General features: G+C 58.5%; 44 protein-coding genes (1 of these 44 running past the window's edge). 23 read left to right on the top strand and 21 right to left on the bottom strand.

Translation table 11 applies throughout. The features are described from left to right. Positions 1-86, bottom strand: the 5' end (the start) of a protein-coding gene (nudE, locus tag C1Y43_RS21030; RefSeq protein WP_058774993.1) for an ADP compounds hydrolase NudE. It extends 481 nt beyond the left edge of the window; the window shows 86 of its 567 coding nt (coding positions 1-86); it begins with the start codon at positions 84-86; its stop codon lies off the left edge, out of view. A 398-nt stretch (positions 87-484) separates the two neighbouring features. Between nudE and C1Y43_RS21025 the strand changes: the two genes are divergently transcribed. From C1Y43_RS21025 to pckA, 4 genes are all read left to right on the top strand, one after another. Next, positions 485-2,626 carry an intracellular growth attenuator family protein gene (locus tag C1Y43_RS21025; RefSeq protein ID WP_058770964.1) on the top strand — a complete coding sequence of 714 codons (2,142 nt, stop codon included), beginning with the start codon at positions 485-487 and terminating at the stop codon, positions 2,624-2,626. Positions 2,627-2,865: 239 nt separating this feature from the next. Next, positions 2,866-3,267 carry a ribosome-associated heat shock protein Hsp15 gene (gene hslR / locus C1Y43_RS21020; protein WP_021507413.1) on the top strand — a complete coding sequence of 134 codons (402 nt, stop codon included), beginning with the start codon at positions 2,866-2,868 and terminating at the stop codon, positions 3,265-3,267. A 25-nt stretch (positions 3,268-3,292) separates the two neighbouring features. After that, entirely contained in the window at positions 3,293-4,165 is an 873-nt protein-coding gene (gene hslO / locus C1Y43_RS21015; protein ID WP_058774992.1) for an Hsp33 family molecular chaperone HslO, read from the top strand. Positions 4,166-4,435: 270 nt separating this feature from the next. After that, the gene (gene pckA / locus C1Y43_RS21010) at positions 4,436-6,055 is read left to right on the top strand and encodes a phosphoenolpyruvate carboxykinase (ATP) (protein WP_021507411.1); all 1,620 of its coding nucleotides are present in this window, start codon (positions 4,436-4,438) and stop codon (positions 6,053-6,055) included. A gap of 133 nt (positions 6,056-6,188) precedes the next feature. Here pckA and envZ read toward each other — a convergent pair whose 3' ends face one another. Together envZ and ompR are read right to left on the bottom strand one after the other, a co-directional pair. Further along, positions 6,189-7,547 (bottom strand): two-component system sensor histidine kinase EnvZ, encoded by a 1,359-nt coding sequence (envZ, locus tag C1Y43_RS21005; RefSeq protein ID WP_058774990.1) that lies wholly within the window; start codon positions 7,545-7,547, stop codon positions 6,189-6,191. Next, positions 7,544-8,263, bottom strand: a complete 720-nt coding sequence (gene ompR, locus C1Y43_RS21000; RefSeq protein WP_001157751.1) for a two-component system response regulator OmpR — start codon at positions 8,261-8,263, stop codon at positions 7,544-7,546. Before ompR ends, envZ begins: the two co-directional genes overlap by 4 nt. Positions 8,264-8,773: 510 nt before the next feature. On the opposite strand from ompR, the gene yjbE reads away from it, so the two are divergent. Continuing rightward, a complete protein-coding gene (gene yjbE, locus C1Y43_RS20990) occupies positions 8,774-9,016 on the top strand; it encodes an exopolysaccharide production protein YjbE (RefSeq protein WP_021507409.1) in 243 nt (80 codons plus the stop codon). Positions 9,017-9,118: 102 nt separating this feature from the next. Here the strand turns inward: yjbE and greB are convergent, their stop codons facing one another. Beyond that, positions 9,119-9,625 carry a transcription elongation factor GreB gene (gene greB, locus C1Y43_RS20985; RefSeq protein WP_021507408.1) on the bottom strand — a complete coding sequence of 169 codons (507 nt, stop codon included), beginning with the start codon at positions 9,623-9,625 and terminating at the stop codon, positions 9,119-9,121. 51 nt (positions 9,626-9,676) lie between these two features. Further along, the gene (locus C1Y43_RS20980; protein WP_104189593.1) at positions 9,677-10,939 is read right to left on the bottom strand and encodes a hypothetical protein; all 1,263 of its coding nucleotides are present in this window, start codon (positions 10,937-10,939) and stop codon (positions 9,677-9,679) included. Positions 10,940-11,175: 236 nt separating this feature from the next. Between C1Y43_RS20980 and C1Y43_RS20975 the strand changes: the two genes are divergently transcribed. Both C1Y43_RS20975 and C1Y43_RS20970 read left to right on the top strand, forming a co-directional pair. Beyond that, positions 11,176-13,506: a Tex family protein gene (locus C1Y43_RS20975; RefSeq protein ID WP_104189635.1), complete on the top strand. Its 2,331-nt coding sequence runs from the start codon at positions 11,176-11,178 to the stop codon at positions 13,504-13,506. 96 nt (positions 13,507-13,602) lie between these two features. Continuing rightward, positions 13,603-15,291, top strand: coding sequence for an alpha-amylase family glycosyl hydrolase (locus C1Y43_RS20970; RefSeq protein WP_104189591.1), 1,689 nt, complete (start codon positions 13,603-13,605; stop codon positions 15,289-15,291). Here C1Y43_RS20970 and bioH read toward each other — a convergent pair. Then, on the bottom strand, positions 15,272-16,045 hold the full coding sequence (gene bioH, locus C1Y43_RS20965; protein WP_021507404.1) for a pimeloyl-ACP methyl ester esterase BioH: 774 nt from the start codon (positions 16,043-16,045) through the stop codon (positions 15,272-15,274). The genes C1Y43_RS20970 and bioH overlap by 20 nt on opposite strands. 35 nt (positions 16,046-16,080) lie before the next feature. On the opposite strand from bioH, the gene gntX reads away from it, so the two are divergent. Together gntX and nfuA are read left to right on the top strand one after the other, a co-directional pair. Further along, positions 16,081-16,758, top strand: a complete 678-nt coding sequence (gntX, locus tag C1Y43_RS20960; protein ID WP_058759316.1) for a DNA utilization protein GntX — start codon at positions 16,081-16,083, stop codon at positions 16,756-16,758. Between the two features lie 58 nt (positions 16,759-16,816). Next, complete coding sequence (gene nfuA / locus C1Y43_RS20955; protein WP_021507402.1) at positions 16,817-17,392, top strand: Fe-S biogenesis protein NfuA; 576 nt, start codon at positions 16,817-16,819, stop codon at positions 17,390-17,392. Between the two features lie 36 nt (positions 17,393-17,428). Here nfuA and malQ read toward each other — a convergent pair whose 3' ends face one another. From malQ to glpE, 5 genes are all read right to left on the bottom strand, one after another. Next, entirely contained in the window at positions 17,429-19,486 is a 2,058-nt protein-coding gene (malQ, locus tag C1Y43_RS20950; RefSeq protein ID WP_104189589.1) for a 4-alpha-glucanotransferase, read from the bottom strand. Between the two features lie 56 nt (positions 19,487-19,542). Then, positions 19,543-21,948 (bottom strand): maltodextrin phosphorylase, encoded by a 2,406-nt coding sequence (malP, locus tag C1Y43_RS20945; protein ID WP_104189587.1) that lies wholly within the window; start codon positions 21,946-21,948, stop codon positions 19,543-19,545. Between the two features lie 240 nt (positions 21,949-22,188). After that, complete coding sequence (locus tag C1Y43_RS20940; protein ID WP_058759319.1) at positions 22,189-22,947, bottom strand: DeoR/GlpR family transcriptional regulator; 759 nt, start codon at positions 22,945-22,947, stop codon at positions 22,189-22,191. A 43-nt stretch (positions 22,948-22,990) separates the two neighbouring features. Then, entirely contained in the window at positions 22,991-23,815 is an 825-nt protein-coding gene (glpG, locus tag C1Y43_RS20935; protein WP_104189633.1) for a rhomboid family intramembrane serine protease GlpG, read from the bottom strand. 32 nt (positions 23,816-23,847) lie between these two features. Beyond that, complete coding sequence (gene glpE / locus C1Y43_RS20930; RefSeq protein WP_104189585.1) at positions 23,848-24,174, bottom strand: thiosulfate sulfurtransferase GlpE; 327 nt, start codon at positions 24,172-24,174, stop codon at positions 23,848-23,850. Between the two features lie 227 nt (positions 24,175-24,401). Between glpE and glpD the strand changes: the two genes are divergently transcribed. The 3 genes from glpD to C1Y43_RS20910 all read left to right on the top strand — a co-directional run bounded on the left by glpD (position 24,402) and on the right by C1Y43_RS20910 (position 27,388). Beyond that, positions 24,402-25,910 (top strand): glycerol-3-phosphate dehydrogenase, encoded by a 1,509-nt coding sequence (gene glpD, locus C1Y43_RS20920; protein WP_058759321.1) that lies wholly within the window; start codon positions 24,402-24,404, stop codon positions 25,908-25,910. Positions 25,911-26,090: 180 nt separating this feature from the next. Continuing rightward, positions 26,091-26,930, top strand: coding sequence for a DUF3289 family protein (locus C1Y43_RS20915; protein WP_104189581.1), 840 nt, complete (start codon positions 26,091-26,093; stop codon positions 26,928-26,930). Then, on the top strand, positions 26,930-27,388 hold the full coding sequence (locus tag C1Y43_RS20910; RefSeq protein ID WP_104189579.1) for a DUF943 family protein: 459 nt from the start codon (positions 26,930-26,932) through the stop codon (positions 27,386-27,388). The genes C1Y43_RS20915 and C1Y43_RS20910 overlap by 1 nt, the downstream gene beginning before the upstream one ends. Positions 27,389-27,498: 110 nt before the next feature. Here the strand turns inward: C1Y43_RS20910 and iolE are convergent, their stop codons facing one another. The 3 genes from iolE to iolD form a co-directional block, all read right to left on the bottom strand. Further along, on the bottom strand, positions 27,499-28,395 hold the full coding sequence (iolE, locus tag C1Y43_RS20905; RefSeq protein WP_104189577.1) for a myo-inosose-2 dehydratase: 897 nt from the start codon (positions 28,393-28,395) through the stop codon (positions 27,499-27,501). Between the two features lie 69 nt (positions 28,396-28,464). After that, on the bottom strand, positions 28,465-29,478 hold the full coding sequence (locus C1Y43_RS20900) for a Gfo/Idh/MocA family protein (protein WP_021507394.1): 1,014 nt from the start codon (positions 29,476-29,478) through the stop codon (positions 28,465-28,467). A gap of 64 nt (positions 29,479-29,542) precedes the next feature. Then, entirely contained in the window at positions 29,543-31,477 is a 1,935-nt protein-coding gene (gene iolD, locus C1Y43_RS20895; RefSeq protein WP_104189576.1) for a 3D-(3,5/4)-trihydroxycyclohexane-1,2-dione acylhydrolase (decyclizing), read from the bottom strand. A 545-nt stretch (positions 31,478-32,022) separates the two neighbouring features. On the opposite strand from iolD, the gene iolC reads away from it, so the two are divergent. Both iolC and C1Y43_RS20885 read left to right on the top strand, forming a co-directional pair. Continuing rightward, positions 32,023-33,936, top strand: a complete 1,914-nt coding sequence (gene iolC, locus C1Y43_RS20890) for a 5-dehydro-2-deoxygluconokinase (protein WP_021507392.1) — start codon at positions 32,023-32,025, stop codon at positions 33,934-33,936. Between the two features lie 457 nt (positions 33,937-34,393). Then, positions 34,394-35,236, top strand: coding sequence for a MurR/RpiR family transcriptional regulator (locus tag C1Y43_RS20885; RefSeq protein ID WP_031279682.1), 843 nt, complete (start codon positions 34,394-34,396; stop codon positions 35,234-35,236). 185 nt (positions 35,237-35,421) lie between these two features. Here the strand turns inward: C1Y43_RS20885 and iolB are convergent, their stop codons facing one another. The 3 genes from iolB to C1Y43_RS20865 form a co-directional block, all read right to left on the bottom strand. After that, entirely contained in the window at positions 35,422-36,237 is an 816-nt protein-coding gene (gene iolB, locus C1Y43_RS20880) for a 5-deoxy-glucuronate isomerase (RefSeq protein ID WP_104189574.1), read from the bottom strand. 23 nt (positions 36,238-36,260) lie between these two features. Beyond that, positions 36,261-37,766, bottom strand: a complete 1,506-nt coding sequence (locus tag C1Y43_RS20875) for a CoA-acylating methylmalonate-semialdehyde dehydrogenase (RefSeq protein WP_021507389.1) — start codon at positions 37,764-37,766, stop codon at positions 36,261-36,263. A 614-nt stretch (positions 37,767-38,380) separates the two neighbouring features. Next, positions 38,381-39,604, bottom strand: coding sequence for an MFS transporter (locus C1Y43_RS20865; protein ID WP_058774977.1), 1,224 nt, complete (start codon positions 39,602-39,604; stop codon positions 38,381-38,383). Between the two features lie 208 nt (positions 39,605-39,812). Between C1Y43_RS20865 and C1Y43_RS20860 the strand changes: the two genes are divergently transcribed. From C1Y43_RS20860 to C1Y43_RS20850, 3 genes are all read left to right on the top strand, one after another. After that, positions 39,813-40,889 (top strand): AI-2E family transporter, encoded by a 1,077-nt coding sequence (locus tag C1Y43_RS20860; RefSeq protein ID WP_088516889.1) that lies wholly within the window; start codon positions 39,813-39,815, stop codon positions 40,887-40,889. 339 nt (positions 40,890-41,228) lie between these two features. Further along, a complete protein-coding gene (locus tag C1Y43_RS20855; protein WP_104189631.1) occupies positions 41,229-42,833 on the top strand; it encodes an EAL domain-containing protein in 1,605 nt (534 codons plus the stop codon). Then, positions 42,808-43,767: a D-2-hydroxyacid dehydrogenase family protein gene (locus C1Y43_RS20850; protein WP_104189573.1), complete on the top strand. Its 960-nt coding sequence runs from the start codon at positions 42,808-42,810 to the stop codon at positions 43,765-43,767. Before C1Y43_RS20855 ends, C1Y43_RS20850 begins: the two co-directional genes overlap by 26 nt. Before the next feature lie 27 nt (positions 43,768-43,794). On the opposite strand, the gene C1Y43_RS20845 is transcribed toward C1Y43_RS20850, so the two are convergent. Both C1Y43_RS20845 and C1Y43_RS20840 read right to left on the bottom strand, forming a co-directional pair. Continuing rightward, a complete protein-coding gene (locus C1Y43_RS20845; RefSeq protein ID WP_021508122.1) occupies positions 43,795-44,265 on the bottom strand; it encodes a hypothetical protein in 471 nt (156 codons plus the stop codon). After that, complete coding sequence (locus tag C1Y43_RS20840; protein WP_058774975.1) at positions 44,258-45,049, bottom strand: hypothetical protein; 792 nt, start codon at positions 45,047-45,049, stop codon at positions 44,258-44,260. The genes C1Y43_RS20845 and C1Y43_RS20840 overlap by 8 nt, the downstream gene beginning before the upstream one ends. A 358-nt stretch (positions 45,050-45,407) precedes the next feature. On the opposite strand from C1Y43_RS20840, the gene proP reads away from it, so the two are divergent. The 3 genes from proP to C1Y43_RS20825 all read left to right on the top strand — a co-directional run bounded on the left by proP (position 45,408) and on the right by C1Y43_RS20825 (position 49,433). Further along, positions 45,408-46,913, top strand: a complete 1,506-nt coding sequence (gene proP / locus C1Y43_RS20835) for a glycine betaine/L-proline transporter ProP (RefSeq protein WP_021508120.1) — start codon at positions 45,408-45,410, stop codon at positions 46,911-46,913. 452 nt (positions 46,914-47,365) lie between these two features. Continuing rightward, the gene (hemB, locus tag C1Y43_RS20830; protein WP_031279816.1) at positions 47,366-48,343 is read left to right on the top strand and encodes a porphobilinogen synthase; all 978 of its coding nucleotides are present in this window, start codon (positions 47,366-47,368) and stop codon (positions 48,341-48,343) included. A gap of 115 nt (positions 48,344-48,458) precedes the next feature. Next, entirely contained in the window at positions 48,459-49,433 is a 975-nt protein-coding gene (locus C1Y43_RS20825; protein WP_088516893.1) for a diguanylate cyclase, read from the top strand. Positions 49,434-49,440: 7 nt separating this feature from the next. Here the strand turns inward: C1Y43_RS20825 and C1Y43_RS20820 are convergent, their stop codons facing one another. After that, positions 49,441-50,463, bottom strand: a complete 1,023-nt coding sequence (locus tag C1Y43_RS20820) for an alpha/beta fold hydrolase (protein ID WP_104189571.1) — start codon at positions 50,461-50,463, stop codon at positions 49,441-49,443. Between the two features lie 319 nt (positions 50,464-50,782). On the opposite strand from C1Y43_RS20820, the gene C1Y43_RS20815 reads away from it, so the two are divergent. After that, positions 50,783-51,277 (top strand): helix-turn-helix domain-containing protein, encoded by a 495-nt coding sequence (locus C1Y43_RS20815; protein ID WP_104189569.1) that lies wholly within the window; start codon positions 50,783-50,785, stop codon positions 51,275-51,277. Between the two features lie 457 nt (positions 51,278-51,734). On the opposite strand, the gene C1Y43_RS20810 is transcribed toward C1Y43_RS20815, so the two are convergent. Continuing rightward, positions 51,735-52,082, bottom strand: coding sequence for a hypothetical protein (locus C1Y43_RS20810; RefSeq protein WP_104189629.1), 348 nt, complete (start codon positions 52,080-52,082; stop codon positions 51,735-51,737). A gap of 178 nt (positions 52,083-52,260) precedes the next feature. On the opposite strand from C1Y43_RS20810, the gene C1Y43_RS20805 reads away from it, so the two are divergent. Next, positions 52,261-55,935, top strand: a complete 3,675-nt coding sequence (locus C1Y43_RS20805) for a S6 family peptidase (protein ID WP_158252677.1) — start codon at positions 52,261-52,263, stop codon at positions 55,933-55,935. A gap of 148 nt (positions 55,936-56,083) precedes the next feature. Then, positions 56,084-57,487 carry an autotransporter outer membrane beta-barrel domain-containing protein gene (locus C1Y43_RS20800; protein ID WP_104189565.1) on the top strand — a complete coding sequence of 468 codons (1,404 nt, stop codon included), beginning with the start codon at positions 56,084-56,086 and terminating at the stop codon, positions 57,485-57,487. Positions 57,488-57,671: the final 184 nt, after the last annotated feature.

Raw genomic sequence — 57,671 nt, 5'->3', positions numbered from 1 at the left:
AGATCAACCGCTTCGATGGTAAACAGGCGGGAGCGGGCCACCGCTTCCACGTTGAGGATGTCAGGTTTTTTCAGGGGAGTGGTCATATCAGCCTCAAACTTAGCACAGCCTTGTGAAACGCGATGACGTCAGCATACCGAAGCCCGCAGCATTGTGCGACACGCAGCGCGGTTCAATCATGGTGACATACATTTGTCCGCTGCCGCTAACAACTTCTTGTTATCTGCACAGTAAGATTTTCACAATAAGTCAACGGGGTGGCAGCAAATTCGGATAATACCGATGTTTAATTGAGGGGCTTGTGAGTACCATCCCGTTAAGGAATAATCTAACAAATTTATAATACAATGATTTTGCGCGGTATTTTGTTTCATTTGCCTCTTGTCAGAATGACTTCTGCTCGCCAAAATTGACTCGTATTGCAGGTTTTACCGGGAGCACATCGTAAACGTGACGGCAGTTTTTTGGCTGGATTGAGCAAAGCATGAGCACTCTTATCGTCATTCTGGCTGTCATGCTGGCCTGTTCGTTAGTGGCCGGAATCGGCTACTGGTACGCTATGCGGCATCGTCCGCCGTTGGCGAAACCACTGCCGTTTATCAGTCCGCCCTGCCGTAAACTCACCGATGAAGAACGCGCTGCCGTTGAGAAGTATATTGCGTCGCTGGGTAAAGCGCGTCAGCACAGCGGCGGGCGATCGACCCGATCGTCACGGGAACCCGAAGCGCTGGCGCTGACCGCACAGAGCAATAATGTTTATCCCGTTACCCGCTCCATCACCCGTTACGGCCTCTCCACTGACGATCCCCACAAATGGCGCTACTACCTGGATGAAGTCGAGGTGCATCTGCCGCCGCTGTGGGAGCAGTACATCGCTGAAGAAAACTACGTCGAGCTGATCCGTACCCAGACCCTGCCGCTGGTGATCTCGCTCAACGGCCACTCGCTGGTGAACTATGCGGTGGAACAACCGGCGCTGCCACCGCTGGTGCGGCCGATGTCGACCAACGCTTCGATTCGTAAAGAGGAGAGCGAAAACGTCGAGCTGCTACAGGTGCGCAAAGAGTCGCCGGAAGAGTATCAGCTGTCTCGCGCCGACGGCACGCGTGAAGCGAGCGCCATTTGCTGCGCCTTCCTGCTGTTTTTCCTCAGTCTGGTGCTGCCCGGCAGCCTGATGCTGTGGATTGCGCTGCCCGCCGGCGCGATCGTTGCTGTCAGCCTGTGGTTTATGTATCGATTCCCCGGTGAAAAAGGGCTGCGCGATGTGCACTGTCTGCGCGGCGCACCGAAGCGCTGGGGCCTGTTTGGCGAATCCAATCAGGAGCAGAGCAACATCTCGCTCGGCATCATCGACTTAATCTATCCGGCACACTGGCAGCCTTATGTGGCGCATGACCTGGGCCAGGTAACGGATGTGGATATCTACCTGAATCGTCAGGTGGTACGCCAGGGGCGCTTCCTGTCGCTGCAGGATGAAGTCCGCAACTTCCCGGTACAGCGCTGGCGTAAAAACCTGGTGCTGGCGTGCGGTTCGCTGCTGGTGCTGGTGATGCTGGTGAGCTGGATTCCGCTCAGCATGCCGATCAAACTTAGCCTCGCCTGGCTGAAAGGCACCGAAAGTGTGGAAGTGAACAGCGTCGATAAACTCACTGCCCTGCCGCTGCACATTGGCGATAGCCTGAAAGTGAGCGGCACCGGCATGTGCTCGGTTCCGGGCAATTACCAGAGCAACCGCAGCTACGGCTACATGCCGTTCGACTGCTCGGCGATTTACTGGAACAACGCTGCGCCGCTGCCGCTGCCGCAGTCGGACATCATCGATAAAGCCGCCGCGCTGCTGGAGACCACCACGCAGCAGCTGCATCCGGAAACCAACACCGACCCGAAACTTAACCCGCAGCTGGCGTCGGCGATTCAGAAATCAGGCATGATCCTGCTGGATGATTTCTCCGACCTGGTGCTGAAAACCCAGCAGCTGTGCAGCCAGCAGCAGGACTGCGTGCGCCTGAAAAATGCGCTGGTCAACCTCGGTAACGCGAAAGACTGGGATACGCTGATTCACCGTGCGGATTCCGGCAAGCTCAACGGCATGAACGTGCTGCTGCGTCCGGTTAGCGCCGAAGCGCTGGAGAATCTGGTGAACACCGCCACCTCGACCTTCTTCTCGCGGGAGACGCGTCGCGCAGCGGAAACCCTTAACAGCCCGCCGCCGGGCGGATTCCTGATCATTAGCGATGAAGGCCGGCAGATGGTGAACCAGCCGCAGCCGTCGGTGGCGCTGTTCGATCTCGACGCCCCTTCACAATGGCACGAACTGCAGCGCCTGTCCGGCATGCTGCTGCACACGCCGTTTGCCGCCAGCGGTATCATTACCAGCATTACCACCGATGCCAACGGCACGCGCCACATCGCCCTGCACAACGAGCCCGATGCCATGGCGCAGTGGCGCTATCTGGGCACCGCGCTGCTGATGCTGGTGCTGATTGTCAGCGCCGTCAGCAACGGCCTGCTGGCGCTGCGCCGCATCCACCGCAACCGCCTGCGTATGGCGCAGATTCAGCAGTATTACGACAAGTGCTTTAACCACAACCTCAGCACTATGCAGAGCGTGCGCTCGCTGTTCTGACCCTCCGCCTTCTGTGCTACCCTGTCGCCCTGTTTTTCAGGGCGGAAAACAAAATGCCGATTACGCTTAAGGGATTGGCGATGGATCGGCAGCCCGCAACGGCACCTCGCCCTTGATTTATCACGTTGTACCCATACCTTTGGGTATCCGGCACCGGCCCGGTCCATCTTTCCGGCGTCATGCGACCGTGTGCGACCGATCGCCACACGGCGCGACGCAGCGTAACAGCAGGAGCCGCAATGAAAGAGAAAACCAGTGAAGGCGTTCGCCTTGATAAATGGCTGTGGGCCGCGCGCTTCTATAAAACCCGCGCGCTGGCTCGCGACATGATTGAAGGCGGCAAAGTGCATTACAACGGCCAGCGCAGCAAACCGGGCAAAGTGGTCGAACTGCAGGCCGAGCTGACGCTGCGTCAGGGCAACGATGAGCGCACGGTGATCATCACCGCCATCGGCGACCAGCGGCGTCCGGCCAGCGAAGCGCAGCAGATGTACGCGGAGACGGCCGCCAGCATCGAAAAGCGCGAAAAGAACGCGCTGGCGCGCAAAATGAATGCCCTGACCATGCCGCATCCCGATCGCCGCCCGGATAAAAAAGAGCGCCGCGATCTGCTGAAATTTAAATTGTCGGGCGATGAATAACTCGCGCCCCCACGAGAGAAACCTTATGTCTGTTCAAGATCAACTGCATCGCTACCTGTTTGAAAACGTCGCCGTGCGCGGCGAGCTGGTCAACGCATCTCAAACCTGGCGCGACATCGTGCAGAACCACGACTACGCCGAGCCGGTCAAAACGCTGCTGGGCGAACTGCTGGTCGCCACCAGCCTGCTCACCGCTACGCTGAAATTTGACGGCGATATCACCGTGCAGCTGCAGGGCGATGGCCCGCTGAGCATGGCGGTGATCAACGGGAATAATCGCCAGGAGCTGCGCGGCGTGGCGCGGCTGAAAGAGGATGCGGAGATCGCCGTAGGCAGCAGCCTGAAGCAGATGGTGGGTAACGGCTATCTGGTGATCACCATTTCACCTGAGAAAGGCGAGCGCTATCAGGGCGTGGTCGGCCTGGAAGCCGATACGCTGGCGGGCTGTCTGGAAGATTACTTCATGCGTTCCGAGCAGCTGCCAACCCGCCTGTTCATTCGCACCAGCGAGAAAGGCGCAGCCGGTATTCTGCTGCAGGTGCTGCCCGCGCAGGAGCCCAACCTGGATGACTTCAACCATCTGGCCACGTTAACCGAAACCGTGAAGAGCGAAGAGCTGATTGAGCTGCCCGCTACTGACGTACTGTGGCGTCTCTATCATCAGGAAGAAGCCACGGTTTACGATCCGGCGCCGGTCAGCTTCAAATGCACCTGCTCGCGCGAACGCTGCGGTGAAGTGCTGAAAACGCTGCCGCCAGAGGAAGTGGATGAGATTCTGGCCGAAGACGGCAAAATCGATATGCACTGCGACTACTGCGGCACACACTACGTGTACGACGCCGTGGATATTGCTGCTATCCGTAACGCTCCCTCCGGCAATAGCGATCAACTGCATTAATCAGCAAACGGGCGGTGACGCCGCCCGTATTTTCCGCCGGCGTAGCGCTATGATTTTTCACGGAAATTAACTAATTTACGCTAACTTTAGTTTCATAAGTGGCAGATTTCTCTACTTGTCACGTTCCAGCTCGCATTTTTAACTCTCTTCACTTTTCCACCTCGCTCAGACGTGTACACTGCGCGCGATCTGCCCTGTGCGGCTATGCGCAGCAGGACGCAGAAACCCTCATAAAAAATGCCATGAAGTACCGATTTAAGGAGCAGTCACATGCGCGTTAACGGCCTGACATCGCAAGACCTCGAAACGCTCGGAATTAGCGGCACCACCGAGGTGGTGTACAACCCTGATTACGCCACGTTATTTCAGGAAGAAACCCGCCCGGAGCTGGAAGGTTACGCGCGCGGCACCCTGACGCAGAGCGGTGCCATTGCCGTGGATACCGGCATCTTCACCGGACGTTCGCCGAAAGATAAATACATCGTGCGGGATGACACCACGCGTGACACGCTGTGGTGGAACGACGTTGGCAACGGCAAGAACGACAACCAGCCGCTGTCACAGGAAACCTGGCAGGCGCTCAAAGATCGCTGCACGCAACAGCTTTCCGGCAAGCGTCTGTTTGTGATTGACGCCTTCTGCGGCGCCAACCCGGACACCCGCCTCAGCGTGCGTTTCGTGATGGAAGTGGCGTGGCAGGCGCATTTCGTCAAAAACATGTTTATCCGTCCGACTGAAGCCGAACTGGCTGAGTTTACGCCGGATTTCGTGGTGATGAACGCAGCGCAGTGCACCAATCCGGACTGGCAGGCGCAGGGGCTGCATTCAGAGAATTTTGTCGCCTTTAACCTGACCGAACGCATGCAGCTGATCGGCGGCACCTGGTACGGCGGCGAGATGAAAAAAGGCCTGTTCGCCATCATGAACTATCTGCTGCCGCTGAAGGGTATCGCCTCGATGCACTGCTCGGCCAACGTCGGCAAAGCGGGCGACGTGGCGGTGTTCTTTGGTCTGTCCGGTACAGGTAAAACCACGCTCTCTACCGATCCGGATCGTCAGCTGATCGGCGACGATGAGCACGGCTGGGACGACGACGGCGTCTTTAACTTCGAAGGCGGCTGCTACGCCAAAACCATCAATCTGTCAGAACAGGCTGAGCCGGAGATTTACCGCGCGATTCGCCGCGATGCGCTGCTGGAGAATGTGGTGGTGCGCGCCGACGGCACGGTCGATTACGCCGACGCCAGCAAGACGGAAAACACCCGCGTGTCTTACCCGATCGAGCACATCGAAAACATCGTGCAGCCGGTGTCGAAAGCGGGCCACGCGAAAAAGGTCATCTTCCTGACCGCCGATGCGTTTGGCGTACTGCCACCGGTTTCGCGTCTGACGCCGGAGCAAACCCAGTACCACTTCCTGTCCGGCTTTACCGCCAAACTGGCCGGCACCGAGCGCGGTGTGACGCAGCCCACCCCGACCTTCTCCGCCTGTTTTGGCGCGGCGTTCCTGACGCTGCATCCAACGCAGTACTCGGATGTGCTGGTGAAACGTATGCAGGCGTCCGGCGCGCAGGCCTATCTGGTGAATACCGGCTGGAACGGCAGCGGCAAGCGCATTTCGCTGAAAGACACGCGCGCTATCATCAACGCAATTCTGGCCGGTGAGCTGGATGAAGCGGAGACCGTGACGCTGCCGGTGTTTAATCTGCAGGTGCCCACCACGCTGGCACAGGTGGACGATGCTATTCTCGATCCGCGCCGCAGCTGGCCTGACGCCGCCGCCTGGCAGCAGGCTGCCGAAGCGCTGGCGCAGCGCTTTATCACCAATTTCGAGAAGTACACCGATAACGATGCCGGTAAGGCGCTGGTGCAGGCCGGCCCGCAGCTGTGAAGTAGCCCAGCCGCCACAACGGCGGCTTAGCGATGGCACATTTCGTCGCGGCGCGATTTATCGCGCATGCCTGCAGCGGCAATATCGCTGATGGATGCGCAATAGATAGCGCCGTGACGGTTGGTGCGGAAATTTAACTAACAGTACTGCTTACTGCCGTCGTGGCGCTGTTTTCCGGAATCGGTAACCACGCACGGATACGTAATCCGCCGCGTTCACTGTCGCCAATCTCCAGCGATCCGTCATGCGCATCGATAATACGCTGCACAATCGCCAGGCCCAGACCGGTGCCGCTGGTGCTGCGCGCGCTGTCGCCGCGTACAAACGGCTGGAACAGATGCTGTAACTGATCCGGCTTAATGCCCGGACCATCATCCTCCACCTGAAACCACGCGCGATTCAATTCCTGACCGCTGCTGACCTTGATCCAGCCGTTACCGTAGCGCGCCGCGTTAACCACCAGATTCGCCACCGCGCGTTTAATCGACAGCGGGTTAATATCCAGCATCAGCTCCGCGTCCATCACCGCATTCTCAATCTCGCGCTCGTAGCCGCTCTCCGCCGCCACCACTTCGCCCAGCACGCTATTCAGATCGGCGCGCTCGGTTTGCATCTCCTGCCCGGTGCGCAGGTAATCGATGAACTGCTCAATGATGGCGTTACACTCTTCGATGTCTTTGTTGATCGACTCGGCCAGGTAGCCATCTTCCTCGCCCATCATCTCGGTGGCGAGACGGATGCGCGTCAGCGGCGTGCGTAAATCATGGCTGACGCCGGCCATCAGCAGCGTACGGTCATCGGCCAGCTGCTTCACGCCCGCCGCCATCTGGTTGAAGGCGCGCGTCACCGAACGCACTTCCGAAGCACCGTATTCGCGCAGCGGTGGCGGAATAATGCCTTTCCCCACCTGCAACGCAGCGTGTTCGAGATCGACCAGGGGTCGGTTTTGTATACGGATAAACAGCCAGGCGCCGCCAATCGCCAGCAGCATAATCGCCAGGGTATAGCGGAACAGCGGTGAGAAGTCGCCCTGATGGATCTCGGTCAGCGGTACGCGCACCCAGATATCCGGCGACAGCCAGGTTTTCAGCCAGACCACCGGCGAGTTTTTGTTAACCTCAACCCGCACGTCGGTCGGCCCGCCCAGCTGCTGCGCCATCTGTTCACTGAGGAATTCATAATGCTGCGCCCAGCGCAGCCCGCTCTCTTCCGCCGCCGCGTTGGTGTACAACGAGATGCCCAGCTCACGATAAATTTCGCGCCGGAAGGCCGGCGGCACTTCCAGCTGCGTACCATCCTCCAGCTGCAGCCGATCGGTCATCAGCATACGCACTTCGTAGGCGAGGACTTTGTTGAACTGCTGCAGACTGGGAAGAATGGCGAAATTGAGCACCACCAGGTAGGTCGTTACCAGGCTGACGAACAGCAAGGTAACGATCAACAACAGGGTGCGGGCAAACGAACTGCGGGGTGAGAAGCGCAATCGCCTCATGCTTTACTGCCGTCCGGAACGAACACGTAGCCAAGGCCCCAGACGGTCTGGATGTAGCGCGGATGCGCCGGATCTTCTTCGACCATGCGGCGCAGACGAGAGATCTGCACGTCGATAGAACGCTCCATCGCACTGTACTCACGCCCGCGCGCCAGGTTCATCAGCTTATCGCGCGACAGCGGCTCACGCGGATGGCTCACCAGCGCTTTCAGCACGGCAAACTCTCCGCTGGTCAGCGGCATCGGCTCATCTTCACGGAACATTTCACGCGTGCCGAGGTTCAGTTTGAACTTACCGAAGGCGATGACGGCTTCTTCCTGCGACGGCGCGCCCGGCAGCTCATTGGCCTGACGACGCAGCACAGCACGAATTCGCGCCAGCAGCTCACGCGGGTTGAACGGTTTTGGAATGTAGTCATCGGCGCCGATTTCCAGCCCCACGATACGATCGACCTCTTCACCTTTCGCGGTGACCATAATGATCGGCATCGGGTTACTCTGGCTACGCAGACGACGGCAAATTGACAGGCCATCTTCGCCCGGCAGCATTAAATCGAGCACCATTAAATGGAATGATTCGCGGGTCAGCAGACGATCCATCTGCTCGGCGTTGGCGACGCTGCGCACCTGAAAGCCCTGTTCGGTGAGATAGCGTTCGAGCAGTGCGCGCAGACGCATATCATCATCGACGACCAGAATTTTGTAGTTCTCTTGCATGTTCAACTCCCAAAGGCGCCATTGCCTGAGCCGATATTGTGTAAAAAAGATGCCTGTCTGTGACAGTCATTAATGGTTTATATTCTAGCCGAAATTGTTACAAAGCATATTAAACAGCAGCTTATCTTTAATTTTAACCGCGAACTGCGGCTCCGCTCGCGCTTTTCTGACTGATTTTGACGCCGTTTAGCGCTTGTCTGAAAATCAGCGGCGTTTTCTGCCGGCGAGTGGTCCAGCCGGGCCGTCCCGCTTCCGCCGTCAGGCGGGGCGCGCCATTTGGCTTAAGTTTCGCCTGCAGGATAAGCCAGCGGCCGCGCTCAGCAGCATAAAATATCGCGTCTCTGCCGCTGACTGCGTATTCGCGCTCGGAACAGTGCCAGTGCGCGCGCAAAATAAGGCCAGTGTTAAATAAAGTGATTTAAATCAGTCAGTAAACTCCCCTTTCCTCTGCGCAAATGATCTCCGACACTGCATCGGTACCTGCTTACTGAGTTCATGTGGAGAAGAAAGATGAAAAAAACCGTTGTTCTGCTGAGCGCTCTGGTACTCACCAGCCTCACACAGGTTCAGGCCGCTACGCCAGCGGGCGAAGCCGCCGGCGCGCAGGCGTCGACCACGGCCAAAGGTAATTCCGATGCTATCGGCATCGGTGCGGTGGGTGCCCTGCTCGGCGTCGCGCTGGCCACCATGGGCGGCGGCGATCACGGCGGCAGCAGCACCTCAACGACCACGGCGACTACGCCGGGCAAATAACGCTTATCTGGCGCGGCAAGGCTGCGGCGCTTCCCCCTCTTATACTGCCAGCCCTTTCGCCAGCGGAGAATAAGTTGCGCCCCGGCTTGTTTCACCAGGCCATTACTCTCCGCCTCTTTTTTCCTCACTTTCCGTGACGTACTCAATGCGGTTCACAAACCACACCTTCTGTCCTTCCGGCGTGTTCACCGTCACCTCGTCATCCACCTCTTTTTTGATCAGCGCGCGCGCCATCGGCGAGTCGATGGAGATGTACTCTTTCACCGTATCGCCATAGATCTCGTCCGGTCCGACGATGCGAAAACGCTTCACGTCGCCCTGCTCATTCTCTACTTCCACCCAGGCACCGAAGAACACTTTGCCCTCCTGCTGCGGCGCATAATCAACAATTTTCAGCTCGGCGAGGCATTTACGCAGATAGCGCACGCGCCGATCGATCTGGCGCAGCAGGCGCTTGTTATAGGTGTAATCGGCGTTTTCAGAACGATCGCCCAGGCTGGCGGCCCAGGAGACAATGCGGGTGATTTCCGGCCGCTTCTCATTCCACAGATGGTCGTGCTCAGCACGCAGCTTGTTATAGCCTTCGCGGGTAATCAGTTGGGTTTTCATCGCTTCACTCGTGGTTAGCCCTGTTCACTGCACAGAGGCTATCACAAAGCCTTACCTGCCCGGACAGGCACCCAGCGTCTTTTTCATCAGGCGCACATAATCGGCGACCAGGCCGGGCGTCCAGGTCATGATTTCTGCCCGTTCGCGCAGCACGCAGGCGCCCCAGAATGCCGGCAGCAGCAGCAGCGCAAACACCTGCTGCAGCCGCTGGCCGTAATAGCCTTCAAACGCCACGTCCAGCGCATCCACCACGGTGGTCGAACAGTTTTTTGCCGTCAGATTATACAGGCTGTCACCACGGTTGGCCTGCCAGTAGCTGGCGAGCGCCTGCCCGTTGTAGTGCTGAAAACTGTAGGTTAAATCCGGGCTGCGCCAGTCGGCAATCTCTGCCGCCAGCGAGGGGAGAAAACGGCCGGGGCGATCGTTAATCTGTCCGGCCAGCAGCAGACGCGGCAGCTCGTGCGGTTGCGGATCGATCTCCTGCTGCGGATAAAGGCTGATGTAGCCGCGCTCGCCAAAGCTCAGTGCCGCGTGGCCGGTACAAAAGTGCCCTTCACCGTTAATCACGCCGATGTAACGGTCAATCACATAGCGCTTCGGCTGTTGACTGGCTTCAGACTGCGCCTGCCAGACGTGGACGCAGAGAGGAAATGCCGCAGCGTCCGGCGGAAAGCGGGCCTGCTGCCACGGCCGGAGCCGCGCGATGTGACGATGGCCGCGACAAAACCACGGCAGCAGCGTAACGGACTGACCCGCCGGCAGGCGCTGCCACTGGCGCCAGACGCGCCACACCGTCAGGCTGAACGACAGCAGCAACAGCACCAGCCAGCTGCCCAGCAACAGGCAGGTATGCAGGTTGTCATTGAAAAACAGCACCACGCTGAGCACCATCTCGCCGCAGCCCAGCATAAAATGTCGCACCCAGCGCTGGCGCTGAATCAGCGCCGCGCTCAGGCAGCGAAACAGGCCGTTAAACAACAGGCAGATTTCCATCACCGTCAGCAGCAGTTTCTTCAGTTGCCTTTCATCACCGTGCCACAGCGCGCCGGCCAGCAGCGTGCCGACAAAAATCAGGGAAAACAGCAGATTAAGCCAGCGCTGCAGCGACACCTCGCCGCTCAGCAGGTTAAACAGCAGCGACAGCGACAGTAAGAGCGCCAGCACCTGTAGCGACAGATTGATATGCCCATCGACCAGCACGTCCGCCACGATCATGCCGGCCAGCAGCACGCCGCACAGCGCCAGGCCATAAATCAGCAGACGATAACGCACCAGCAGCTCGCGTCCGGCCAGCAGCAGCAGTAATTTGATCATTGCTTCACCCTCTTTCCGTGGTTTGCCACGGATTATAGGGCAGAGGCGGGGCGAGCCTGGCAGCAACCGGCACGCCATTGCGCTGGGGTTTAACACATAGGTGGCTAAGTTTCTCTGAGTTGCGCGCTGCATTCAGAAAAAGACGGATTCACCGGTCAGCGGCTGGCAATTTGCGGCCTCAGTCCGTATAACTGTCCCCTATTTCTAACCCTGTGTAAGCAAGACCGTTACTGATGATGAAAGATTCGCTGAGCCAGATTATCGCAGGTGAGCTGAAGGCACGCGCCGACCAGGTTGACGCCGCCATTCGCTTGCTGGACGAAGGGAACACCGTGCCGTTTATCGCACGTTACCGTAAGGAAGTGACCGGCGGGCTGGATGATACCCAGCTGCGTACGCTGGAGAGCCGTCTCGGCTATCTGCGTGAGCTGGAGGAACGCCGCCAGTCGATTCTGAAATCCATTGATGACCAGGGCAAACTGACGCCGGAATTAGCCACTGCTATCAACGGCACGCTGAACAAAACCGAGCTGGAAGATCTCTATCTGCCTTATAAGCAGAAGCGCCGCACGCGCGGGCAGATCGCTATCGAAGCCGGGCTGGAACCGCTGGCAGAGACGCTGTGGAACGATGCGTCTCAGGATCCCGAGCAGCTGGCAGCGCGTTATGTCGACGCGGACAAAGGCGTCGCCGATGTGCGTGCCGCGCTGGATGGCGCACGCTATATCCTGATGGAGCGCTTCGCCGAAGACGCCACGCTGCTGGCGAAAGTACGTGAATACCTGTGGAAGAACGCCCATCTGGTTGCGCGCGTGGTGGAAGGCAAAGAGGAAGAAGGCGCTAAATTCCGCGACTACTTCGATCACCACGAAGCGCTGAGCAGCGTGCCGTCGCACCGCGCGCTGGCCATGTTCCGTGGCCGTAACGAAGGCATTTTACAGCTGTCGCTCAACGCTGATCCGCAGTTTGATGAAGCACCGCGCGAAAGCTACGGTGAAACGCTGATCGCCGACCACCTTGGCCTGCGCCTGAACAACGCACCGGCCGACAGCTGGCGCAGAGCCGTGGTCAGCTGGACCTGGCGCATCAAGGTCCTGCTGCACCTCGAAACCGAATTGATGGGCACCATCCGCGAACGGGCGGAAGACGAAGCGATCAACGTGTTTGCCCGTAATCTGCACGATCTGCTGATGGCGGCTCCCGCCGGCATGCGCGCCACTATGGGTCTCGATCCTGGCCTGCGCACCGGGGTCAAAGTGGCGGTGGTCGATGCCACCGGCAAGCTGGTCGCGACCGATACCATCTATCCGCATACCGGCCAGGCGGCCAAAGCCGCGACCTCGGTGGCGGCACTGTGCGCGAAACATCAGGTTGAACTGGTGGCGATCGGCAACGGCACCGCTTCACGTGAAACCGAGCGTTTCTTCCTCGACGTACAGAAGCAGTTCCCGCAAATCAAAGCGCAAAAAGTGATTGTCAGTGAGGCCGGAGCATCGGTCTATTCCGCTTCCGAACTGGCGGCGCAGGAGTTCCCCGATCTCGACGTTTCGCTGCGCGGTGCGGTGTCTATCGCCCGTCGTCTGCAGGATCCGCTGGCAGAGCTGGTCAAAATTGACCCGAAATCTATTGGCGTTGGCCAGTATCAGCACGATGTCAGCCAGAGCCAGCTGGCGAAAAAACTCGATGCGGTGGTGGAAGATTGTGTGAACGCCGTGGGCGTCGATCTGAATACCGCTTCGGTGGCGCTGCTGACGCGCGTCGCTGGTCTGACGCGCATGATGGCGCAGAACATTGTCAGCTGGCGTGACGAAAACGGCCGTTTCCAGAACCGCCAGCAGCTGCTGAAGGTGAGCCGCCTTGGGCCGAAAGCCTTTGAACAGTGCGCTGGCTTCCTGCGCATTAACCACGGCGATAATCCGCTGGATGCCTCAACGGTACATCCGGAAGCCTATCCGCTGGTGGAGCGCATTCTCGCCGCTACGGAACAGGCGCTGAATGAACTGATGGGCAATCCGGGTAGCCTGCGCGACCTGAATGCGCGCGACTTCACCGATGAGCGTTTCGGGCTGCCGACCGTCACCGATATCATCAAAGAGCTGGAGAAACCGGGCCGCGATCCGCGTCCGGAGTTCAAAACCGCGCAGTTTGCCGAAGGCGTGGAAACGCTCAACGACCTGCTGCCGGGCATGGTGCTGGAAGGTGCGGTGACCAACGTGACCAACTTCGGTGCGTTCGTCGATATCGGCGTGCATCAGGACGGCCTGGTGCACATCTCTTCGCTGTCGGACAAATTCGTAGACGATCCGCATCAGGTGGTGAAAGCCGGCGATATCGTCAAAGTGAAGGTGATGGAAGTCGATCTGCAGCGTAAGCGTATCGCGCTGACCATGCGTCTGGATGAGCAGCCGGGTGAAAGCAACGCGCGCAGCGGCGGCAACCGCGGCGCAGGCAAAGAGGCCGCGCGGCCAGCCGCCGGTGCCAAAGGCCGCGGCAAACCTGCCAGCGCCAGCGTCGGTAACAGTGCGATGGGCGATGCGCTGGCGGCCGCGTTTGGGAAGAAACGCTAAGCGGCGCGCGAGTACAGGAGGTTGATAAATTGTCCTGGCGGACTACGCTGAAAAAACCGTGTGAAAAAATGACCTTCCGCGTAACCCGGCGATCCGATGGACATTATCAACTTCCTGCTCGATGAGATTTATGAAGGTAGCTTCCCCGTCGCGGCGCGCGAGCGCCTGCTTTCGCACATCCGCGCGGCACGCGACACGGTAAAACTGCCGCGTAAAGCGCACTGGGATGAAAAAGACGTGGTGCTGATCAGTTACGCCGACCAGTTCCGCGAACCCGAGCAGCCCACGCTCGCCAGCTTTACGCGCTTTTATCAGCAGCATCTGCAGTCCACCTTCAGCCTGGTGCATCTGCTGCCATTTTTCCCCTATTCATCCGACGATGGCTTCTCGGTTATCGATTATCACCAGGTAAATCCTATCTGCGGTGACTGGCGGCACATCACGGCGCTGCACAGCGAAACCCGGCTGATGTTCGATTTCGTCTGTAACCACATGTCGGCGCACAGCGCGTGGTTTCGCCACTTTCTGGCGCAGGATGCCGGCTGGGACGACTTCTTTATCAGCATGCCGCCCGCCACCGATCTCAGTGCCGTGACGCGCCCGCGCACCTCACCGCTGCTGACGCCGTTTACCCTCGCTAACGGCGACACGCGCTTTATCTGGACCACCTTCAGCGCCGACCAAATCGATCTCAACTTCGCCAATCCGCAGGTGCTGATCCGCATGGTGGGCGTGCTGCTGGATTATCTCAACAAAGGCGCGGATTACGTGCGGCTGGACGCGGTGGGCTACATGTGGAAAACGCCGGGCACACGCTGTATCCATCTGACCAAAACCCATCAGCTGGTGAAGCTGTTTCGCGCCATCGCCAACGAAGTCGCGCCAGGTACGGTGATCGTGACGGAAACCAACGTGCCGCATCAGGATAACATCAGCTATTTCGGCAACGGCCACGACGAAGCGCAGATGGTTTACCAGTTTTCGCTGCCACCGCTGGTGCTGCACGCCATTCACTCCGGCTCGGCGCGCGCGCTGCGCCAGTGGGCCAGCACGCTTGAGCCCGGTGATGGCGGCACCACCTTCTTCAATTTTCTCGCCTCGCACGACGGCATTGGCCTCAATCCGGCACGCGGAATTTTGTCAGAAGTCGAGATTGTGGCGCTGGTGCGTGAACTGGCGCTGGAGGGCGCGCTGGTCTCCTATAAAAACAACCCGGACGGCAGCACCAGCCCGTATGAAATCAACGTAACGTATCTGGATGCGCTCAATCACCAGACCGACGATGACGAGACGCGCCTGCGTCGCTTCCTGCTGGCGCACGCGATTCTGCTGGCCTTTCCCGGCGTGCCCGCCATCTATATTCAAAGTATTCTCGGCTCGCGCAATGACAACGAGGGCGTGCGCGCTGCCGGGCACAACCGCGCCATCAACCGTGAGAAGTACAGCCTGCGCGATATCGAACAGCAAATCAGCGGCGGCAACCCGCTGCGTCAGCAGGTGTTTGAGCGGCTTAGCGCGCTGATTCAGCTGCGCACCCGGCAGCCGGCGTTCCATCCGGACAATCCGATGACGCTGCTGGAGAGCGACAACGCGGTGCTGCTGCTGCGCCGTCACGCCGCGGACAGCGACGAAGGGTTACTGTGCGTGTTCAATCTCAGCAGCCGCGAGATCAGCACTACGCTGCCGCAGGCGCGCCCTTTTCAGGATGTGATCAGCGGGCAGCGCGTGGATGGCAGCCAGCCGCTGGTGCTGGCCGCCTGGCAGTTTATGTGGCTGCGTGGATGAACTGCTGCACCTGCTGGCAGAACGCCTCCGGGTGCGAAATAAACGGCGCGTGCGCGGCCTTCGCGATGACAACCGACTGCGAATGCGGCCAGCGTGCATCCAACTGCGGCGCAATGCGGCGCGGCACCAGGCCATCCAGCGCGCCATAGATACGCAGGAACGGCAGCGTCAGCCCATCCAGTGCGCTGCGCAAATCATCGTGGCGCAGAATGTTCAATCCCCCTTCCAGTACCGCCACTGACGGCATCGGCTGCGACAGCACTACCTCTTTCAGCTGGCGCGCATCCTGACGCGCATTTTCCGTCCCCATGGTTTGCAGCGCGAGAAAACGCTCCACGGTGCGCTGGAAATCGCTGCTCAATTGCTGCTGGAACGTCGCCAGCGTCTCAGGCTGAATGCCGGGCCATTCATCCCGGGCGGTAAAGCACGGCGACGAGGCCACGCTAATTAATGCCGCCACGCGATCGGGCTGGCTCAGCGCCAGCTGGCTGGCCACTAAGCCGCCCAGCGACCAGCCAAGCAGCACAGCGCGCGCTGGCAACTGCGGTAGTAGCTGCTGCGCCATCTGCGCCAGGCTCAGCGGCCCAAATCCCTGGCTGCGGCCAAATCCCGGCAGGTCCACCAGGTGCAGACGAAAATGCGGGCTGAGTCGCGGAACAATGTGTTGCCACACTTCGGCGTTCAGTCCCCAGCCGTGCAGCAGCACAAGATCGCGATCGCCTGTGCCTGTGGTGTGCCAGTAAAGCGAACTCATCGGTTACACTCCCGAAAAGTGAAAAGGAGGTCGCTATGCTAGCAATCCCGGCCCTGTGTTGGCTATGCCGTCTGCCGCTGCGTATCGCCCGGCACGGCCTGTGCAGCGTATGTCTGCGCCAGCTACCGGCGCTGCCGGCGCTCTGTCCCTGCTGCGGACTGCCGGCCAGCGGCGATCAAGCGTGCGGACGCTGCCTGCGCCGGCCGCCGCCGTGGCAGGCGCTCACTTGCGTGAGTGATTATGTGCCGCCGCTGAGCGAATGGGTGCAGCGGCTCAAATTCTCGCGCGCAACCGCACTCAGGGTGATGCTGGCGCGGCTGCTTTTGTTAAAATTATTAACAAAGCGCCGCCAGCAGCCGTTGCCGCGTATCGATTTGGTGCTGAGCGTGCCGCTGCATCGCCGCCGCGCGTGGCAGCGCGGTTATAATCAGGCCGCGCTGCTGGCTAAACCGCTGGCGCGCTGGCTCGGCTGTGAATACCGCGAAGGGCTGCGCCGGGTGCGTCACGGTGCGGTGCAGCATGCGCTCAGCGCCCGCGCCCGGAAAAGCAATCTGCGTGGCGCGTTTCGCCTTGAAATGGCGGTGCGCGGACGCCACATCCTGCTTATCGATGATGTGGTGACCACCGGCAGCACGGTGGGGGAAATCAGCCGCTTATTACTGGCGCAGGGCGCGGCCAGCGTACACATAGGATGCCTGTGCCGTACCTTGTAGAGCGTCGGCGTTGGGCGTATTATAACCAGGTATTTTAGTCAACTATTGAGCAATCGCCATGATCCGTATTACTGATACTGCGCAAGAGCACTTCGCAAAACTGCTGTCAAAACAGGAAGATGGCACCCAGATTCGCGTATTCGTTATTAACCCGGGTACGCCAACCGCCGAGTGCGGCGTCTCCTACTGCCCGCCGGACGCGGTTGAAGCCACCGATACCGAACTGAAGTTCGACAAGCTGTCTGCGTATGTCGATGAGCTGAGCGCGCCGTACCTCGAAGATGCGGAGATCGACTTCGTGACCGATAACCTCGGCTCACAGCTCACGCTGAAAGCGCCGAACGCCAAGATGCGTAAAGTGTCGGACGATGCACCGATGGTTGAGCGCGTGGAGTATCTGCTGCAGGCGCAGATCAACCCGCAGCTGGCCAGCCACGGCGGTCGCGTCTCGCTGATGGAGATCACCGACGAAGGCTATGCCATTCTGCAGTTCGGCGGCGGCTGTAACGGTTGCTCGATGATTGACGTGACGCTGAAAGACGGCATCGAGAAAGAGCTGCTGGCCGCCTTCCCTGAGCTGAAAGGCGTGCGCGATCTCACCGAGCATCAGCGCGGCGAGCACTCCTACTACTGATAGAAGATGCGGCAGCCACCCCGGCTGCCGCGTGTTTTACGGCTTCTTACGCCCTTCATTGACGATCGCCAGCAGCTGCTGCACTTTCCGGTAACTAAACAACTTCTCCAATGGTACGCGCAGTTTGCGCCGCCAGTTGGGGTATTCGGCTACCGTGCCCGGCACGTTGACCGGCGTCTCCATTCCCAGCCAGTCCTCCGGCTGCAGCCCCAGCAGGGCGCTGTCGGTGTACGCCAGAAAGCGGTGCACGCCCTGATTCAGCTCAGGCGTCAGACGCTGGCCGTCGCGGTTTTTGCTGCGCGCATCAATGGCTTGCGCCTCGCTCATCGCCTTCAGCAGCGCTTTTCTCTGCCCATCGCGTTCGGCGATGGCCGCCTTCAGCATGCTGCGTTTAGTAAACAGCCCCAGCTGCTCGCGCAACTGCAGATCGGCGGCATGCCAGAATCCGCTCAGCGTCGGCAAATCATGGGTACTGGCGCTGGCAATCGACTGGCGCGGATAGGCTGCCGGTGGCCGGAACTGCCCGTCCTCCCCGCACTCGAACATCAGCACCTTCCACGAAAAAATGCCGCGGTCGCGCAGCAGGCTGACGATCTCCTGCGGCACGGTGCCGAGATCTTCACCGATCACCATGCAGCGCTGACGCTGACTCTCCAGCGCAAGGATCGCCAGCAGGTCGTGCACCGGATAGGCGACATACGCGCCTTTATCGGCACTTTCGCCATAGGGAATCCACCACAAACGCAGTAGCGCCATAACGTGATCGATGCGCAGCGCCCCGCAATCGCGCATATTGGCGCGCAGCAGATCGATAAACGGCTGATAGCCCCGCGCGCGCAGTACATGTGGATCGAGCGGCGGCAGCGCCCAGTTCTGCCCGAGCGGGCCAAGCGGATCCGGCGGTGCGCCCACCGACGCGCCCAGCTTATACAGCTGCGGATCCTGCCAGGTTTCCGCGCTGTGCTGTGCCACGCCAACCGCCAAATCGCGATATAACCCGACCGCCATCCCGAGTTGCTGGCTACGCTGCCAGCAGGCGGCGAACTGCTGCTGCGCCAGCCACTGCAGCCAGCTCCAGAACAGAATGTCGTCCTCATGCTGTGCGCACCACTGCTGCACCTCTGACTGCTGCGCCTGCTGCCAGCCTGACGGCCACTTTTCCCAGCCCCACTCATCGGGATGCTGCTGGCTGCGCGCCGCTACGATGGCGTCAAACGCCGCCTGATAGCGCAGCGCATCGCCGCCTTCAGCCAGAAACTGCTGAAACGCCGGCTGCCGGGTCAGCTGCGGCTGTGCGTGCTGCCAGGCAAAACGCAGCGCAGTCAGCTTGAGCGTCGTCACCGCGCGATAATCGACAAACGCTGCGCTGCGCGCCTGTTTTAGCGCTTTGCGCGTTGGCGCGCTGTGCCACCAGCGCTGGGCGGTTTCACTGTGGGTGAATTCGTCGATTTGATTGATGTCGATGTACAGCACGTTGAGCCAGCGGCGCGAACTCGGGCTGTACGGGCTGACGTGCTCCGGCTGCGCCGGATAGAGCGCATGCAGCGGGTTGAGACCGATGAAATCGCCGCCGTGAGCGGCGACCTGCTCCAGCATCTGCATCAGATCGCCAAAGTCGCCGATGCCCCAGTTACGCGCCGAGCGCAGCGTATAGAGCTGCACCAGCGCGCCCCAGCGCTTCTCCCCCTGCGCCAGCGCTGGCGGCAGATAACAGCGCGCCGGTGCGATGATAATGCGCGTCTGCCACTGCTGGCGTGAAGTGCTCAGCGTGAGCTGATGGTAGCCCTCGGGCAGTTCTGCCGGCAGCGCCAGGCTTTCTCCCGCGCTCAGCGTGCCGTCATAGTGCTGCCCCTGCTCGCTCACCAGCTGCCAGCGGTAGTCGTCGCTGCCCTGCGGCGTCAGTTCAGGCAGTCCGGGCGGCGTTAACACCAGCACCGGCGGCAGCGGTGGCGCGCTGCCCGTCGGGGCGTCCATCAGCGCCATCAGCGCGCGTTTGGTGTCGTCGCTGATGGTCTGTGACTCACCTTTATTGTTGATAAAACTCAGTGCGATACCGGCATCCCGTGCAGCCTGATCCAGTTTCTTCATGGCCATGTTGTCTCCTTCGTTGCCGTGCGCACATTACGCATGCAGCGTCATTTTCCGGCGGCTCAGCGCGCCGCCTGCCAGATACGCTGTTGATAATCGCGAATCGAACGATCGGCACTGAAGCGGCCGGTATGCGCCGTGTTGAGAATCGCCGCTTTGGTCCACGCTTCCGGATCGCGCCACAGTGCTTCGACGCGCTGCTGTGCCGCGATGTAGGCGGCGAAATCGGCCAGCACCAGCCACGGATCGCCCTGTTTGCTCAGGCTCTCCAGCAGCGGCGCAAACGCCTGCCGGTCGCCGTCGCTGAATTTGCCCTTTTCCAGCTCCTTCAGTAAACCGTCGAGATAGCGATCGTGCTTACGCAGCTTCTTCGGACTGTAACCGTCGGCCTTCAGTGCTTTTACCTCATCCACCGTGTTGCCGAAGATAAAGATATTTTTCTCACCGACCGCCTCGGCAATCTCCACGTTAGCCCCGTCCAGCGTGCCAATGGTCAGCGCGCCGTTGAGCGCCAATTTCATGTTGCCGGTACCGGAGGCTTCGTAACCGGCCGTGGAGATCTGCTCCGAGAGATCGGCTGCCGGAATCATCAGCTCGGCGGCGGTAATCCGGTAATCCGGCACAAACACCACCTTCAGGCGATCGCCCACCAGCGGGTCGTTGTTGATCACCTCCGCGACTTTATTGATGGCACAGATGATGTTTTTTGCCAGCAAATAGCCGGGCGCCGCCTTGGCGCCAAACAGAAAGACGCGCGGCACGAAGTCGGGATTGTCCGGGTTATCGCGCAGCTGGCGATAGCAGTGCAGGATGTGCAGCAGACTGAGATGCTGGCGTTTGTATTCGTGCAGGCGCTTGATCTGCACATCAAACAGCGCGTCAGGATTGATATCGATGCCGGTCACGCGTTTGATGTACACCGTCAGCCGCAGTTTGTTTTGCTGCTTGATGGTGCGGAACTGCTGGCGAAAACTTTTCTTCTTCGCCAGCGGCGCCAGCCATTCCAGCGCGTCGAGATCGTTGGCCCACTCCATCTGCAGGCTGTCGTCAATCAGCGCGGACAGCAGGGGATTGCACTGCTTCAGCCAGCGCCGCGGCGTAATGCCGTTGGTGACGTTATGAAACTTGTGTGGCCACATCTGGTGATATTCCGGGAACAGATCGTTAACCACCAGCTGCGAGTGCAGCGCTGCCACACCGTTGACGGCGAAACAGCTCACCACGCACAAATTGGCCATGCGCACTTCGCCGTCGCTCACCACCGCCAGCTTGTGCCAGAGGGCGCTGTCATTCGGCCAGCGCTGTTTGACCTGCTGCTTCAGCTGGCGATTGATCTGTTTGATGATTTGCAGATGGCGCGGCAGCAGTTCGCGCAGCAGGCTCGCCGGCCAGCGCTCCAGCGCCTCCGGCATCAGCGTATGGTTGGTATAGGCAAAGGTGCGGCTGGTAATGTGCCAGGCGTCGTCCCAGCTCAGGCTATGCTCATCCAGCAGCAGACGCAGCAGCTCCGGAATAGCGATGGTGGGATGGGTATCGTTGAGCTGAATCACTTCGAAATCCGGCAGCGTATGCAGCGCACGGCCCGCCAGCCGGTGACGACGCAGTATGTCGCTCACCGCGCAGGCGCACTGGAAATACTGCTGCATCAGCCGCAGACGTTTACCTGGCGCATGGTTGTCATTGGGATAGAGCACTTTGGTCAGCTTGTCGGCTTCAATGCCCGGCTGCTCCGCCTGCAGGAACTTCCCGGCGTTAAACAGCGTCAGGTCAAACGGCTGCGCGCTGGTGGCCTGCCACAGGCGCAGCGGCAGCGTGATGCCGTTGCGATAGCCGATTACCGGCAGATCCCAGGCCTGGCCGACCAGCTGCTGTGCCGGACGCCACTCGACGCTGCCATCGTCGCGCTTTTTAACCTTACCGCCCAGCCCCACCGGCACATCCAGCGCCGCGTTGTGGCGGAACCACGGATAGCGATCGCGCTGCCAGTCATCCGGCGCTTCGTGCTGCTGTCCGGCCACAAACGACTGACGAAACAGGCCGTACTGATAGTTGAGGCCGTGCCCCATCGCCGGCTGGCCGACCGTCGCCATCGCATCCATGTAGCAGGCCGCGAGCCGTCCCAGTCCGCCGTTGCCCAGCGCCGGATCGACTTCCTCCTCCAGCAGTTCATTCAGCTCAACCTGGTGCTCTGCCAGCGCGGCGGCCACCTCGTTATACCAGCCGAGATTGAGCAGGTTATTACCGGTCAGCCGGCCGGGCAGAAACTCCATTGAGAGATAATTAACGTGGCGCTGAGCACTTTTCGGCGGCACGGGCGGCTGTTCGGCGAGCAGTTCCATCAGCGCCCGGCTGAGCGCCTGCCACCACTGATGCGGCGTCATCTGCCGGGCGGAAGTCAGTCCGAGCTGCTGCCACTGGCGGGTCAGTGCGGCGTCAAAGCGGGTTTTATTGAATTTTAGCGGCGACATAGTGCATCCCTTTGCATCCGAAACGGTAAACACGGGCAAGCGCAAATCTGAAAGAGTAAGTTAAGCCGCGGACGCTGAAAAAAGCGACAGGGAAATGAAGAAGCAGTGAAAAAAGGCGTGCCGCTGCGGCCTGGTCGCCATCAATGGCGACCCTACAATACGGCACAATGCACTAAGGGTGCGGTTTGGTAAGCATGGCCTGCTGCATCACAGGGTGCGCATTGATGCGCACCTGGGAAATCAGCACAGCTCCAGATGCACTTCGTGCTGTTCAATCACCTTCAGTACGCTTAATGGCGGGGTTTGATCGGTATACAGGTAATCAATCAGGCTCATGTTGCCAAGGTTAACCATGGCGTTACGGCCAAACTTCGAGTGATCCACCACCAGCATCACGCAGCGCGAGTTCTCGATAATGGCGCGTTTGGTGCGCACTTCGTGATAGTCGAACTCCAGCAGCGAACCGTCCATATCAATACCGCTGATGCCGAGAATGCCGTAATCGAGCCGGAACTGAGAGATAAAATCGAGCGTGGCTTCCCCCATAATCCCGCCGTCGCGCGTGCGCACTTCACCGCCGGCGATGATCACGCGGAAATCCGGCTTGCCCATCAGCAAAATCGCCACGTTGAGGTTGTTGGTGACAATACGCAGATTGTTGTGGTTGAGCAGCGCATGCGCCACCGCTTCCGGCGTGGTGCCGATATCAATAAACAGCGTGGCACCGTCCGGGATCTGGCTCGCCACGCGCTCGGCGATGCGTGCCTTTTCCGCCGACCACATCATTTTGCGATCCTGCCACGCGGTGTTTTCCGAGCTGGAAGGCAGCGCCGCGCCGCCGTGATGACGCTGAATTTTGTTTTGATCGGCCAGATCGTTCAGATCGCGCCGGATAGTCTGCGGGCTGACCTCAAAGTGATCCACCAGCTCTTCCGTACTGACATACCCCTGACGCCGGACCAGATCGATAATGGCGTCATGACGTTGCGTCTGCTTCACATCTCTCTCCTCGGCTCAAGGCCGTGTTCTTTTTATCCTGCTACTAGCGACGTGCGCGTTTGCGCGTATCAACGAACGCCATTGCCAGCCCCACCAGCAAACCGGTGACGTGCGCAGCGTTCGCGATCGACAGGCCAAAGGCGCCGTACCAGCCAATCACCAGCCATACAATAGCGAAGCCAATCAGGCCGCGCTCGAGATAAATGCCACTTTCGGGATCGCGCTCGCCGCGCAGCCAGCAGTAGCCCATCAGCGCATAGACCACGCCGGACAGCCCGCCAAACAGCACGCCGCTGAACTTCGCCTGCATCCAGCCGCTCAGCAGCGCTGAAATCAGCATGATAACGAACAGCTTGCCGCTGCCGAGGCGCTTCTCTACCGCACCACCGAGATACCACCACCACATCAGGTTGAACAGAATGTGCAGCAGCGAGAAGTGCAGCAGCGCGTGGCTGAACCAGCGCCACACCTCAAAATATTGTGATGAATCTGCCGGCCAGGCCAGCCAGCCGAGCACCACATCGTCGCCGACGATCTGCATCAGGATAAACACCGCCACGCAGGCGATCATGATGGTCAGCGTGAGCGGGCCCGCGCGTTCGCGAATGTTTGCCCAGATATTGCCACGCTCATAACGCAGACCGCTGTCGGTGGTACCGCTGTGCCAGCTCGCCGCCTGATAGCGTGGATGGTTGGGATCGCGCACGAACTGCGCGAGTTCGTTTTCGACCATCTCCAGCTTGCTGTCGTCATCCAGCACAATGACATAGTGGCTTTCGCGCTCAATACGCAGCGTGACGCCGCGCGTCGCCATGTAATCGACAAACGCCTGCGCCATACGCGGCTGGTTAAACTGGGTGATGCGCATCATGCGGTGCTCTCCTTCCTTTAATCGGTCAATCAGAGGCTGCCGATGGCGACCTGCGTCGGAAACGCCGCGCGCCAGGCATCAAAACCGCCGTCGATGCTGTAGACGTCGCTAAAGCCCTGGCTTAACAGGAACTGCGCCGCGCCTTTACTGCTGTTACCGTGATAGCACATCACCAGCACCGGCTGGTCGTGCCGTGCACCGGCGATAAACGTCGCCAGGTTGTCATTGGTCAGATGTTGCGCACCGGTGGCGTGGCCCATGGCGAAGCTTTGCGGATCGCGGATGTCTACCAGTTGCGCTCCCTGTGCCAGATGCTCGTTAGCCTGCAGGACGTTAATACACTTGAAGGTTTCCATGGGTCTCTCATTACCTCGTCATCAATTGGCGTTAGTTTACCCTGATAAGCCGCCGCTATAACCTGACAAATCCTGTGGGTATGTGATTTTTTTCCTGCCGAAATGTTAGCTATATCACGCAAGAATGTTTTTATTGAGTTAAGCGCTGGCGTCAATGTTGGTTTCCGATTATTATTACGCTCGAAAACGAACATTTTAGAACTATTCCGAACATCGGAGGAGATGACGTGGAAACCAAAGACCTGATCGTGATCGGCGGCGGCATCAACGGTGCCGGCATAGCAGTGGATGCTGCAGGACGCGGCCTGTCAGTGCTAATGCTGGAGGCGCGGGATTTGGCCTGTGCAACCTCCTCTGCCAGTTCCAAGCTGATTCACGGTGGCCTGCGCTATCTGGAACATTACGAATTCCGTCTGGTGGGCGAAGCGCTGGCCGAACGTGAAGTGCTGCTGAAAATGGCGCCGCACATCGCCTTCCCGATGCGTTTCCGTCTGCCACACCGCCCGCATCTGCGTCCGGCGTGGATGATCCGCATGGGCCTGTTTATGTACGATCGCCTCGGTAAGCGCACTACGCTGCCAGGCAGTAAAGGTCTGCGTTTTGGCGCGGAATCGGCCCTGAAGCCTGAAATTACGCGCGGTTTCGAATATTCCGACTGCTGGGTAGACGATGCGCGCATGGTGGTGCTTAACGCGCAGGAAGTGGTGAAACAGGGCGGCGAAGTGCGCACCCGCACCCGCGTAACCCGCGCCTGGCGTGAAGCCGGCCTGTGGATGGTGGAAGCGGAAGACGTCGATACCGGCAAAACCTACACCTGGCGCGCCAAAGGGCTGGTTAACGCCGCCGGTCCCTGGGTGAAACAGTTCTTTGACGATGGCCTGAAGCTGAAATCGCCGTACGGTATTCGCCTGATCAAAGGCAGCCATATCGTGGTGCCGCGCGTGCACACCGAGAAGCAGGCTTACATTCTGCAGAACGAAGATAACCGCATCGTGTTTGTAATTCCGTGGATGGATGAGTTTTCAATCATCGGTACCACCGACGTCGAATACAAAGGCGATCCGAAAAATGTCAAAATCGATGACAATGAAATCAGCTACCTGCTGAAGGTGTATAACGCGCACTTTAAAAAGCAGCTGACCAGCGACGATATCGTCTGGACCTACTCCGGCGTGCGTCCGCTGTGCGATGATGAATCCGATTCACCGCAGGCGATCACCCGTGATTACACACTGGACGTGCACGACGACAACGGCCAGGCACCGCTGCTGTCCGTGTTCGGCGGCAAGCTGACCACCTATCGCAAGCTGGCGGAGCATGCGCTGGAGAAACTGGCGAAATACTACCCCGATGCCGGTCCGGCGTGGACCAAAAACGCCGTGCTGCCAGGCGGTGATTTCTCCGGTACGCGTGAAGATTACGCTGCCAGCCTGCGCCGTCGCTATCCGTTCATCAGCGAAGGCATGGCGCGTCACTTTGCCCGCACCTACGGCAGCCGTACTGAAGTGCTGCTGGAAGGCGCGAAGAGCCGTGAAGATCTGGGTGAAAACTTTGGCCACGAATTCTATGAAGCCGAACTGCGTTATCTGGTGAAACACGAGTGGGTGCGCGAGCTGGACGACGCCATCTGGCGCCGTACCAAACAGGGTATGTGGCTGAGCGAAGCCGAACAGGCGCGCATCCGCGACTGGCTGGCGGAAAACGGCCAGAAACCGGCGCTGTCGCTGGCTTCGTAATCGCCTTAAGCATTGTCCTCAACCCCGCCACCGCGCGGGGTTTTTGTTTTTTCTCTTTTTGTGTTGGCGAGAGGTTATTCACACAAGGTACTGCACCAGATCAATTCTCACCGCTCCGCTTACTGACTAAATAATCCGCGACCGGATTAACGGACTCGTCAGTAACAGGGAGCATCACGCATGGCTTTAGCCACTTTTCCGCTCAATATCTTCACCACACAGCGCATGTTTAATGACTATGGCGCTGACGATATGCGCTACGGCGATATCTGTGAACGCCGGATGAAAAACGAATTCGGCCTCACCCACATTTCCAATGTGGTCGACCCGTGGAGCATGACGCGGCTGCATCCCTTCCATAATCCCCAGTCGCGCTTTGCTGGTGCTTATGCGAAACCTGGCGAAAAGCTTTCACCGCTGGAGTGCGCCAGGCTGCTGTTTGCTGAGATGCAAACCACGTCATTACCCTTCGCGCTTGTTGGCCCGCAACGTTTCCTGATAAATAAGATGCTGGAGCATTTTATGCGCTCCAGCGGCCTGCCGTTTCGGGATTTGTCGCTGGATATGGCATATCGGGACAAAATTATGAACGACAGAAGCATAAACAGTACACACAAAGCCATAATTGATACGCTCAATGTTAATATTGATTATGGTATCAAAGGCCTGCCATTGAAAAATATAGGTGATATTAATTCTGCCATTAATAACTCGATCCTGCCAAAGTTCCATTCATTAATTATGGATAAAATAAATGGTTTAGGCATTACTGTTCATGATGTTTATGCTACCAAAATTGACATATTAAGTCTTGACGTTAATGGTGCGCGCTGGAGGGCAAAAATGCGCTTCAGCGGACAGGATCATTTCGGTCTGGATACGCATGATATTCACAAGCATAAATTCAGACAATTTCAGTTTTTTAAGATAAGGTTCACCTTACAACGTTATGATAAATTTGGCTTTCGTCCTTTTCTGACGAACATGGATGCTGTGATAGATATTGAAGGCGGCCGTTAATGAACAGGAAGACATGGGCAGGATTAATTCTGCTTGTTGCATTAGCCAGTGGCATATACTGCTACCTGAACTTCAGGGAAGTTAACGTTATTGACGTTCACCAGGATTACTATTCTGCATCAATTATCGTCGATCACCTGCCTTATTCTGACGACGAAAAAATAAGGTGGTGGTTGAGTCACCAGCAGCAAATAACATTAAAATACAATATTAAAGCCTTTAATGAAAATGGCTCCATTACCTATTATTTTTATGCATTAGGTGGGGGATATCAGCCATTAGAAAAAAAGGACCGCATTTGCTTTAAGCAAATGCAACCCCCTGCTAATTGCCTTGATAAAAATTTACTGATGAAAATTCAGCGGACGCAGGATGGTGGCGTGATGTTCTCACTGGATTCAGGAAATTACACAGTGAATAAAGACAACGAAATGAGTCAATTGCAGAGGAGCAATTGATACATAGCGCGATAAATCGCGCCGCTACAGTGTGTGCGGTCGATAATGACGAAAGTCACTGCCGCATTTACCGTAGCGGCGCAATTCATTGCGCTAATTAACACGCTAACTTACAGCCCGGCATTGTCACGAATATATTTACGGGCTTTCACTGCATATTCGAATGGGTTAGCGATGGCCGGATCCTGTTCCGCTTCGACCACCATCCAGCCTTTATAGCCGTAATCATCGAGGATTTTGAATACCGGTTTGAAATCGATAACGCCATCGCCTGGTACGGTGAAGGTGCCTTTCTTCACTCCGTCGAGGAACGACAGCGAGTTTGCGCGCACCTCTGCCACCACGCTGTCACGCACATCCTTCAGATGCACGTGGAAAATACGCGGCAGATGCTGGGTCAGCACATCCAGCATCACCTGCTGTGATCCTTCGGAGTAGTAAATGTGGCCGGTGTCGTACAGCAGACCGACGTTATCGTTGGTCATTGCCATAAAACGGTCGATTTCGGCTGGCGTCTGAATGCCGGTGCCCATGTGATGATGCAGCGTCACGCGCATCCCTTTCTGCGCCGCGATCGCCGCCAGTTCGTTGTAACCTTCTGCCGTCAGGCGCCACTCTTCGTCCGTGAAAACCGGCTTCTGCTCCAGCACCGGCAGCGACGTGCCCTGAATGCTTTTGCTCTGTTCCGAGCAGCCAATCACGCGCGCGCCCATGGCGTGCAGGAAATTCATGTGATTGATGAACTGATCGATGGTTTTCGCTTTGTCACCGTTGGCAAAAAAGGTACTAAACCAGGCGTTACAAATCTGAATACCGCGGATATCCAGCATCGGCTTCAGCACCGCCGGATCGCGCGGATACTTGCTGCCCACTTCGCTGCCGGTGAAACCCGCCAGCGCCATTTCGCTGACCGTTTGCTGGAAAGTATTTTCGCTGCCGAGTTCCGGCATGTCGTCGTTGGTCCAGCCAATCGGCGCAATCGCCAGTTTGACGTTCTCTTGGTTCATTTTCAGCTCCCTGATACAGAGAGGCAGCGGTAATCCGCTGCCGTGGATAGGTTTAGCGCACGCGCCTGATTATTTCTGGTAAAACGCCGGACGCGGCGGCATGGCAACGGGCTCAATCGCGCCGCTGGTTTGCGCCTTCAGGCAGGCATCAGCAGCCACCGAGGCGGCAAAGCCATCCCAGGCGGAAGGCCCGCTCAGCTGGCCTGCTTTCACATCATTGATAAACGCCTGCAGCTCAACGTCGTAGGCGTCGATAAAGCGATCTTTCCAGTCGGTCAGCAGCGCGTTGCCAAGGCGGGCATCTTTGCGCATCTGAATCGCCGACGGCTCCGGCAGTCTGGCGATGCCCTCCTCGCCCACCACTTCACACTGAATGTCATAGCCATACGCGCAGTTCACAAAGATCTCCACATCGATGCGGATGCCCTTCTGCGTTTCAAACAGCACGATTTGCGGATCTTTCAGCTTCGCGTGTGACTTTGAGGTCGTGCGCGGGAACACCACCTGCACGCTTTTGTAATCGTCCTCGGTCAGCCAGCGCAGGACATCCAGCTCGTGTATCAGGGTGTTGGTAATAGCCATGTCGGTGGTGTAATTCTCGCCGACGCTCTGATTACGGTGCGCGCAGTGCAGCATCAGCGGCTCGCCGATGTCACCATCGGTGATCACCTTTTTCAGCGCGCGATAGCCGGCATCATACGGGCGCATAAAGCCCACCTGCACCAGACGCTTGCCGTGCGCAATCTCGGCGTCGACAATGCGACGGCAGCCCTCCGCGCTCAGTGCCAGCGGCTTCTCGCAGAACACCGGTTTCCCGGCGGCAATCGCGGCCAGCGTGAACTCTTCATGCGTCGGGTCCCACGAGGTCACCAGCACGGCATCCACTTCCGGCGAGTTAATCACCTGATGGCCATCCTGATACACTTCGGCCTGGATATTCAGCCGCTGCAGCGCCGCGCGTGCACCTTCCACATTGATGTCTGAAACCGCCACCACTTTTGCGCCCTGCAGCACGTTGTTGCAGCGACGAATATGTTCCTGACCAATTGCGCCGGTACCGATTACACCGAGTTTGAGCGTCATAATTACACCTGTAGAGTCGGATAAGTAGGGTAAAACGGGCCGGGCAGCGCCGGCCTGAAAAGGGTTAGTACTTACGCGCCTGTTGAATATGCTGATTGAGCTTGTCGGCCACCTGCTGCGTCCGCTCTGAGGTGGAAGCCTGCGCCACGCCGACGTGCCACCAGCTGAAGTATTTGTGCACCATGGTTTTTGGCAGCACTTTGATGTCAATCAGGGTCGAAACCGTCTGCTGCTGCGCATCTTCCAGCGCCGCCTTCAGCTGCTCCAGCGTGGTGACACGGTAGGTTTTACAGCCGTAGCCGGCGGCTATCGCCGCGAAATCAACCGGCACGAAGCCGCCATCCAGCTTGCCGCCCTGCGGATTACGGAAGCGGAACTCGGTGTTGAAACTGTCCATGCCGTGTTCCATCTGCAGGTTGTTGATGCAGCCATTGGTCATGTTATCCAGCAGGATGACGTTGATTTTCGCCCCTTCCTGAATCGAGGTGACCAGCTCGGAGTGCAGCATCATGAACGAGCCGTCACCCACCATGGCGTAGACTTCGCGCTGCGGCTGTGCCAGCTTCACGCCCAGCGCGGCATTCACTTCGTAACCCATGCACGAGTAGCCGTACTCAACGTGATACGCGTTGTAATCTTTGGTGCGCCATACGCGCTGCAGGTCACCCGGCAGACTGCCGGCGGCGGCGACAATCACCGCATCCTTTGGCAGCTGTTCGTTTAAGGTGCCCAGCACGCTGCTCTGCGTCAGCACCGACTTTGTCAAACGCTCAAACTCGGCGAACAGCGCGGTGCGATCGATGTGGTCAGCGATTTCCGGAATAAAGTCATCGGTGTTGAAAGTGGCGGCGTACACGCGCTGCGTCTCTTTCAGCAGCTTGCTCTGCGCCTGTTCAATCTGGCCACCCCAGTGATTCTCAAAGCCGTTCAGTCCGGCTTCCAGCGCGGTTAATCCTTCGCGTGCATCCGCCAGCAGCTGCACGCCATCCAGCTTGTAGCTGTCGAAGTTGTTGACGTTAATGTTGAGGTAGCTGATTTCCGGATGCTGGAAGATCCATTTTGAAGCCGTAGTGAAATCGGTATAGCGCGTACCAATACCGATCACCAGATCGGCCTCTTTGGCCAGCAGGTTCGCCGCCAGACAGCCGGTTTCACCCACGCCGCCCACATTCAGCGGATGGTCGGAAACGATGGTGCCTTTGCCGGCCTGCGTTTCGGCAAATGGAATATTGAAACGCTCGGCAAAGCTCAGCAGCGCCTGACCGGCATCGGAGTATTTCACGCCGCCACCCACTACAATCAGCGGCTTGCGCTTACGCGCAATCAATGCCAGCGCCGCGTCCAGCTGGGCCGCCGTCGGCAGACGCCGGTCAAGCAAATGCACGCGTTTCTGGAAGAAGTATTCCGGGAAATCCCAGGCTTCGCCCTGCACATCCTGCGGCAGCGCCAGCGTTACCGCCCCGGTTTCCGCCGGATCGGTCAGCACGCGCAGCGCATTGATACAGGCGGTCATCAGCTGTTCCGGACGGCTCACGCGGTCCCAGTATTTACTCACTGCGCGGAAGGCATCGTTGGTGCTGATGCTGAGATCGTGACTCTGCTCGATCTGCTGCAGCACCGGGTCCGGCTGGCGCGTGGCGAACACATCGCCCGGCAGCAGCAGCAGTGGAATCCGGTTGGCTGTTGCCGTGGCTGCCGCGGTAATCATGTTGGCGGCACCCGGTCCGACGGAAGAGGTACAGGCAATGATTTGACGGCGCAGCGACTGCCGGGCAAAACCGATGGCAGCGTGCGCCATACCCTGCTCGTTACGGCCCTGATACACCTGTAAATCGCCGCTGTCCTGCTCCAGCGCCTGGCCGAGGCCGAGCACATTGCCGTGGCCGAAAATAGCAAAGATGCCGTGCACGAATTTGGTTTCAACGCCGTCAACGTTCAGGTACTGGTTATCCAGAAATTTCACCAGCGCCTGTGCGGTAGTCAGTCTGATAGTGCCCATATGCTTCTTCCTTTACATGTGGTACCCGCTCAGGGGGTACGACGCGATTCGGGTCGGCGGTGAAAACGCGCCCGACGCTAAGTGAAACGTGTGGCGATTATAAACAAATGTTTTTTCCATTAAACCTGATTACAGAAGAAACATTTCATTTTGCGATGAAGATCAAATTCGGCGCTGAAACGCGGGCGATGACGGGACGGGATGACAGCAAAGTGAAACAGCCTGCTATGCCTCAGTCATCATAACGAAATTTCATTTCACGTCAGCAGCTTCCTCTCATCCGTCATCATTTCCTGCGAGCTGGCTCACAAGCCAGAGCACCCGCGAAACGGGCAAGCCGTAAAGGGCGGGAAAGGTAGCGGCACCAGAGTTTTACCTGGCTCACAAAATCGCGATGGATGTTTCATTTCATATTGTGTTTGGAATTTTTATTCCTCATACTGCCCACATAGCCAGTCAGGCACCCTGAGACCCCGGAAGCATTGCGCTTGATAGTGGGCGGCAGCGCCCGCCGTGTCTGCTTATCACAGAAGGAAACCATCAGTATGAGTACACAACAGAAGCGGCTTGATGTGATTTGTATTGGACGCATCGCCGTCGATCTTTACGGCCAGCAAATTGGCTCGCGCCTGGAAGATATGACCAGCTTTAACAAATACCTCGGCGGCTCTTCCGGCAACGTAGCTTATGGCACCGCGATTCAGGGGCTGAAGTCGGCGATGCTGGCACGCGTCGGTGACGAACACAATGGCCGCTTCCTGCGTGAAGAGCTGCAGCGCGTGGGCTGCAATACTGACGGGCTGATCACCGATAAGCAGCGCCTGACCGGGCTGGTGATTCTCGGCATCAAAGACGAAGAGACCTTTCCGCTGATTTTCTATCGCGACAACTGTGCGGATATGGGGCTGGTTCCCGAGGACATTCGCGAAGAGTTCATTACCTCGTCCCGCGCCGTGGCGGTAACCGGCACCCACCTGTCGCATCCGGACACGCGGGCGGCGGTGCTGAAAGCGCTGGATATTGCCCGGCGCAACGGTCTGCGCACCGCGCTGGATATCGATTATCGCCCGGTGCTATGGGGTCTTACCTCACTGGGTGACGGTGAAACACGTTTCATTGAATCCGGCCAGGTGACGCAGCAGCTGCAGGAAGTGGTTCACTATTTCGATCTGATCGTCGGAACGGAAGAAGAGTTCCATATCGCCGGTGGCAGTACCGATACGCTGACCGCACTGAAAAATGTGCGTAAGGCCAGCAGCGCCACGCTGGTCTGCAAACGCGGGCCGCTGGGTTGCGTGGTGTTTGAGGGCGAGATTCCCGATAGCTGGGAGCAGACGCGCCTGCACAGCGGCGTGCGCGTTGAGGTGCTCAACGTGCTGGGCGCCGGCGATGCGTTTATGTCGGGCCTGCTGCGCGGCTGGCTCAACGATGAGAGCTGGGAACAGGCGTGCCGCTACGCCAATGCCTGTGGCGCGCTGGTGGTATCCCGTCACGGCTGTGCACCGGCGATGCCAACGAAAGAGGAGCTGGACGATTTCCTCAGCCGCGATAACGCGGTGAAACGTCCGGATCTGGACGCGCGCCTCAATCATCTGCATCGCGTTACCACGCGTAAGCAGCAGTGGCCGGAGCTGAATGTGTTCGCCTTTGACCACCGTAAACAGCTGGCCGATATGGCGCGCGAAGCGGGCGTCAGCGAGGAGCGCATTCCGCAGCTGAAGCTGCTGCTGCTGCAGGCGGCACAGGAGGCGGCTAACGAAGCCGGTCTCAATGAGAAGAGTGGCATCCTGGCGGATACCACGTACGGCCAGAAAGCGCTCAACGCCATCACCGGCAAGCACTGGTGGATTGGGCGGCCCATCGAGCTGCCGAGCTCACGGCCACTGCGTCTTGAGCACGGCAATATTGGCTCTCAGCTGGTGGACTGGCCGGCCGAGCACGTCGTCAAGTGCCTGGTGTTTTACCATCCCCATGACAGTGCTGAACTGCGTAAAGAGCAGGACGAGCTCGTTCTTGACGTGTGGCGCAGCTGTAACAAGAGCGGGCACGAGCTGCTGCTGGAAGTGATTCTGCCGGAGAGCAACCCGGACCGTAACGAGTCCTACTATTACGATATGCTGAGCCACTTCTATAGCCTGGGCGTGCAGCCGGACTGGTGGAAGCTACCACCGCTGACGGCGGAGAGCTGGCAGGCGATCGGCGAGCTGATTGAGCAGCAGGATCCGCACTGTCGCGGCATTCTGTTACTCGGCCTGGATGCGCCGGAAGAGAAGCTGAAAGCCGGCTTCGCCGCCGCCGCGCAGGCGACGTGGGTGAAAGGTTTTGCCGTGGGTCGCACCATTTTTGGCCAGCCGTCACGCCAGTGGCTGAACGGTGAGCTGGATGATAAAGCGCTGATTGAGACCGTGAAAGGCAATTATCTGCGCCTGATTGGCTACTGGCGCGCCGCGCGCGGCTGACGGATTTGAAGAGGATGTGCTGAGAAGCGGCCTGACGGGCCGCTTTTTAGTGTGTTGCGAGCGGATGCCCTCACCCCAGCCCTCTCCCACCGGGAGAGGGAGCCGTTCAGGCAGATCGTTAAGCATTGTACCAGTCCTGTCAGGCCGGTCAGACTGCTCCGGACTGTCCCCTCTCCCGCCTGCGGGAGAGGGTTAGGGTGAGGGAGCCGTTCAGGCAGGTCGTTAAGCATTGTACCAGCCCTGTCAGACCGATCAGACCGCTCCGGACTGTTCCCTCTCCCGCCTGCGGGAGAGGGTTAGGGTGAGGGCAAGCCCTCAACCCCCTGAGTTTTGTGAGGCAATTCATAAACCGATGAAATAGCCTTCACGATAGCGTCAAACAAATGAAATTTTCCATCCATCTGGTACTATAGCGCTCATTATCCAGCCATATTTCCTTTTCTGACGGGCCGAAGTAATGACCAATAACCCAACGCAATTAACCTTGTTACAGGACGATATCCGTCGTCGCTACGAGACGCTGAGTAAACGCCTGAAGCAGGTGGCTCGTTATATCCTTGATAACAGCAACAGCATCGCGTTTGATACCGTCGCCTCTATCGCCCAGCAGGCGGATGTTCCGCCCTCCACGCTGATCCGCTTCGCCAACGCGTTCGGCTTTAGCGGCTTCAACGAAATGAAACAGGTCTTTCGTCAGCACCTGATGGAAGAGACCGTGAACTATACCGAACGGGCGCGCCTGTTCCGCCAGACGGCCACCGACGACAGCGCCAGCTCACCGGAGAGCCCGGTGGAGATCCTCAACGTCTTTACCATGGTCAACAGCCAGGCGCTGCAGCAGCTGGCGATGCAGGTGAATCCCGACCAGCTGAACAAAGCGGTGAAGATGCTCAACGAGGCGGAGAACATCTACATCATCGGTCTGCGCCGCTCGTTCAGCGTGGCCTCGTATCTGGTGTATGCGCTGCGCCATCTGGAGCGTCGCGCTTTTCTGATTGATGGCCTGGGCGGTATGTTCACTGAACAGCTCAGCATGGTGAATCCGAAAGACGTGGTCATCGCCATCAGCTACTCGCCGTATGCGCGTGAAGCAGTGGAACTGGTGGAGCTGGGTGCTAAACGTGGCGCGCATCAGATCGCCATCACCGACAGCCAGGTGAGCCCGCTGGCGGCGTTCAGCGATGTCTGTTTTGTGGTGCGCGAAGCGCAGGTGGATGGCTTCCGCTCGCAGGTGGCCTCGCTGTGCCTGGCGCAAACTCTGGCGGTGTCGCTGGCGCTGAATAACAGCAGCAGCGAATAAACCTCAGGTACCGAATAGAAAAAAGGCAGCCAGATGGCTGCCTTTTTTTATCTGTGCGCATCAGTGAATGCGTGTGCCGTTTAACCTGGTGCGCATCAATGCGCACCCTACGGCTGTGCACGTTTATATGCTTGCGTGCGCCGTTTAATCTGGTGCGCATTTCCGGCGACCGCGCGGAGACCTGATTAACGGCGCGGATACTGCTCGCTGTTCACCCAGGCGTGATCCTTCTCCCAGGTAAATTTCCACAGCCGTACCGGCCCGGCCATCACGTTCAGATAATAGTTATCGTAACCGGCCAGCGTCGCCACCGGATGATACCCGCGCGGCACCGTCACCACATCGCGGTTATACGGGGCCATACACTCGTCGAGCGAACGGTCGTCGGTGTAGACGCGCTGCATGGCGAAACCGGGTTCGGGATCGAAACGGTGATAATAGGTCTCTTCCAGATAGGTTTCGTCCGCGCTGTCCTTCTCATCATGCTTGTGGCTGGGATACGAACTGGTCGCGCCCTCGTCGGTATACACCTCGACCACCAGCAGGCTGTCGGCCGGTTGATTATCCGGCAGAATGTTATGCACCAGGCGCTGATTGCGCCCTTTGCCACGGTGCTCCACGCCAACATCCTGCGGTGCAATCAGCCGCGCCGGCAGATTGCCACTGCCCGGCGCACTGCATACCGCCAGCTCCAGATCGCTGTCGGCAGTGACTTCAACCTCATCATGATGCGGCACATAAACCGAGTAAGGCGGCGTGCGCTCAAACGGCGACAGGCGCTTACCGATGCCAGGGAATTCTGCGTCGCGGGTTTTCACCGACGCCAGACCGGCCACCAGCACCAGGCACAGCTCTCTCTCACCACTGCTTAACCGCAGCGTCTGGCCCTTTTTCAGCAGATAAGCGTCAAAGCCCACATATTCCCAGCCGGCGCTCTCGGGCGTCACGTGCTGGATACGCCCGTGGCTGTCCGGCTGCTGCACTTTTGAAATCAGTGACATCCTGTTTCTCCTGTTGCGCGACATTAACCCAGCGTTGGCATACTGAATTCAGAAACGGTCTGCTGACCGCTCGGCCAGCGCACGGTCGCCGTTTTCATGCGGGTGTAGAAACGCACCCCGTCCGGACCGTGCACGTTGAGCGCACCAAACACTGAACGCTTCCAGCCGCCAAAGCTGTGGAACGCCATCGGCACGGGCACCGGCACATTGACGCCCACCATGCCCGCTTCCACGTTGTGCACAAATTCACGGGCAGTATGGCCGTTGCTGGTGAAGATGGCGCTGCCGTTACCAAATTCGTGGCTATTCACCAGCTGCAGCGCGCTGTCGAAGTCGCTGGCGCGCATGATGCTCAGCACCGGTCCGAAAATCTCTTCGCGCCAAATCACCATCTCCGGCGTGACGTTATCGAACAGCGTACCGCCAACGTAGTAGCCCTCTTCATGGCCCGCGACTTTCACGCCGCGTCCGTCAACCACCAGCGTCGCGCCTTCCTGCTCACCTTTGTCGATGTAGCCCAGCACTTTCTTCTGGTGCGCAGCGGATACCACCGGCCCCATTTCATTCTCTTCTGCACCCTGCTGCATGCCCGGCCCCACGCGCAGCGCTTTGATCAGCGGCGTCAGGCGCGAAATCAGTTTGTCGGCTGTATCGTCGCCAACCGCCACCACCACCGGCAGCGCCATGCAGCGTTCCCCGGCAGAACCGAAAGCACCACCCATGATGGCGTTCACGGTGGCATCCAGATCGGCATCCGGCATCACAATGGCGTGGTTTTTCGCGGCGCCGAAGGCCTGCACACGTTTGCCATGCGCGCTGGCGGTTTTGTAGATGTGCTCGGCCACGCCGGACGAGCCGACGAAGCTGACCGCCGCGATGCGCGGATCTTTATACAGCTGCTCGGCGTCTTCGTTTGAGGAGTGCACCACGTTGAACACGCCATCCGGCAGCCCCGCTTCTTTCAGCAGTTCAGCCATGCGTACCGAGGCAGAAGGATCGAGCGCCGGCGGCTTCAGCACAAAGGTATTACCGCACGCCAGCGCGATGGGGAACATCCACAGCGGCACCATCGCCGGGAAGTTGAACGGCGTAATGCCCGCGACCACGCCCACCGGCTGCATCAGCGAATAGCTGTCAACGCCGGAACCGACGTTCGGTGAGTTTTCCCCTTTGATCAGGTGCGGAATGCCGCAGGCAAATTCGATCACTTCGATGCCGCGCGTCAGCTCACCCAGTGCGTCGGACCAGACTTTACCGTGCTCAGAAACAATCAGTGCCGCCAGTTCATCGCGATGTTTTTCCATCAGCGCTTTGAAGTTGAACATGACGCGGGCACGACGCAGCGGCGCCGTTTTCGACCATTCCGGAAACGCCGCATGCGCGACCTCAATGGCCTGCGCCACTTCTGCCGCCGTGCTTTGCGTCAGTTCGCGGATCACTTTGCCGGTCGCCGGATCGTAGACCGGAATGGTTTCGTTGCTGGCGCTGTGCGTGATTTTGCCGCCGATAAAGTTTCCTACGATAGTCATGTCGTTGCCTCTTTGATGTGTAAGGTCCCTGCAGGCCGCGGGTCAGTCTGGGTCGCGCCCGATCAGGCAATACGGAAAGCGTGCTATGAAGCTATTACAGTGAAATAAATTTTTCAAATAGTTCTTTTTGGAAAATTAACTTTTAGCGGCCTGGATCGCATTTTTCCGTCAGCGTTAGCGGACTGGCGCAAAGTGCGGGCCTGATGACAATGCCGATGCGGCCTGCACCCGTAATCAGCAGCAGGGAGATTATCAGGACGATCCGTCAGCGAGAGGGTCAGCGCCGGTGCGTGGCTGGATGAAACGAAATATGAAATTTTTGCGAGGCAGATCCAATATCCGTTATTTCATAATTCAATTAAAACGAAATAAATGTTTTCTTTGCAGCATCTGCAGACAATGCGATGTGAAACGAACCCTTATCTGTGTCTTAGCGACACGCTTTTGTTAGTGTTGGCCTCGGTCGGAGGCCTTTTTTTCACCTGTTCCCCCATCCGATGCGTGATTGCCGCAGCGGATTGCCTGGTGCGCATCAATGCGCACCCTACGGTGCTGGCGACGTCGATTGCCCGGTGCGCATCAATGCGCGCTCTGTCATGCTTTAGGGGCGCCATTTATGGCGACCTGGACGCAGCATCCCCGGCTGGCATCCCAGCCTGACGCTTGATCATCCGCAGGGTACAAAGCAGCGCAAATCCCACCAGCAGCGCAGTCAGCAGATAAACCAGCTGTACGCCGGCGAAGCTCATGATAAAGCCGGCGATCGGACCGGTGATGCCGAGCGACAGATCCATAAAAGCGGTATATGTGGCCAGCGCGCTGCCCTGGTTCTGCTGCGGCACCACTTTGACTGCGACCACGCCAATCGCCGGGAACACCAGCGAGAAACCGGCGCCGGTGAGAAAAGCGCCGAACTTCGCCATCCACGGTTCGAACGCGCCCGCCACCAGCAGCAGGCCAATCGCCTCGACGGCAAAACACAGGCTGGCGACGCGCAGTCCGCCGAGCTTATTAATGGCATTGGGAAACAGCAGGCGCATGCCGACGAACGCAGCGCTGAACAGCGTCAGCGCGAAGGCAGCACCGTCCCAGCCCTGCTCCTGATAAAACAGGGTGATAAAGGTGGCGATCACGCCAAAGCCCGCCGAGCCCATCGCCAGCAGCAGGCCAAAACCGTACACCTTACCGAGCACCGCGCGGAACGGCAGCGGTTTGGCCTTGCTGCCTTTCACCGGCGCACGGGGCAGCGCCAGCACTATCGCCAGCACGCTGATGGCGATAATCACGCTGGAGAGCAGCAGCAGGCCGCCGCTGCGAAAGATCATCACCCCAAGCGGTGCGCCAATCGCCATCGCACCATAGGTGACAATGCCGTTCCAGGAGATCACCCGGCCAATATGCAGCGAGCCGACTTTCGCCACGCCCCACAGCGAGGTGCCGGTGCCGCAGAAACTCTGCCCGACGCCCAGCAGCACGCGCCCGAGGCACAGCAGCGCCAGGCTGAGCACCTCCTGCTCCTCTATCAGCGCCGACAGCAAAATACACAGTCCGCTCACCAGGCTGCCAAACAGCCCAAGCACCACCACTTTTTTGGGTCCCCAGCTGTCGGCATAGCGACCGGCATGCGGACGGCTCAGCAGCGTGGCGACATATTGCAGGCTGATCACCACGCCGGCCCAGAAGGCGCTGTAGCCCAGGCCGTCATGGACAAAGCCCGGCAGCACCGCCAGCGGCAGGCCAATGGTGAGATAGGTGGCGAAGTTGAACTTCACGATGGAGAGAATCTGTAAATTCAGACGAAAGCGGCTGTATTCGGCCGCGGCGGGCTGGTCAGGCATGAGTGATTGCGCTCGTGTTTGACGGAATTTTTATAGCTGAAGCTTCACTATACGCCTTTTCTCGCCGTGCGCACCGTCGATTAGCGGCGGGCTGATGGCGGTATCTCCGGCGGTGCTTATCGGGTTCGCTTCGCTTACTCCTAAACAAACAATTACTTACTGGCGTTCAACTACACTTTCCACAGCGAACCACCATTCAGGAGAGGGAATGAACGAAAAGCCACAGGAGAAAATTGGCCAGAACATCCTGGTCAAGCTGGCGATGTTAGTGATTATTCTGGCGGGCATTCGTGCCGCGTCGGATATTCTGGTGCCCTTCTTACTCGCCAGCTTCCTGGCGATTGTGCTTAATCCGCTGGTGACCCTGCTGATGCGCCGGGGTCTGCGGCGCGGCGTGGCGATCTCGCTGGTGATCACGGTGATCTTTATTGTGATGCTGCTGCTGGTCGGGGTGCTGGCCAGTTCGGTAAGCGAGTTCAGCGATACCTATCCGCAAATACGCAGCCTGCTGGAACAGAAGCTGACGGTGCTGCAGCATTTCGCCGCGCAGTTTCATATCAATATCTCCACCAGCGCACTGGCGGCACGGCTCGATCCCAATGTGATTATGAACATGGCTACCACGCTGCTGGCGCAGTTCTCCGGTGCCATGACCAATGTGGTGCTGTTGATTCTGACCGTGGTGTTCATGCTGTTTGAGGTGCACCATCTGCCGTACAAATTGCGCAACGCGATGATGAATCCGCAGATCCGCATCGCCGGATTGCACAAAGCGCTGAAGGGCGTCACGCACTATCTGGCACTGAAAACGCTGGTCAGCCTGATTACCGGGTTGTCGGTATGGCTGGTGCTGATGCTGCTGGACGTCAAATTTGCGCTGTTCTGGGGCGTTGTCGCCTTTATCCTCAATTTTATCCCCAATATCGGCCCGATTATCGCCGGTGTGCCGCCGTTTATTCAGGCGCTGGTGCTGAATGATGTGTATGACGCCGTGCTGGTGGCGGCGCTGTTCAGTGCCATTCACATGGTGTTTGGCAATATGCTGGAACCGCGCCTGATGGGACGCGGGCTGGGGCTGTCAACGCTGGTGGTGTTTCTGTCGCTGATTTTCTGGGGCTGGCTGCTCGGTCCGGTCGGGATGCTGCTGTCGGTGCCGCTGACCAGCGTTACCAAAATCCTGATGGAAACCACGCCGGGCGGCAGCCGGCTGGCGATAATGCTGGGTAATGGCCGCCCCAAACCGCGCCTGCGCGTCAAAGCTAACCGGCCCGCGCCGCGCCCTTAACGTCTTACCACGCCACGATGCCAGACGATCCGTATCTGTCGATCGCCTGGCAGCTTCCCTGCGCAGTGACGCTGCCGCCGTATGGCGTCAGCGCGCATCGCCATGCCTGATGATTCTGGCGCAACATTCTTACTCATCTCGTGTCCGGGGTGTTTTCCTGCCGGGAAATGCCAGTAACGGCAAAACATTGTCAATAAACGCAAAGCGCGAACCATAATTGACTTGTATCAGATTGGTGGAAAATCAAAACGCTAACATGCACGACCGCGGGAAAGTGTTATGCTGCTGACGCCGTAACGCGCTCCCTGAATGCTGCTTAAACCGACCGAGGAAAGTCTGGTGCCTCTGCAAAAACGACAACGCGATTTTGGCTGGCTGTTGATTGTCTGTGCCGGGTTATTACCGCTGGTGCTGGGCATATTTTGCACAGCCATTGAGGCGCGCCATACGGTCAGCCAGCAGCAAATTGCCACCGCCAATGCCCTGCTGACGCAGGCAGAAAAGATGAGCGACAGCGCCTGGGACATGGTGACCCGCCTGCGTCAGTACCAGAATCGTCGCTGCGCCGATATTGATGAAGATTTGCAGCGCGCCGGCACCCTTAACGCCTACTTCCGCTCGATTGGTACCCTGCAGGGCAGCGAAATCACCTGCTCGTCGGCTTACGGGCTGCAGCACGACACGCTGGCCGGGATGATGATGCAGTCGCCGCCGGTGACCGGCAAAGCCTGGTGGAGCCTGTCGATTCGCGGCACCTCCGGCGTACCGGATCGCCCGGCGGTGATTTTCGTGCGTCACCTGCCGGACAGCAGCGGTTTCTGGGCGGTGATTGATGGCCAGTATCTGATGGACTTTATGCGCGCCATCAGCGAGTCGAACCGTTATCAGATGAGCCTGCGCTTCAACGGCGGCAGCCCCATCGCCAGCGGTCCGCACGACCCGCCAGAGCTGCTGTATCTCAGCAGCGCCAACTATCAGGCCGAGTCCAGCCGCTATCCAATCAGCGTCAGCGTGACGGTACCCGCCGCCGAGCTGATCAAAGCCTGGCGCCAGGCGCTGCTTATTTTCCTGCCGATGGCCGCCATCTTTTCGATATTGCTGATGGTACTGACCGCCAACTGGCTGCGCCGCCGCCTCTCATGGGCGGATGAAATTCGCCGGGCGATACGCAACCGTGAGTTCACGGTGCACTATCAGCCGGTGTACAGCACCGGGATTCAACGCTGCACCGGTGCGGAAGCGCTGATGCGCTGGCAGCGGCCCAACGGCGAAATGATCCGCCCGGATATCTTCATCAGCCATGCCGAAGCGGAAGGCATGATCGTGCCGCTGACCCAGCATCTGCTGGCGATGATGGCGGAAGATATCCAGAGCTGGCAGGTTGAACCGGGCTTCCACATAGGCTTTAACCTCGCAGCTGAGCATCTGCAACACCCCGATTTTGTGCAGGACATGATGCGTTTTGCCCGCAACATCCGTGACAAGCAGATGCTGATCACGCTGGAGCTCACCGAGCGCAGCCTGATCGAGGACGGCGACGCGGTGTCGCGCAAGCTGCGCTATCTGCAGTCGCATGGCATGAAGGTGGCGATTGACGACTTCGGCACCGGCCACTGTGCGCTCTCCTATCTGATGACCTTCCCGCTCGATTACCTGAAGATTGACCGCGGCTTTATCAACGCCATCGAAGGACTGGAGATCGAAACCCCGGTGCTGGATGCCATCATCAATCTGTGCCACAAGCTGCAGCTCGAGGTACTGGGTGAAGGGGTAGAAACCGCGTTGCAATTTCAGTATCTGCAGCAGCGTGGCGTGGTATTTATTCAGGGCTATTATTACGCCCGTCCGATGGACAATAACCAGCTTCGCGCCTGGCTTAATCAGCAGGGGCACCAACCGCTTCCCGTTGAGGACCACCATGAGCCTGAACTGCATCATTCTTGATGATTATCAAAATGTTGCCCTGTCGCTGGCCGACTGGGCATCGCTGCAACCGCAGGTACAAACTACCGCGCTGCACCGCCACTACGCCGACGAAGATGAACTGGTCGCTCACATCGCGCACGCCGACATTCTGGTGGTGATGCGCGAACGTACGCCGCTCAGCGCCCGGCTGATAGGCCGCCTGCCCAATCTGAAGCTGATTGTCACCTCCGGCATGCGCAATGCCTCAATCGATCTGCACGCCTGTGCCGAACGGCTGATTGCGGTGTGCGGCACCGCCAGTAGCAGCGCGGCGCCGCTGGAACTGAGCTGGGGGCTGCTGCTCGGTCTGGCACGCCATATTCCGGCGGAGAGCCAGGCGCTGCGCAGTAACGGTGCGTGGCAGCATACGCTGGGCATGGCGCTGCACGGCAAAACCCTCGGCCTGCTTGGGCTGGGCAAGATTGGCGGTGAGATGGCTAACGTGGCGCGCGCCTTTGGCATGCGCGTGTGCGCCTGGAGCCAGAACCTGAGCGAAGCACGCGCAGCGGCGTGCGGCGCAGAGAAGATGGCTTCACTGCCGGCGCTGCTCAGGGCGAGCGATGTGGTATCGATTCATCTGGTGCTGAGTGAGCGCACCCGTCATCTGCTGGACGGCGCGGCGCTGGCGCACATGAAGCCGGGCGCGCTACTGATTAACACCTCGCGCGCCGGGATTGTCGATCAGCAGGCGATGATCAGCGCGCTGCAGTCTGGTCAGCTGGCGGGCGCGGGGCTGGATGTCTTTGAACAGGAGCCGCTACCGGCCGATCATCCGCTGCGTCAGTTGCCGAACGTGCTGGCAACGCCGCATCTGGGCTATGTCGCCGACACTAATTACCGCACCTACTTCAGCGAGGCGGTGGAAGATATTGCTGGCTGGCTGCACGGCGCGCCGCTGCGCTCGCTGCTTTAAGCCCCCGGCGCGTCGACAGCACAGGGGTTAGCTGTGGCAGTACAGGCGCGGCAGCCCGGCATAATTGATCATCTGGTCGCCATTGGGCAGCTGGTACATCTGGTAATAATCGTTATTGCCCTCGCGCGCTGGCGAAAACACGATCTGCGCCGCCAGCGCGGGCGGTACGGTGTCGTCTGCCAGGATACGTACGTTGCGCGTGGTGCTGAGCATGAAATCGCCCTGGCGGCGCCAGGTGGTATCGGATACGCGATGCAGGCGATAGTGGCGATCGCGTACCGTAACGGTGCCGGTCAGCGTTGAGCTGCCGCTGCCGTCCGCCTTAAAGCGCGTGCGAATGGTGGCATCAATCGCGCCAGCCGGCGCGCCTTCATGATCAATACGATACGGCACTTCACACCACTCCGGTACCGGTTCTGCCGGCCGCAGCAGCAGCGCCAGCGCCCACGGCAGCACAAAGGCCAGCACCACCGCCGTGGTGATTATCGCTTTACGCATCAGGAATCTCCTGCGCTGATACCATCCATGAAATACATTCGTTGTCCTTCTGCGCGATCGGTTTGGCGCACAGGAAGGTGCTGGAAAAGAGTCGGGTGCGCACCGGGTTGATGTACACCATCGGCGGCGCTGAGCCATCCGGCAGGCGCGGCTGCCACTGCCGATAGCGCCGCAGCGCGTCCTGCACCACCCACGAATCGGCTTTCAGGTGGCTGGGGATAAACACCTGGCTGTTCTGAATGCGCAGCAGCGGCCGGAAATCCAGCGCATCGTGCTGCACCGGCGCAAACATCTGGCGTGCCAGCAGCGCCAGCGCGACATTCACCAGCAGCAGCGCAACGATTACCCAGCGCAGCACAGGCCGCTTCTTCTTTACGCTGGCCGGCGCGGGCGCAGGTTGCGGACTGACCACCGCTGCCGCTGGCGCAGCCACCGGCTCATCGCTCAGCGGCGCCACATCGACCTGATCGGCCAGCACGCAGCCAATCAGCGGCACCTGATGCACCAGCGGCCCCGGCGCGTGTGCCAGCTGCGCCTGCTGATTGATGGCGGCAATGGTGGCCGTCAGGCGTTCGGCGAACGGTGTGTCGCTGGGGACGCGCTGGAACAGCGCATGCAGCGTCTGGTTGCGCACCAGTTTGCCATCCGCGTCAATCACGCGCCGCAGAATGGCGGTTTGCAGCGGCGTCAGTGCCACGCGGTGCGCGGGCGACTGCACCGGAAAGAGGACCTGCTGGTCAACGTCAAAACAGAGACTTTTTGCAAATAAAACAAAGCGTGCCATGCGGCGCCCGATCTCCGGCAGAGAAACTGGCGCAAGTATAGATATTTTCGCTCGCCCGCGCATCTACGCTGCGGCCTGCGTCGCGATTCAGACAATTTTTTTGCCGCGATTGTGGACCAAAACGGCCATAGTTTTAGCCAAAAAATAGCCAGTTATTGGCGGAAACATGACAAATATCACATTTAAACGGTATACTCTGTCGCGGGATGCAATAATTACCTGAGTAATAATTGCTTTGGCAGGCCAGGGAAAAAACCACTTTCACGGCTATGCTTTAATTTTCTCAACGCCGCGGACTGAACGCTCCACCGAGTCCGCAGCGTTGAGGACTTTTTGAATTCCAATACAGGGTAACCTCATGAAATTACGTAGGAAGCGTGTAAAACCTATTGGGCTGGATGACGTCACGATTATCGATGACGCTCGTTTACGTAAGGCCATTACCGCCGCGTCACTCGGTAACGCGATGGAATGGTTCGATTTCGGTGTTTATGGCTTTGTGGCCTACGCGCTGGGTAAAGTGTTCTTCCCGGACGCCTCGCCTGGCGTGCAGATGATTGCCGCACTCGGGACCTTCTCGGTACCGTTCCTGATCCGTCCGCTGGGCGGCCTGTTCTTCGGCATGCTGGGCGATAAATACGGTCGCCAGAAAATCCTGTCGATCACCATTGTCATCATGTCGATCAGTACCTTCTGTATCGGCCTGATCCCTTCTTACGCCTCGATTGGCATCTGGGCACCGATACTGCTGCTGCTGGCGAAAATGGCGCAGGGCTTCTCGGTGGGCGGGGAATATACCGGTGCGTCGATCTTCGTCGCCGAGTATTCGCCGGACCGTAAGCGCGGCTTCATGGGAAGCTGGCTGGACTTTGGTTCGATTGCTGGCTTCGTGCTGGGCGCGGGCGTGGTGGTGCTGATCTCAACGGTGATTGGCGAGCAGAAATTCCTCGACTGGGGCTGGCGTATTCCGTTCTTCCTCGCGCTGCCGCTGGGCATTATCGGCCTGTATCTGCGTCACGCACTGGAAGAGACCCCAGCGTTCCAGCAGCATGTTGAGAAGCTGGAGCAAGGCGACCGCGAAGGTCTGCGCGACGGCCCGAAAGTGTCGTTTAAAGAGATTGCCAGCAAACACTGGAAAAGCCTGCTGGCTTGTATCGGTCTGGTGCTCGCTACCAACGTGACCTATTACATGCTGCTGACCTACATGCCGAGCTATCTGTCGCATAACCTGCACTACTCGGAAGATCACGGCGTGCTGATTATCATCGCCATCATGATGGGGATGCTGTTTGTGCAACCGGTGATGGGCATGCTGAGCGACCGCTTCGGCCGTCGTCCGTTCGTGATCGTCGGCAGTATCGCCCTGTTCTTCTGTGCGATTCCGGCCTTTATGCTGATCAACAGTAACGTACTGGGGCTGATTTTTGCCGGTCTGCTGCTGCTGGCGGTGATCCTCAACGCCTTCACCGGCGTGATGGCCTCGTCACTGCCGGCGATGTTCCCGACGCACATTCGCTACAGTGCGCTGGCCAGCGCCTTCAACATCTCGATTCTGATTGCCGGTCTGACGCCAACCGTGACCGCCTGGGCGGTGGAAGCCAGCAACAATCTGTATATGCCGGCTTACTACCTGATGGTGGTGGCGGTGGTCGGTCTGGTGACCGGTCTGTACATGAAAGAGACCGCCAACAAACCGCTGCGCGGCGCGACACCGGCGGCATCGGACCTCGAAGAAGCGCGTGAGATCCTGCAGGAGCATCACGACAACATCGAGCAGAAGATTGAAGATATTGATGAAGAGATCGCCCGCCTTGAGGCGAAGCGGAAAAACCTGGTGCAGCAGCACCCGGACATCAACGAGTAATCTGCCCTTCCACTCCCGCCACCCGGCGGGAGTTTTGTTTCTGCGGTGGCTGGGTGCGTGAGAATGTGGGTGCTGCGGTGATGCTTCCAGGTGCGCATGAATGCGCACCCTACGGGTGTGTTGCGGGTTGGGATTCTGCTGATTCCCGGTGCGCATGAATGCGCACCCTACGGGTGTGTTGCGAGTTGGGATTCTGCTGATTCCCGGTGCGCATGAATGCGTGCCCTGCGGGTGTACTGCGGGTTGTGATTCTGCGGTTGCCTGGTGCGCATGAATGCGCACCCTACGGGTAACGGCGGGTTGTGATTCGGCGGTTGCCGGGTGCGCTGTAGGGTCGGCATTCATGCCGACCGGCAACGACGCCCGGCCCGCACCGCACACAATCCTTCATGCTACCCGGCGAAAAGGGGTAAACTGTCGCCACTTTTTTCACCAGCATAAGTTAACCGAGCATGTCTGATTTCAATCTCATTCAGCGCCCAAGAAGACTGCGCAAAAGCGCGTCGATGCGCGAACTGTTCCAGGAATCCCACCTCAGCCTGAACGATCTGGCCCTGCCGATCTTCGTTGAAGAAGGCGTGGATGATTACGTGCCAATCAACGCCATGCCGGGTGTAATGCGCATTCCGGAAAAACGTCTGGCGTACGAAATCGAACGCATCGCCAAAGCCGGTATCCGTTCGGTCATGACCTTTGGTATATCGCACCACACCGATGCCACCGGCAGCGATGCGTGGAACGAAAACGGCCTCGTGGCGCGCATGTCGCGCATTTGCAAAGACACGGTGCCGGAAATGATTGTCATGTCCGATACCTGCTTCTGTGAATACACCAGTCACGGCCACTGCGGCGTGCTGTGCGATCACGGCGTCGACAACGACCAGACGCTGATTAACCTCGGCAAACAGGCGGTGGTTGCTGCGCAGGCCGGTGCCGACTTCATCGCGCCGTCAGCAGCAATGGATGGCCAGGTGAAAGCGATTCGCCAGGCGCTGGACGCGGCCGGTTTTACCGATACCGCTATCATGTCTTACTCCACCAAATTCGCCTCGTCGTTCTACGGCCCGTTCCGTGAAGCAGCGGGCACCGCGCTGAAAGGCGACCGCAAAACCTATCAGATGAACCCGATGAACCGCCGTGAAGCGATTCGCGAGTCGCTGATTGATGAAGCGGAAGGTGCAGATTCGCTGATGGTCAAACCGGCAGGCGCTTACCTCGATATTCTGCGTGATATCCGCGAGCGCACCACGCTGCCGCTGGCGGCTTACCAGGTGAGCGGTGAGTACGCGATGATCAAATTTGCCGCTCAGGCGGGCGCCATTGATGAACGTAATGTGGTGCTGGAGAGCTTAGGTGCCATTAAGCGTGCCGGTGCAGATCTCATTTTCAGCTATTTCGCCCTTGATCTTGCCGAGCAAAAAGTGCTCTGATCCTCTCGTTACGCTAAACAATCGCGGATTGCCGCGGTTGTTTAGTGCTCTCTGCCCCTGCGCGGGCACGACATCCGGTTTGCTGTAACACATCCATCATTAAAAGAGTTACGCGATGAAAGCACCTGCACTGCCTGCGGACGAATCACAGCGTCTTGCCCAGTTACGTGCGCTCAACATTCTGCACACACCCACAGAAGAGCGTTTTGACCGTTTAACCCGCCTTGCCCGACGTCTGTTTGACGTTCCGGTCGCGATGGTCAGTCTGCTGGAGAATGACTATCAATGGTTTAAATCCAGCGACGGTTTTGATCGGCCAACCACCGCGCGTAACATCTCTTTTTGCGGCCACACCATCCTGCAGGATGAGGTGATGGTGGTTGAGGACGCGCTGGCCGACACGCGCTTCAGCGATAATCCGCTGGTTACCGATGCAGACAATCCGGTGCGTTTCTACGCGGGCTATCCGCTGCGCACGCCGTCCGGTGCCAAAGTCGGTACGCTGTGCATCATCGATAATCATGCGCGCCAGTTTAACGCGGAGGATCTGCACGCGCTGCGCGATCTGGCGGCCATGGCCGAAGCCGAGCTGGTAGCGTTTCAGACCGCGACGTCCGATGAGCTGACGCAAATCACCAACCGGCGCGGCTTTATGACGCTGGGTCAGATGGCGCTGAATGAGTGCCAGCTGAGACAGCTGCCCGCCAGCCTGACGTTTCTCGATCTCGACGGCTTTAAGGCCATCAATGACCGGCATGGCCACCGCGAGGGCGATCGCGCGCTGATGGACTTTGCCGATGCCATGAAGGTGAGTTTTCGCCATGCCGATATCTTTGCCCGGCTCGGCGGCGATGAGTTTGTGGTGCTGCTGAACGGTATTCGTCAGGACGAAGCGGAAGCGACGCTGGCGCGCTTCGCCCACTATCTGCATAAACAGATGCAGGATCTGGAGCGGCGTTACACGCTGCAGTTTTCATCGGGCATCGTGGAATTTGATCCGCAGCAGCCGCAATCGCTGGAGCAGCTGCTGGAAAGCAGCGACGCACGCATGTACGCCGCCAAGTACCAGAAAAGGCAGCCGCGCAGATAGCCGCTCCTTAATGCGCCAGGTCGTCAATCAGCGTCTGATTAAACTTCGCTGGCGCTTCCATCTGCGGCGCGTGCCCCATGCCGGGGAACTCAATCAGCCGCGCGCCAGGAATCAGCTGTGCCACCTGTTTGCCCAGCACGTTGTAATGGCCGAGCTGCGCTTTCACCGCCGGTGAAGCGATATCGCTGCCAATCGCCGTGGTATCGGCCGTGCCGATCATCAGCGTGGTCGGCACCTTCAGGTCTTTAAACTCGTAATAGACCGGCTGGGTGAAAATCATGTCGTAGATCAGCGCCGAATTCCACGCCACTTTCTCATGCCCCGGTCCTTTATTCAGCCCGGCCAGCATCTGCACCCATTTGTCATATTCCGGCTTCCACTGGCCGCTGTAATAGGTGTGCTGCTCATATTTCTTAATGCCCGCCGCGTCGAGCTTCAGCTCGCGCTGATACCATTGATCCACCGAGCGCCACGGCGCGCCCTTCGCCTTCCAGTCCTCAAGGCCAATCGGATTGACCAGCACCAGCTTCTGCGTCTGCTGCGGATACATCAGTGCGTAACGTGTCGCCAGCATACCGCCGGTCGAGTGGCCAACGATCACCGCTTTCTCAACGCCGAGCTGCGCTAACAGCTGATGGGTGTTTTGCGCCAGCTGCTGGAAGCTGTACTGATAGCGGGCGGGTTTGGTGGAGGTGCAAAAACCAATCTGATCCGGCGCAATCACGCGATAGCCCTGCTGGCTCAGCGCGTTGATGGTGTCTTCCCAGGTGGCAGCGCAGAAGTTTTTACCGTGCATCAGCACCACTGTCTGACCATTGGCCTGCTGCGCGGGCTTCACGTCCATATAGCCCATGCTGAGCGACTGCTGCTGGGAGGAGAAGGCAAAATGCTGCAGCGGATAAGGATAGTGAAACCCCTCCAGCTGCTCGCCATACACGGCCTCAGCGGCCTGCGCGCTGAGCGTGCCGCACAGCATCGCTGACGTCAGCGCTACGCTGAGTAACGGTTTTAATCGAAAACGAAACGTCATGTGACCTCTTCTGTACAGGGGAAAAACCTTCAGTCTGGCACGAAAACCACCGGTGGATATTGATGCGCCGTGCCGCCGCCAGTCACACCTTTGACTGTTAAGCCGCGCAAAGCGATAACCCATTTGCGTTAATAATAACGGCCGTAATTACGGCAACTATTCAACATCATCACAACATGTCGGTGATTAATTTCACGATAAACAAGACCAGTCTTGATGACAATTAATAAAAAAGCCATTTCCTGATAAAACTTTACGTTACGTCAGTGCTTAAAAAGTTTAATTTAATTACACTGTGTCGAGTTATTGGAGGACCATAATGATGCAGCAAAAATACAACCAAGGGGTGATTGATTCGGTGACCGAATGGATTATGGCCAACCTGGATCAACGTTTGAGCATTGATGATATTGCACTGAAATCTGGCTATTCCAAATGGTATTTACAGAAACTGTTTGCCCGTTACCATAACGAAACGCTGGCGCGTTATATTCGCAAAAAGAAACTGATTTGTTGCGTGAACGAGCTGAAATTCAGCCGCACACCGATTATCAGTCTGGCGGTTAAATACCATTTCGAAAGTCAGCAATCCTTTACCCGCTCGTTTAAACAGGTGATGGGCTGCACGCCGCTATTCTGCCGCAAACGCCAGCTGAGCGATGCTGCCGAAGCCCTGTTGCGTAATAGTGACGATCCCTGCGCGCTGTGTCGCAAAGTCGGGTTTAATCGCAGCGAGCAGGAAAAACAGGTTGTTAATCCGGTAAGCGAAAATAATGGGAAGTTTCCAGCGCGTATTAGCTGCGCGGTACGTTAATCACGTCTGATATTTCGGGAAAATATTTACAACCGCACAGGTTTAAGCGGCGCGATTTATTGTGCTGATGTTCAGGTTCACCGTGCCTGTCCGGGCGGTGCGCAATAAATTCGCACCCTACAACCGTGCAATTACCTTGTTACGGTGCGCATAAATGCGCACCCTACAACCGTGCAATTACCCTGACACGGTGCGCATAAATGCGCACCCTACAAACCGTGCAATTACCTTGTTACGGTGCGCATAAATGCGCACCCTACAACCGTGCAATTATCCTGTCGCGGTGCGCATAAATGCGCACTCTACAACCGTGCAATTATCCTGACACGGTGCGGATAAATGCGCATCTGACAAAACCGTGCAACGTTCCTGTAGGGTCGCCATTTATGGCGACCTTTCGGCATTACAGACAGAAACACCCCCGGTTATTTTCCGGCCGGTGAAACCCTGTTATTTCTCAGCGCACCGGCTGGCCCGGCAGCAGCTTATCTGACATCAACTGGCGACAAACAAACGCGTCCTGCCGCGCCTGCTGCTGCTGTTGCGGCGACAAATCCTGCCACACCGTTTGCAGATGCTCGGCCAGCCCGGACTGGAAATGAATCTTCTGCAGCGCGTAATCCGAATTACCGCCTTCAATAATCTGCTGCATCGCCTGTGCGTTGTTATCGCGCCCGTCATGGGTCAGCGTACAAAAGGTCGCGATGTAGTAAGCCTTGTCCTCATCGCTGTAATGCGGCATCAGCCACCAGACCAGCGCACTGGTAACCAGCAGCAGCGGCAGCAGGAATTTGATTTTTAACATGGATTTATTGACCAGCTGAAAAAGAAAACGCCGCGATCTTAACAGATTCGCCGCGCCATGCCGCACGTCATTTTCAGGCTTTTCTCCGGCAGATTGAGACGAGGCTTAACGGGGGATACACCGATGTGCTTATAAAGTAGCCCGCTCAATTTTCCTCGTCATTCAGGGAATGAACATCATGAAAAAAAGCCAGCTGGCGCTGCTGATTGGTACCTTGTGCCTTAGCGGTTCACCCTATGCCGGGATTATGCGCCATGACATTGACGTGCAGGAATACCGCGATTTTGCCGAAAACCGGGGCAAATATGCTATCGGTGCCACCGATATTCCCCTCTATCGCAAAGACGGCAGCTTTGAGGGCTATGTACTGGACGTGCCGATGCCGGACTTCAGTATGGTCAGCGACGAGGGTTTCAGCTCATTTATCGCGCCATCTTTTGTCACAGGCGCCAAACATATTCGATATGTCCTGTCGCTGAACTTAGGCAACAAAGCCAGGTTCGCGCCGACTTACCGCGGCATTAACTATAACGATGATCCTTCGAGAGATTTTCACTTGCCGCGGGTGAATAAGGTAATTGTTGAAAGCGCGCCTACCCCATACATCACCGAAGAAGACTTTCTGGCAAATCGCAGCCGTTATACCGTATATGCACGCCTGGGTGCCGGTTATCAGCAAATTGATGATCCCGAATCCGGTAAATTGATACCCATCGATGGGGCCTACGTCTATAACACTGGTGGAACCTTCAAACCCGAAGCCATTACAACTTTCTATCATTACTACATAAAGTGGCGAACCTTCGCGCCAGATAATCCGGCATTTTCTCCGTTGAGCATTGGTACCCGTCCAGGTGATAGCGGTAGTCCGATATTTGCCTGGGACAGTATCGACAAGCGCTGGATACAACTCGGCGTCCATTCTAACATTTATGGTGGTGGCACCACCTACAAGCATTTCGCTGGTAGTACCTTAATTAATGTGAAGTATGTGCAGGAGGTAATGGATTCCGTCAGGGATGCTGATGTTGAAGACAGCGGCGGCACTACCCTCGAATGGCGCGGTGACAGCATTACGCAGGATGGCAAAAGCTGGCAATGGCACGGGCTTGATCAGGCTCAGGCCGAAACCGCACCCGCCAGCGCCAGCAATGAACAGCTCGACGCCACCAAAGATCTGCGCTTCAACGGCGAAGGCGGCATCATCGAGCTGGCGCAGTCGGTCAATCTCGGTGCCGGCCGCCTGCATTTTTCCAATGACTACATCCTGCGCGGCGCAGGCGACAGCAACTTCAGCTGGGCCGGCGGCGGCGTTGAGGTCGACAAGGACAAAACCGTGCTGTGGCAGGTTAACGGCCTGCAGGATGATGCGCTGCACAAAATCGGCGCCGGCACGCTGCACGTTAACGCCAGCGGCATCAATCCCGGCGCGCTTAATGTCGGCGACGGCACGGTCATCCTCGACCAGCAGGCCGACGCGCAGGGGCGTAAACAGGCGTTCTCCACCGTCACCCTGTTCAGCGGCCGCCCGACCGTGGTACTCAACAGCGCCGATCAGTTAAGCACCGACAACATCCGCTTCGGCTATCGCGGCGGTACGCTGGACGTTAACGGCCTCGATTTGACCTTCGACGATATCCTGCACAACGACAGTGGCGCGCGCATCGTTAACCGCAGCCAGACGCTGGCGCATCTCGATCTCACCGGCGATAACCGCCTGTTCCTCGGCGAGCTGGGCGAAGCGGACTCACGCGATAACCTCAACGTGACCACCCATCAGCGCTGGCAGCTGGCCGGCGGCGCGCAGCTTAATCAGCTGGCGGTGGCCGACGGTGTGCTGACGCTGAGCGGCGAACAGGTGGAACACGCCGGGAAGGTGTTCTTTGCCAATGACTGGCAGGACAAAACGTATCACATCAACCAGCTGCAGGTGGCGCAGGACGCCGCGCTAACCGTCGCTGAGCACGCCCACGTTACCGGCGATATCACGCTGGCCGATGAGGCCACGCTTAACGTGCTGGGGCGATCCACGCTGGCCGGCGACATCAACCTGAGCGGCACCGCTTCCAGTCTGATTGCCGACATCGCGCAGTACGTCAGCACGCTGGGCGAGCTGGCTTCCACCATCAGCGCCAATATCAGTGGCCAGGGCCGCGTGATTAAAAGCGGTGACGGCCGGCTGACGCTGAGCGGTGACGTCAGTAACCAGCAGGGCATTGAAGTGCAGCAGGGCGAGCTGGAAGTGAGCGGCCGGCTGCACACGCCGCTGAACATGGCCACCGGCACGCTGCTCTCCGGCGGCGGCGTCATCAATCATGCCAGCCTCGCCGATAACGTCACGCTGGCACCGGGCTGGAACAATGCGCCGGACAGCTGGTCAGCCATGCGCCTTGGCGATCTGCACCACGGGCGCGACACGGCGCTGGTGCTGAACTCCGCGTTCCGCAATAACGCCAGCGATCGCCTGCTGATCGATGGCGATCTGCAACAGCCGGACGATGCGCCGCTGTGGCTGACGGTAAAACCGCAGGCCAGCTGGATCGATAGCGATCGCAACCACAACGGCGCAGCGGATAACAATGAAGGTGTGTCGCTGGTGCAGGTCGGTGGCCAGGCGCACGCCGACAGCGTCCAGCTGGCCGGCAGCTATGTGGCGCGCGGCGCCTGGGCTTACGGTCTGTACGCCTTTGCACCGGGCCGCGCCAGTGGCGATGAGCGTCTGGTGGCGGGCGAAGGGGATCAGTTCTGGGATTACCGCCTGCAAAACATTCTGCTGGCGGAAGGGGATAACCGCGAACCTTACCTGCCGGAGCCGGAGCCTGAACCGCAGCCCGAGCCTGAACCGCAACCCGAGCCTGAACCGCAGCCGGAACCGGAAAATCCGCAGGTGCCGCAGCCAGAGCCAAAACCGGAGCCAGGTAAGGTGCGCGCGGCGGTGATTCCGCAGGTGCCGGCCTACATCTCGCTGCCTGCCGCCTTCCACAACGTGACGCATAACCTGCAAGCGCTGTTCAGCAGCAGCGCACAGCAGGCGAGCGCAGAGGGCCGTCCGGATCTGTTTGTGTCCGGCTACACCGGTGACGATCGCTATCACAGTGCGGGCGGCTTTATGGATTACGGCTACGATTTCCACAGCCGCTATCAGGGCTGGATGATTGGCAGCCGCTTCCCGTTGCAGTCCGCGCTGGCGCTGAGTGTCGGCGTCAATAAAGGCAACCTGAGCATCACACCGGAAGCGCGTGACGGCAACAGTCACGCCCGCGTCGATACGCTGGGCGCCAGTGCGCTACTGAGCTGGCAGCCCGATCAGGGCCTGCAGCTGGCCGTGCCGGCTGGCGTGATGCAGTATCGCGGCAGCGTCAGCACCGACCTGCGCGGTAACGTGGCGCAGCTGAAAGCGCGCGGCGCGAACCTCGGGCTCGACAGCGGCTGGCGCTGGCAGTCCGGCGCGCATGCGCTAACGCCGGTGGCCGGTGTGAATGCGCAGTGGCTCGATATCAATGATTTCACCGACAGCGACGGCGCACAGGTCAGCTACCGGAATCCGCTGCAGTGGCAGCTCTCCGGCGGAGTAAAATACGACTTCCGCCTCAACCAGAAGCTGAAGCTGGGCGCGGAAACGCGCTACGTGCAGCGCATCAGCCAGCGCGATGGGGTGGCGATTGGTGACGGCCAGCAGGCGGCGCGCTTCGCCACCGGACGCGGCGGCAACAGCCTGCAGTACAGCGGTTACGCCGGCTGGCAGGTGCTGGATAATCTGGAGCTTAACACCCAGCTTCAGGGCCAGCAGCGCCTGACGCAGGAAGGCATCAGCGACTGGAATCTGCAGGCCGGTGTGAAAATCAGTTTTTAATTGCGGCTTTCACCACGCATCAGCCCGGGACATGTCTTACCGGGCTTTTTTATGCTTTTCTGAAAAAAAACCAGACAAAACTTAATTGCCACGTTAGTCGGTCGCTTTAGGTTTGCGATTCTCGCTATTTTCATCCATGGAAGAGAATATGAAACTTACCCCGCTGACGCTGGTGATCAGTACGTTCTGTTATAGCCTTCCTGCATTCGCTGATGAGCGCTACCCTGCATTTTCCACATCACAAAATAATAACGTTAACGCTGCGAATATTCCGCATCCACCGGAATCCTTTCATGGTCCATCAACCCAGGAAATCCCTGAGCTGCCGCTGCTTGCGCAGGTCAGCCGCCAGACCGGCGAAGGGATTAAACAGCTTGGGAAAATAATCGCCCGCGGCTCGTGGTTTGATGAGATCAATCCGGCCACGTCTGGCCTGGTGCGATCCAATGTGCTGGCTGGCAACAACAGCCATCATTTGTGGTATTACCGGTTACAAAACGTGGTAGTGACCGGAGAGCCAGACAATGGCATCCCTAATCTTATTGATATCCCGGGTGAAATAATGCCGGAACCCGATCCCGGTAATGGCGAAGTTGTTATATTGCCGCCTCCACCGCCGCCTGAACCGGAACCGCCACAGTTAGCACCCGCGCCACAAATCCCGACCTACCTCGCCCTGCCCAACATGCTGTATGCCCTCAACGACTCCATGCAAACCCGCTTCCACTTCGCTGCCCGGCAGATGAGTCTGGATGATCATCACAACCTGTTTGTGTATGGCTATAGCGGCGGCGAGCGCTATCGCAGTGCGCAGGGTGATAGCGATGCCACCAGCCGCTATCAGGGCTGGATGCTGGGTGCACGCTGGACGCCAGAAGCGGAACAGAGCCCGCTGGCCTTGAGTGCGGGCATGCATAAAGGCGTAGTGACTATGCTGTCGGATACGCCGGCGGGACGCAGCCAGTTGCGTATGCAAACCCAGGGTATTAATGCGCTGATCGGCATTCAGCCGCCTGAGGGCTGGCAGCTGGAGGTACCGCTGGGGCTGACGCATTATCGCGGCACCTTACGCCATGAAACTCAGGGTGAAGTTGCGCGGATCAGCGCCGTTAGCGGCAATATCGGTGCAGAAGCGGGCTGGCGCTGGCAGCAGGATGCGCATAGCCTGATGCCACTGGCCGCAGCCGGTGTGCAGTGGCTGCATATTGCTGATTTTACCGAGCAACAGGGTGCGCAGGTGAACTATCAGCTGACGCCGCAGTACAGCCTGGCTGGCGGTGTGAAGTATGACTATCAGCCGCTGTCGTCAGTGAAACTCGGGCTGGAGGCGCGTTATGTCTGGCACAGCGGCAGGCAGAATACGCTGGATGCCGGCGATATGCGCGGATTACCGATTGAGCGCGCCCGCCACAGCGCCCAGCTGGGCGGTTACGTCAGCTGGCAGCTGCATGAAAACGTGGAGATCGGCACGCAGTTGCAGGTGCAGCAGCGGCTGGATCGCCCCGGCGTGAGCGACTGGAATGTACTGAGCGGCGTGAAAGTGGCGTTTTAAATTAATAATAAGGAAAGCGGTGGTGAATGGCTGGCGATGGGTGGTTTGGTCGCCATAAATGGCGCCCCTTATATCCCGATCATTCTCCTCCGGGTATGATGATCCCCGACTGATCATCGGGAAGTTGCTGGTGAGATGGGGGCGCCCCCTGGGCATAAAGCCTGCTTCGTAGATTTATCCCCGG

The organism is Pantoea sp. ICBG 828 (genome assembly GCF_002928355.1).
GTDB lineage: Bacteria > Pseudomonadota > Gammaproteobacteria > Enterobacterales > Enterobacteriaceae > Pantoea > Pantoea dispersa.
This window is presented reverse-complemented; position numbering and strand designations above follow the sequence as displayed.

Coding starts and splice junctions, on each gene's coding strand:
- C1Y43_RS21025 (WP_058770964.1), top strand. CDS start 485: ATGAGCACTCTTATCGTCATTCTGGCTGTCATGCTGGCCTGTTCGTTA.
- hslR (WP_021507413.1), top strand. CDS start 2,866: ATGAAAGAGAAAACCAGTGAAGGCGTTCGCCTTGATAAATGGCTGTGG.
- hslO (WP_058774992.1), top strand. CDS start 3,293: ATGTCTGTTCAAGATCAACTGCATCGCTACCTGTTTGAAAACGTCGCC.
- pckA (WP_021507411.1), top strand. CDS start 4,436: ATGCGCGTTAACGGCCTGACATCGCAAGACCTCGAAACGCTCGGAATT.
- envZ (WP_058774990.1), bottom strand. CDS start 7,547: ATGAGGCGATTGCGCTTCTCACCCCGCAGTTCGTTTGCCCGCACCCTG.
- ompR (WP_001157751.1), bottom strand. CDS start 8,263: ATGCAAGAGAACTACAAAATTCTGGTCGTCGATGATGATATGCGTCTG.
- yjbE (WP_021507409.1), top strand. CDS start 8,774: ATGAAAAAAACCGTTGTTCTGCTGAGCGCTCTGGTACTCACCAGCCTC.
- greB (WP_021507408.1), bottom strand. CDS start 9,625: ATGAAAACCCAACTGATTACCCGCGAAGGCTATAACAAGCTGCGTGCT.
- C1Y43_RS20980 (WP_104189593.1), bottom strand. CDS start 10,939: ATGATCAAATTACTGCTGCTGCTGGCCGGACGCGAGCTGCTGGTGCGT.
- C1Y43_RS20975 (WP_104189635.1), top strand. CDS start 11,176: ATGAAAGATTCGCTGAGCCAGATTATCGCAGGTGAGCTGAAGGCACGC.
- C1Y43_RS20970 (WP_104189591.1), top strand. CDS start 13,603: ATGGACATTATCAACTTCCTGCTCGATGAGATTTATGAAGGTAGCTTC.
- bioH (WP_021507404.1), bottom strand. CDS start 16,045: ATGAGTTCGCTTTACTGGCACACCACAGGCACAGGCGATCGCGATCTT.
- gntX (WP_058759316.1), top strand. CDS start 16,081: ATGCTAGCAATCCCGGCCCTGTGTTGGCTATGCCGTCTGCCGCTGCGT.
- nfuA (WP_021507402.1), top strand. CDS start 16,817: ATGATCCGTATTACTGATACTGCGCAAGAGCACTTCGCAAAACTGCTG.
- malQ (WP_104189589.1), bottom strand. CDS start 19,486: ATGGCCATGAAGAAACTGGATCAGGCTGCACGGGATGCCGGTATCGCA.
- malP (WP_104189587.1), bottom strand. CDS start 21,948: ATGTCGCCGCTAAAATTCAATAAAACCCGCTTTGACGCCGCACTGACC.
- glpG (WP_104189633.1), bottom strand. CDS start 23,815: ATGCGCATCACCCAGTTTAACCAGCCGCGTATGGCGCAGGCGTTTGTC.
- glpE (WP_104189585.1), bottom strand. CDS start 24,174: ATGGAAACCTTCAAGTGTATTAACGTCCTGCAGGCTAACGAGCATCTG.
- C1Y43_RS20915 (WP_104189581.1), top strand. CDS start 26,091: ATGGCTTTAGCCACTTTTCCGCTCAATATCTTCACCACACAGCGCATG.
- C1Y43_RS20910 (WP_104189579.1), top strand. CDS start 26,930: ATGAACAGGAAGACATGGGCAGGATTAATTCTGCTTGTTGCATTAGCC.
- iolE (WP_104189577.1), bottom strand. CDS start 28,395: ATGAACCAAGAGAACGTCAAACTGGCGATTGCGCCGATTGGCTGGACC.
- C1Y43_RS20900 (WP_021507394.1), bottom strand. CDS start 29,478: ATGACGCTCAAACTCGGTGTAATCGGTACCGGCGCAATTGGTCAGGAA.
- iolD (WP_104189576.1), bottom strand. CDS start 31,477: ATGGGCACTATCAGACTGACTACCGCACAGGCGCTGGTGAAATTTCTG.
- iolC (WP_021507392.1), top strand. CDS start 32,023: ATGAGTACACAACAGAAGCGGCTTGATGTGATTTGTATTGGACGCATC.
- C1Y43_RS20885 (WP_031279682.1), top strand. CDS start 34,394: ATGACCAATAACCCAACGCAATTAACCTTGTTACAGGACGATATCCGT.
- iolB (WP_104189574.1), bottom strand. CDS start 36,237: ATGTCACTGATTTCAAAAGTGCAGCAGCCGGACAGCCACGGGCGTATC.
- C1Y43_RS20875 (WP_021507389.1), bottom strand. CDS start 37,766: ATGACTATCGTAGGAAACTTTATCGGCGGCAAAATCACGCACAGCGCC.
- C1Y43_RS20865 (WP_058774977.1), bottom strand. CDS start 39,604: ATGCCTGACCAGCCCGCCGCGGCCGAATACAGCCGCTTTCGTCTGAAT.
- C1Y43_RS20860 (WP_088516889.1), top strand. CDS start 39,813: ATGAACGAAAAGCCACAGGAGAAAATTGGCCAGAACATCCTGGTCAAG.
- C1Y43_RS20850 (WP_104189573.1), top strand. CDS start 42,808: ATGAGCCTGAACTGCATCATTCTTGATGATTATCAAAATGTTGCCCTG.
- C1Y43_RS20845 (WP_021508122.1), bottom strand. CDS start 44,265: ATGCGTAAAGCGATAATCACCACGGCGGTGGTGCTGGCCTTTGTGCTG.
- C1Y43_RS20840 (WP_058774975.1), bottom strand. CDS start 45,049: ATGGCACGCTTTGTTTTATTTGCAAAAAGTCTCTGTTTTGACGTTGAC.
- proP (WP_021508120.1), top strand. CDS start 45,408: ATGAAATTACGTAGGAAGCGTGTAAAACCTATTGGGCTGGATGACGTC.
- hemB (WP_031279816.1), top strand. CDS start 47,366: ATGTCTGATTTCAATCTCATTCAGCGCCCAAGAAGACTGCGCAAAAGC.
- C1Y43_RS20825 (WP_088516893.1), top strand. CDS start 48,459: ATGAAAGCACCTGCACTGCCTGCGGACGAATCACAGCGTCTTGCCCAG.
- C1Y43_RS20820 (WP_104189571.1), bottom strand. CDS start 50,463: ATGACGTTTCGTTTTCGATTAAAACCGTTACTCAGCGTAGCGCTGACG.
- C1Y43_RS20815 (WP_104189569.1), top strand. CDS start 50,783: ATGATGCAGCAAAAATACAACCAAGGGGTGATTGATTCGGTGACCGAA.
- C1Y43_RS20810 (WP_104189629.1), bottom strand. CDS start 52,082: ATGTTAAAAATCAAATTCCTGCTGCCGCTGCTGCTGGTTACCAGTGCG.
- C1Y43_RS20805 (WP_158252677.1), top strand. CDS start 52,261: ATGAAAAAAAGCCAGCTGGCGCTGCTGATTGGTACCTTGTGCCTTAGC.
- C1Y43_RS20800 (WP_104189565.1), top strand. CDS start 56,084: ATGAAACTTACCCCGCTGACGCTGGTGATCAGTACGTTCTGTTATAGC.